This is a genomic window from Weizmannia sp. WK01 (genome assembly GCF_025905465.1).
Lineage (GTDB): Bacteria > Bacillota > Bacilli > Bacillales > Bacillaceae_C > Weizmannia > Weizmannia faecalis.
Map to the genome: position 1 here is coordinate 1787132 of NZ_CP109616.1, position 57671 is coordinate 1844802.

Annotated in this window: 58 protein-coding genes and 1 pseudogene (2 of these 59 running past the window's edge); 24 read left to right on the forward strand and 35 right to left on the reverse strand. The window is 46.6% G+C overall.

What is annotated here, in order from left to right; translation table 11 throughout:
• Positions 1–934: the 3' portion of a group II intron reverse transcriptase/maturase gene (gene ltrA, locus OF158_RS08285; protein WP_043052469.1), read on the forward strand. Its footprint begins 476 nt before the window's first position; only the last 934 of its 1410 coding nucleotides appear in the window; the start codon falls outside the window, past its left edge; the stop codon is at positions 932–934.
• Positions 935–1196: 262 nt separating this feature from the next.
• Here the strand turns inward: ltrA (OF158_RS08285) and OF158_RS08290 are convergent, their stop codons facing one another.
• A complete protein-coding gene (locus OF158_RS08290) occupies positions 1197–2450 on the reverse strand; it encodes a pyridoxal-phosphate-dependent aminotransferase family protein (protein WP_225620889.1) in 1254 nt (417 codons plus the stop codon).
• A gap of 27 nt (positions 2451–2477) precedes the next feature.
• A complete protein-coding gene (gene allC / locus OF158_RS08295; RefSeq protein WP_035184841.1) occupies positions 2478–3716 on the reverse strand; it encodes an allantoate deiminase in 1239 nt (412 codons plus the stop codon).
• A 185-nt stretch (positions 3717–3901) separates the two neighbouring features.
• Here allC and OF158_RS08300 point away from each other — a divergent pair, with 185 nt between their 5' ends.
• The 5 genes from OF158_RS08300 to uraH all read left to right on the forward strand — a co-directional run bounded on the left by OF158_RS08300 (position 3902) and on the right by uraH (position 9350).
• Positions 3902–5491 (forward strand): PucR family transcriptional regulator, encoded by a 1590-nt coding sequence (locus OF158_RS08300; RefSeq protein ID WP_035184839.1) that lies wholly within the window; start codon positions 3902–3904, stop codon positions 5489–5491.
• A 192-nt stretch (positions 5492–5683) separates the two neighbouring features.
• Positions 5684–7018 (forward strand): nucleobase:cation symporter-2 family protein, encoded by a 1335-nt coding sequence (locus OF158_RS08305; protein ID WP_035184837.1) that lies wholly within the window; start codon positions 5684–5686, stop codon positions 7016–7018.
• A gap of 2 nt (positions 7019–7020) precedes the next feature.
• Positions 7021–7563, forward strand: a complete 543-nt coding sequence (gene uraD, locus OF158_RS08310; protein WP_052042176.1) for a 2-oxo-4-hydroxy-4-carboxy-5-ureidoimidazoline decarboxylase — start codon at positions 7021–7023, stop codon at positions 7561–7563.
• Positions 7541–8974 (forward strand): NAD(P)-binding domain-containing protein, encoded by a 1434-nt coding sequence (locus tag OF158_RS08315; protein WP_035184833.1) that lies wholly within the window; start codon positions 7541–7543, stop codon positions 8972–8974. The genes uraD and OF158_RS08315 overlap by 23 nt, the downstream gene beginning before the upstream one ends.
• Before the next feature lie 16 nt (positions 8975–8990).
• Entirely contained in the window at positions 8991–9350 is a 360-nt protein-coding gene (uraH, locus tag OF158_RS08320) for a hydroxyisourate hydrolase (protein ID WP_035184831.1), read from the forward strand.
• Between the two features lie 52 nt (positions 9351–9402).
• Here the strand turns inward: uraH and OF158_RS08325 are convergent, their stop codons facing one another.
• Positions 9403–10197, reverse strand: coding sequence for a Cof-type HAD-IIB family hydrolase (locus OF158_RS08325; RefSeq protein ID WP_014098289.1), 795 nt, complete (start codon positions 10195–10197; stop codon positions 9403–9405).
• A 152-nt stretch (positions 10198–10349) separates the two neighbouring features.
• Here OF158_RS08325 and OF158_RS08330 point away from each other — a divergent pair, with 152 nt between their 5' ends.
• The 6 genes from OF158_RS08330 (at position 10350) to OF158_RS08355 (ending at position 15952) form a co-directional block, all read left to right on the forward strand.
• Positions 10350–10910 (forward strand): DUF420 domain-containing protein, encoded by a 561-nt coding sequence (locus tag OF158_RS08330; protein ID WP_014098288.1) that lies wholly within the window; start codon positions 10350–10352, stop codon positions 10908–10910.
• A 147-nt stretch (positions 10911–11057) separates the two neighbouring features.
• Positions 11058–11441 (forward strand): hypothetical protein, encoded by a 384-nt coding sequence (locus OF158_RS08335; RefSeq protein WP_014098287.1) that lies wholly within the window; start codon positions 11058–11060, stop codon positions 11439–11441.
• Positions 11434–11901, forward strand: a complete 468-nt coding sequence (locus OF158_RS08340; protein ID WP_026683417.1) for an aminodeoxychorismate lyase — start codon at positions 11434–11436, stop codon at positions 11899–11901. The genes OF158_RS08335 and OF158_RS08340 overlap by 8 nt, the downstream gene beginning before the upstream one ends.
• A 133-nt stretch (positions 11902–12034) precedes the next feature.
• Positions 12035–13018 (forward strand): L-lactate dehydrogenase, encoded by a 984-nt coding sequence (locus OF158_RS08345; RefSeq protein ID WP_014098285.1) that lies wholly within the window; start codon positions 12035–12037, stop codon positions 13016–13018.
• 694 nt (positions 13019–13712) lie between these two features.
• Complete coding sequence (locus OF158_RS08350) at positions 13713–14459, forward strand: SDR family NAD(P)-dependent oxidoreductase (RefSeq protein WP_014098284.1); 747 nt, start codon at positions 13713–13715, stop codon at positions 14457–14459.
• A 302-nt stretch (positions 14460–14761) separates the two neighbouring features.
• Positions 14762–15952 carry an MFS transporter gene (locus OF158_RS08355; RefSeq protein WP_014098283.1) on the forward strand — a complete coding sequence of 397 codons (1191 nt, stop codon included), beginning with the start codon at positions 14762–14764 and terminating at the stop codon, positions 15950–15952.
• Here OF158_RS08355 and OF158_RS08360 read toward each other — a convergent pair.
• The 8 genes from OF158_RS08360 to OF158_RS08395 all read right to left on the reverse strand — a co-directional run bounded on the left by OF158_RS08360 (position 15949) and on the right by OF158_RS08395 (position 25564).
• Entirely contained in the window at positions 15949–16377 is a 429-nt protein-coding gene (locus OF158_RS08360) for a cell wall hydrolase (RefSeq protein WP_014098282.1), read from the reverse strand. The genes OF158_RS08355 and OF158_RS08360 overlap by 4 nt on opposite strands.
• Before the next feature lie 214 nt (positions 16378–16591).
• A complete protein-coding gene (locus OF158_RS08365) occupies positions 16592–17347 on the reverse strand; it encodes an exodeoxyribonuclease III (protein WP_014098281.1) in 756 nt (251 codons plus the stop codon).
• Between the two features lie 23 nt (positions 17348–17370).
• Positions 17371–18240 carry an NAD(P)-dependent oxidoreductase gene (locus tag OF158_RS08370; RefSeq protein WP_014098280.1) on the reverse strand — a complete coding sequence of 290 codons (870 nt, stop codon included), beginning with the start codon at positions 18238–18240 and terminating at the stop codon, positions 17371–17373.
• A gap of 362 nt (positions 18241–18602) precedes the next feature.
• A complete protein-coding gene (gene glgA / locus OF158_RS08375; RefSeq protein ID WP_017550405.1) occupies positions 18603–20030 on the reverse strand; it encodes a glycogen synthase GlgA in 1428 nt (475 codons plus the stop codon).
• 13 nt (positions 20031–20043) lie between these two features.
• Positions 20044–21153: a glucose-1-phosphate adenylyltransferase subunit GlgD gene (gene glgD / locus OF158_RS08380; RefSeq protein ID WP_035184828.1), complete on the reverse strand. Its 1110-nt coding sequence runs from the start codon at positions 21151–21153 to the stop codon at positions 20044–20046.
• Positions 21154–21170: 17 nt separating this feature from the next.
• Positions 21171–22328: a glucose-1-phosphate adenylyltransferase gene (locus OF158_RS08385; RefSeq protein ID WP_014098277.1), complete on the reverse strand. Its 1158-nt coding sequence runs from the start codon at positions 22326–22328 to the stop codon at positions 21171–21173.
• Positions 22328–24268, reverse strand: a complete 1941-nt coding sequence (gene glgB / locus OF158_RS08390) for a 1,4-alpha-glucan branching protein GlgB (RefSeq protein WP_035184826.1) — start codon at positions 24266–24268, stop codon at positions 22328–22330. Before glgB ends, OF158_RS08385 begins: the two co-directional genes overlap by 1 nt.
• A 300-nt stretch (positions 24269–24568) precedes the next feature.
• Positions 24569–25564, reverse strand: coding sequence for a glycoside hydrolase family 15 protein (locus OF158_RS08395; RefSeq protein WP_035184824.1), 996 nt, complete (start codon positions 25562–25564; stop codon positions 24569–24571).
• 673 nt (positions 25565–26237) lie between these two features.
• On the opposite strand from OF158_RS08395, the gene OF158_RS08400 reads away from it, so the two are divergent.
• Positions 26238–26390 carry a YpzG family protein gene (locus OF158_RS08400; protein ID WP_014098273.1) on the forward strand — a complete coding sequence of 51 codons (153 nt, stop codon included), beginning with the start codon at positions 26238–26240 and terminating at the stop codon, positions 26388–26390.
• Positions 26391–26622: 232 nt separating this feature from the next.
• Here OF158_RS08400 and OF158_RS08405 read toward each other — a convergent pair whose 3' ends face one another.
• The 3 genes from OF158_RS08405 to OF158_RS08415 form a co-directional block, all read right to left on the reverse strand.
• A complete protein-coding gene (locus tag OF158_RS08405) occupies positions 26623–27129 on the reverse strand; it encodes a DsbA family oxidoreductase (RefSeq protein WP_014098272.1) in 507 nt (168 codons plus the stop codon).
• A gap of 23 nt (positions 27130–27152) precedes the next feature.
• The gene (locus tag OF158_RS08410; protein ID WP_014098271.1) at positions 27153–27662 is read right to left on the reverse strand and encodes a GNAT family N-acetyltransferase; all 510 of its coding nucleotides are present in this window, start codon (positions 27660–27662) and stop codon (positions 27153–27155) included.
• Positions 27663–27880: 218 nt separating this feature from the next.
• Positions 27881–28507, reverse strand: coding sequence for an NUDIX hydrolase (locus OF158_RS08415; protein WP_014098269.1), 627 nt, complete (start codon positions 28505–28507; stop codon positions 27881–27883).
• Positions 28508–28815: 308 nt separating this feature from the next.
• Here OF158_RS08415 and OF158_RS08420 point away from each other — a divergent pair, with 308 nt between their 5' ends.
• Complete coding sequence (locus tag OF158_RS08420; protein ID WP_014098268.1) at positions 28816–30108, forward strand: Nramp family divalent metal transporter; 1293 nt, start codon at positions 28816–28818, stop codon at positions 30106–30108.
• Between the two features lie 85 nt (positions 30109–30193).
• On the opposite strand, the gene OF158_RS08425 is transcribed toward OF158_RS08420, so the two are convergent.
• The 4 genes from OF158_RS08425 to OF158_RS08440 form a co-directional block, all read right to left on the reverse strand.
• Positions 30194–30643, reverse strand: coding sequence for a Dps family protein (locus OF158_RS08425; protein ID WP_014098267.1), 450 nt, complete (start codon positions 30641–30643; stop codon positions 30194–30196).
• Between the two features lie 80 nt (positions 30644–30723).
• Positions 30724–31188 (reverse strand): VanZ family protein, encoded by a 465-nt coding sequence (locus OF158_RS08430; protein WP_014098266.1) that lies wholly within the window; start codon positions 31186–31188, stop codon positions 30724–30726.
• Between the two features lie 182 nt (positions 31189–31370).
• The gene (locus OF158_RS08435; protein WP_014098265.1) at positions 31371–32318 is read right to left on the reverse strand and encodes an ABC transporter permease; all 948 of its coding nucleotides are present in this window, start codon (positions 32316–32318) and stop codon (positions 31371–31373) included.
• Complete coding sequence (locus OF158_RS08440) at positions 32315–33253, reverse strand: ABC transporter ATP-binding protein (protein WP_014098264.1); 939 nt, start codon at positions 33251–33253, stop codon at positions 32315–32317. Before OF158_RS08440 ends, OF158_RS08435 begins: the two co-directional genes overlap by 4 nt.
• A 161-nt stretch (positions 33254–33414) precedes the next feature.
• On the opposite strand from OF158_RS08440, the gene OF158_RS08445 reads away from it, so the two are divergent.
• The gene (locus OF158_RS08445) at positions 33415–33759 is read left to right on the forward strand and encodes a hypothetical protein (RefSeq protein ID WP_225620890.1); all 345 of its coding nucleotides are present in this window, start codon (positions 33415–33417) and stop codon (positions 33757–33759) included.
• 47 nt (positions 33760–33806) lie between these two features.
• Here the strand turns inward: OF158_RS08445 and murB are convergent, their stop codons facing one another.
• The 3 genes from murB to OF158_RS08460 all read right to left on the reverse strand — a co-directional run bounded on the left by murB (position 33807) and on the right by OF158_RS08460 (position 35537).
• A complete protein-coding gene (murB, locus tag OF158_RS08450) occupies positions 33807–34718 on the reverse strand; it encodes a UDP-N-acetylmuramate dehydrogenase (protein ID WP_035184818.1) in 912 nt (303 codons plus the stop codon).
• Entirely contained in the window at positions 34711–35220 is a 510-nt protein-coding gene (locus OF158_RS08455) for a DUF1189 family protein (RefSeq protein ID WP_017550421.1), read from the reverse strand. The genes murB and OF158_RS08455 overlap by 8 nt, the downstream gene beginning before the upstream one ends.
• 71 nt (positions 35221–35291) lie before the next feature.
• On the reverse strand, positions 35292–35537 hold the full coding sequence (locus OF158_RS08460; RefSeq protein WP_014098260.1) for a YuzB family protein: 246 nt from the start codon (positions 35535–35537) through the stop codon (positions 35292–35294).
• Positions 35538–35825: 288 nt separating this feature from the next.
• Between OF158_RS08460 and gndA the strand changes: the two genes are divergently transcribed.
• Positions 35826–37238 (forward strand): NADP-dependent phosphogluconate dehydrogenase, encoded by a 1413-nt coding sequence (gene gndA / locus OF158_RS08465; RefSeq protein WP_035184816.1) that lies wholly within the window; start codon positions 35826–35828, stop codon positions 37236–37238.
• 35 nt (positions 37239–37273) lie between these two features.
• Here the strand turns inward: gndA and OF158_RS08470 are convergent, their stop codons facing one another.
• Genes OF158_RS08470 through OF158_RS08480 form a run of 3 tightly spaced genes read right to left on the reverse strand, consistent with a single transcriptional unit; the run spans position 37274 to position 39000 of the window.
• A complete protein-coding gene (locus OF158_RS08470; RefSeq protein ID WP_017550423.1) occupies positions 37274–37678 on the reverse strand; it encodes a MaoC/PaaZ C-terminal domain-containing protein in 405 nt (134 codons plus the stop codon).
• The gene (locus OF158_RS08475) at positions 37675–38124 is read right to left on the reverse strand and encodes a MaoC family dehydratase N-terminal domain-containing protein (protein WP_017550424.1); all 450 of its coding nucleotides are present in this window, start codon (positions 38122–38124) and stop codon (positions 37675–37677) included. The genes OF158_RS08470 and OF158_RS08475 overlap by 4 nt, the downstream gene beginning before the upstream one ends.
• A 15-nt stretch (positions 38125–38139) precedes the next feature.
• Positions 38140–39000: a beta-ketoacyl-ACP reductase gene (locus OF158_RS08480; protein WP_017550425.1), complete on the reverse strand. Its 861-nt coding sequence runs from the start codon at positions 38998–39000 to the stop codon at positions 38140–38142.
• 92 nt (positions 39001–39092) lie between these two features.
• On the opposite strand from OF158_RS08480, the pseudogene OF158_RS08485 reads away from it, so the two are divergent.
• Both OF158_RS08485 and OF158_RS08490 read left to right on the forward strand, forming a co-directional pair.
• A pseudogene (locus tag OF158_RS08485) lies at positions 39093–40471 on the forward strand (FAD-binding oxidoreductase).
• 102 nt (positions 40472–40573) lie between these two features.
• A complete protein-coding gene (locus OF158_RS08490) occupies positions 40574–40987 on the forward strand; it encodes a hypothetical protein (protein WP_035184813.1) in 414 nt (137 codons plus the stop codon).
• 84 nt (positions 40988–41071) lie between these two features.
• On the opposite strand, the gene mnmH is transcribed toward OF158_RS08490, so the two are convergent.
• Together mnmH and selD are read right to left on the reverse strand one after the other, a co-directional pair.
• Complete coding sequence (gene mnmH, locus OF158_RS08495; RefSeq protein ID WP_014098253.1) at positions 41072–42118, reverse strand: tRNA 2-selenouridine(34) synthase MnmH; 1047 nt, start codon at positions 42116–42118, stop codon at positions 41072–41074.
• Between the two features lie 33 nt (positions 42119–42151).
• On the reverse strand, positions 42152–43201 hold the full coding sequence (gene selD / locus OF158_RS08500) for a selenide, water dikinase SelD (RefSeq protein WP_014098252.1): 1050 nt from the start codon (positions 43199–43201) through the stop codon (positions 42152–42154).
• Between the two features lie 202 nt (positions 43202–43403).
• On the opposite strand from selD, the gene OF158_RS08505 reads away from it, so the two are divergent.
• The 3 genes from OF158_RS08505 to OF158_RS08515 are packed head-to-tail and all read left to right on the forward strand — an operon-like array spanning position 43404 to position 45392.
• The gene (locus OF158_RS08505; RefSeq protein ID WP_013859407.1) at positions 43404–44123 is read left to right on the forward strand and encodes a metallophosphoesterase family protein; all 720 of its coding nucleotides are present in this window, start codon (positions 43404–43406) and stop codon (positions 44121–44123) included.
• Positions 44116–44340, forward strand: a complete 225-nt coding sequence (locus tag OF158_RS08510; RefSeq protein ID WP_035184811.1) for a hypothetical protein — start codon at positions 44116–44118, stop codon at positions 44338–44340. The genes OF158_RS08505 and OF158_RS08510 overlap by 8 nt, the downstream gene beginning before the upstream one ends.
• On the forward strand, positions 44328–45392 hold the full coding sequence (locus OF158_RS08515) for a permease (protein WP_013859408.1): 1065 nt from the start codon (positions 44328–44330) through the stop codon (positions 45390–45392). The genes OF158_RS08510 and OF158_RS08515 overlap by 13 nt, the downstream gene beginning before the upstream one ends.
• A gap of 106 nt (positions 45393–45498) precedes the next feature.
• Here the strand turns inward: OF158_RS08515 and ltrA (OF158_RS08520) are convergent, their stop codons facing one another.
• The 3 genes from ltrA (OF158_RS08520) to proB all read right to left on the reverse strand — a co-directional run bounded on the left by ltrA (OF158_RS08520) (position 45499) and on the right by proB (position 49695).
• Positions 45499–46908 carry a group II intron reverse transcriptase/maturase gene (ltrA, locus tag OF158_RS08520; RefSeq protein ID WP_048339776.1) on the reverse strand — a complete coding sequence of 470 codons (1410 nt, stop codon included), beginning with the start codon at positions 46906–46908 and terminating at the stop codon, positions 45499–45501.
• 444 nt (positions 46909–47352) lie between these two features.
• Entirely contained in the window at positions 47353–48600 is a 1248-nt protein-coding gene (locus OF158_RS08525; protein WP_035184808.1) for a glutamate-5-semialdehyde dehydrogenase, read from the reverse strand.
• Complete coding sequence (gene proB, locus OF158_RS08530; protein ID WP_035184806.1) at positions 48601–49695, reverse strand: glutamate 5-kinase; 1095 nt, start codon at positions 49693–49695, stop codon at positions 48601–48603.
• Between the two features lie 576 nt (positions 49696–50271).
• Here proB and OF158_RS08535 point away from each other — a divergent pair.
• A complete protein-coding gene (locus OF158_RS08535; RefSeq protein WP_035184804.1) occupies positions 50272–50721 on the forward strand; it encodes a helical membrane plugin domain-containing protein in 450 nt (149 codons plus the stop codon).
• A 34-nt stretch (positions 50722–50755) separates the two neighbouring features.
• The gene (locus tag OF158_RS08540; protein WP_035184802.1) at positions 50756–51937 is read left to right on the forward strand and encodes an NAD(P)/FAD-dependent oxidoreductase; all 1182 of its coding nucleotides are present in this window, start codon (positions 50756–50758) and stop codon (positions 51935–51937) included.
• A gap of 151 nt (positions 51938–52088) precedes the next feature.
• Here the strand turns inward: OF158_RS08540 and OF158_RS08545 are convergent, their stop codons facing one another.
• The 3 genes from OF158_RS08545 to OF158_RS08555 all read right to left on the reverse strand — a co-directional run bounded on the left by OF158_RS08545 (position 52089) and on the right by OF158_RS08555 (position 54972).
• Positions 52089–53276, reverse strand: coding sequence for a DHH family phosphoesterase (locus OF158_RS08545; RefSeq protein WP_014098247.1), 1188 nt, complete (start codon positions 53274–53276; stop codon positions 52089–52091).
• 52 nt (positions 53277–53328) lie between these two features.
• The gene (rpiA, locus tag OF158_RS08550) at positions 53329–54015 is read right to left on the reverse strand and encodes a ribose-5-phosphate isomerase RpiA (protein WP_014098246.1); all 687 of its coding nucleotides are present in this window, start codon (positions 54013–54015) and stop codon (positions 53329–53331) included.
• 261 nt (positions 54016–54276) lie between these two features.
• Positions 54277–54972, reverse strand: a complete 696-nt coding sequence (locus tag OF158_RS08555) for a C39 family peptidase (RefSeq protein WP_014098245.1) — start codon at positions 54970–54972, stop codon at positions 54277–54279.
• 365 nt (positions 54973–55337) lie between these two features.
• On the opposite strand from OF158_RS08555, the gene OF158_RS08560 reads away from it, so the two are divergent.
• Positions 55338–55658 (forward strand): MerR family transcriptional regulator, encoded by a 321-nt coding sequence (locus OF158_RS08560; RefSeq protein ID WP_014098244.1) that lies wholly within the window; start codon positions 55338–55340, stop codon positions 55656–55658.
• A 44-nt stretch (positions 55659–55702) separates the two neighbouring features.
• Here OF158_RS08560 and def read toward each other — a convergent pair whose 3' ends face one another.
• From def to feoB, 3 genes are all read right to left on the reverse strand, one after another.
• Entirely contained in the window at positions 55703–56284 is a 582-nt protein-coding gene (gene def, locus OF158_RS08565) for a peptide deformylase (RefSeq protein WP_014098243.1), read from the reverse strand.
• Positions 56285–56501: 217 nt separating this feature from the next.
• Complete coding sequence (locus OF158_RS08570) at positions 56502–56681, reverse strand: FeoB-associated Cys-rich membrane protein (protein ID WP_014098242.1); 180 nt, start codon at positions 56679–56681, stop codon at positions 56502–56504.
• Positions 56682–56698: 17 nt separating this feature from the next.
• On the reverse strand, positions 56699–57671 hold the final stretch of the coding sequence (feoB, locus tag OF158_RS08575; protein ID WP_014098241.1) for a ferrous iron transport protein B. 1022 nt of this gene lie beyond the right edge of the window; only the last 973 of its 1995 coding nucleotides appear in the window; its start codon lies beyond the right edge, outside the window; the stop codon is at positions 56699–56701.

Genomic DNA, 57671 nt, shown 5'->3' on the forward strand with positions numbered 1-57671 from the left:
CCGACCACATAGAAGTACACATCAGGCACTTCTCAAGTGCCAAAAGAATGTAAATGAAGGATACCAGTATGTAGTAGACCTGGACTTAGAACAGTACTTTGACACGGTAAACCATAGTAAGCTTATCCAGATATTGAGTGAAACAATTCACGACGGACGTGTAATCTCCTTAATCCATAAATTCCTAAATGCAGGTGTTATGATCAAAGGAATAAGGACAACAAATGATTTCGGTGTTCCACAAGGAGGACCACTAAGTCCGCTTCTTGCCAATGTAATGTTAAACGAATTGGATAAAGAAATGGAAGCAAGAAATCACCGATTTGTCCGTTACGCTGATGATGTGATCATATTCTGTAAAAGCCGAAGAAGCTGCGAAAGAACATACCATAACATTCTCCCATTCATTGAGAAGAAATTGCGACTCAAAGTGAACCGAGAGAAGACGATGATCACACATATTAGAAACATCAAGTTCCTGAGTTATGGATTTTACCTTTATGAAGGAAAATGCAAATTCCGGGTACACCCGAAGGGTGTTCAAAAATTAAAGGAGAAAATTCGCAGAATCACAGGAAGAAGCAACGGATTAAGCGTAGAGGAAAGAAAGAAAAGGCTAAACGACACTGTCCGAGGATGGGTAAATTACTACAAGCTAGCGGATATGAAAAGTCTGGTAACCAGACTGGACCAATGGACACGAAGAAGAATGCGAATGGTAACTTGGAAAAGATGGAAGAGAGTACGCACAAGATTTTATTGGCTCAAGAAATTAGGGATCAATAAAAGAAAGGCGTGGGAATGGGCTAACACAAGAAAAGGCTACTGGAGAATCTCCGGCAGCCATATCTTAGCTAGAACCCTTACAAACGAACTCTTCCGAAGAGCAAGGTATATAAGTTTTCTGGATTACTATCTGTCTGTACGGTCGTAAACTTTAGAACCGCCGTGTACGGAACCGTACGCACGGTGGTGTGAGAGGTCGGCTAATCAAATAATGATTAGCCTCCTACTCGATTTTTTCGTAAGAAGCGGCCCTTTTGGCTGCGAGTATGTGCTTATCCCGCGTATAGGTTTACCCGTCCTGTTTCAAAAAGGGGGATAAAAGAAATATTTTTCCGCACAATGGTCAATCCCCGTTCGGCTCAAGCAAGTATTTTAACATTCGCTGTCCATGCCGAAAAACAGCAGAACGTTCACTTTAAAACAATCGATTTCGTTTTTTCTGATTGATATACATCCAATGCGGCCTGCAATCCTTCTCCACGGTTCACTTTTACGCCATGCCTAATCAGAACGGCTTCAAGGCCGCCTAATAATGCGAGCACATTATCTTTTCGACAGCCGTAGCCCATCGTGCCAATCCTCCAGATTTTTCCGTGCAGTGGGCCAAAAGAAGAAGCGATTTCAATGCCGAATTCCTCAAGAAGCATGTGGCGGACAGATTCGCCGTCGGTTCCGTCCGGTATGTTGACGCAAGTGACGCAGGGGAGTTTGTGCACAGGGTCGCCGAATAAAGACAGTCCCATTGCCAGAAGCCCTTCGATAAGCGCTTTTTCATGCAGTTTATGGCGTGAAAAACGTGCTCCCAGTCCTTCATCCAACACAAGCCGTAATCCTTCTCGTAGCGCGTAGATCATGGACGTTGCCTCTGTGTGGTGGTTCAACCGGCGCGGGCTCCAGTAATCCTGGAGCATGCCCAGATCAAAGTAATTGCTTGTGATCGGGCGCATGCTCCTTGGATAAGCACGGTCCTCATCAGTTGCAATGCCGCGTTCCACTTTTTTGCGTGCCAGCACGATTTTTTCTATACGACTGTTGTACGTAATCGGCGCCATGCCGGCAGGGACTGACAGACATTTTTGCGTTCCGGCAACAAGGGCATCGATATACCATTCATCTGTCCTGACATCTGCTCCTCCGATGGATGCGACTGCATCTACAACAAACAAAACGTCCTGTTCGCGGCATGCCCTTCCGATTTCTGCAAGGGGCTGCATTCTGCCGGTGGAAGTTTCACCGTGCACCATTGCCAGCACTTTCGGCTTTATTTTCTTCATCTCCGCAATGACATGGCCCGGTTCGAATACTTCTCCCCACGGACATTCAATGGTGTGGACTTCAGCACCGTACCGTTCGCAAATTTCTGCAAATAAATGGCCGAATCTGCCATAAATGGGCACCATGACACGGTCTCCGGGTTCAAGAATGCTGCAAAGCACAGCTTCTAATCCGGAGCGGGAAGTTCCGTCAACCGGGTAAGCCCAATGGTTTTTTGTCTGAAATACTTGGCGGAGCATATCCATTACTTCATTCATAATGGCTGTAAATGCCGGATCGAATTGACCGAGGATCGGTGTGCCCATTGCCCGCAACACACGCGGGTCGACCTCAACCGGGCCGGGTGTCAGGATGATTCGTTTCGGTGCCGTTAATTCTGCATATGCCAATTTCATCTTCTCCTTATTGTGCATCATTTAAGTGTAAGCCAGCTTGTATAATACGCTTTCCAATAAATCAATGCCGGTTTCAAGATCGCGAATAGCGCTATATTCTCTCGGCGAATGACTGATACCGTTCCTGCTCGGTACAAATAGCAGCAAAGTCGGGCAAAATGAGCCGAAAATCTGGGCGTCATGCCCGGCGCCGCTCACAATATCTTGAAAAGCAATCTGCCGGGATTTAGCAATGGATCGCGCTATTTCGGCCAATGCCGGATCCAGCGCGACCGGTGCTGTATCGAGCCATTGTGTAATCGAAATATGGATTCCCTTCTTTTTGGCGTTGCGCTTAAATGTTGAAAAAACATCGTTGCAATAGTGTTCCATGACTTCCTGCCTGTGATGGCGAATATCCAGGCTGAATGCCACTTCACCAGCAATCACATTGGCTACATTCGGTTTCACGTCAATCTGGCCAACGGTTGCCACTAAACCGGGATCGGTTTCTTTTGCCTTTCTTGTTAAGTATGAGATGAACTGGGCAGCAGCAGTAACTGCGTCTTTTCTCAGGGCCATCGGTGTCGTGCCGGCATGGTTGCTTTCTCCTTTTAGCCGAATCGTATAGCGGCGCTGCCCAACAATATGCGTGGCCACTCCGATAGTCTTATTGTTTTGTTCCAGCACCATTCCTTGCTCGATATGGAGTTCCAAAAATGCCCGGATATCCGTGCGGGCAGGGGAGATGTATTTTCCTGGTCCAAAACCCGCCCGCTTCATCGCATCGGACAGTAAAATTCCATTTTCATCCTGTATGCCATCCGCATCATGAAAATGATACAGGCCGCAAATATTTTTCGATCCCCAGAAAGTGATGGGGAACCTGCTGCCTTCTTCCTCGCACAATGACGCCGTTTCAATTGTTTTTTTGGGCGGCCCGTATTTCCGGAGGAGCCTTGACACAGCGATAAAACCGGCTATCACACCGTATGCGCCATCATATTTTCCGCCTTCTGTGACAGTATCAATGTGCGACCCGGTTAAAATTGCCCCGCTTTTTTCCGTACCTTGGACTCTGCCATATAAGTTCCCAACACTATCAAAATACGTTTCAAGCCCTGTTTCCTTCATTTTTGCTTTCAGGGCGTGCTGTGCCGCTTGCCATTCCGGTGTATACAATCGCCTTGTGACACCGCCCGTTTTTGTTTTTCCAAAGGAGGCGAGCCATTCGATCATCTCGCTTACTTGGTTTGTCTCAGATAATTGGTTTACGGACATTGGAATCGTCAACTCCTTTTCCATAAAATGGACGATTTTCTAACATGGCCTATCTATAGTGTAAAGGGTGTTTTTCGAAACTTCATTATGTATTTCATACAAATTTTCCGACCATTTTGTTTATAATCAACAATTTATGATACAATAATACTTAATTTGAATATTTAGGAAACGGGGGAAAGCAAATGAATGTGCAGGATCTGCTCGAAGTCCCGGAACTTGCCGGCATATCCATTGTTGCGGGGAAATCCGGGCAAAACCATGAAATCCGGACGGTGAATATGATGGACGCGCCCGATATTGTCCATTATTTAAAACCCAATGTCATGCTGATTACAACTGCGTACCATTTTAAAGACGACCCGAAAAAGCTGGCGGAACTGATTCAAGCCATGTCTGACAAAGGTTGTGCCGCACTTGGGATTAAGACAAAACGATTTTTGGGGAAGATACCGGATACCGTCTTAGAACTTGCTGAACGCTTGTCTTTTCCGGTCATTGAGTTGCCGCTTTCCCTCACGCTTGGAGAAGTGGTAGATCTGACATTGCGGGCAATTGTAGACAAGCATGCACGTGAGTTAACGATGGCACTTGAAGCCTATAAGCGGTTTGCTGATGTGGCGATGCGCGGGGACGGCATTCGCCCGATCCTTCATGAACTGTCGAAAATGATCCATTGCCCATGTGAATGCCTTGACCAGCACTTCGATGTGGTTGCTCGTTGTCCGGGTGCAGGAGCTGCTTTCGCTTCGCTTGAGGCAAGCCTGCCCGGCCATTTTCCGGCAAAATCCCCGGCATTCTCCTTAACATTTTCTGTTATACGGGATCAAAAGACATACACGCTGTTTCCTATCCATATAAAAGAAAAAAAGACGGGCTTTTTAGCCATTACGGGGGAGTTAGACCAGGCGGACCACTTGCGCGCGCTGCTGATTGAACAGGCTGTGAATGTCATTTCGTTTGCCCTTATGAAGGAGCAGGCTGTTAAGCAGCACGCCCGCAGCATCCGGAATGATTTTTTTCTTCATTTTCTTGAAGGGGCGTTCTCTTCGCAGGCGGAAATGATAAATCGGGCTGCTGAGTTTGCTTTGCGCAATGATCAGGCATATGTTTGCGTTGCCGGAAAAATAGACGGCGGTTTATTGGATGGTCAGGATGAAATTTATGAATTTATAGAAGACGACGTGGCACATTCGCCAGGGGATGCTCATTTTTTTACGAAGGGGGAGCTCTGTATTCTGCTCTATGAGGTGCAGACATATGACAGCAGCTGGATAGAAGCGCAGCTGCATAAAATCCAGGAAAAAGTACAGGCTTATTTCGGACGAACGATGTCATTTGGAATCAGCAATTTGAGCCATAGCTTTTTAGAAGTCCGGAGTGCTTATAAAGAAGCCATAGACGCGTTAAAATCCGGTGAATTGTCGAGAAAGTCCGCATATATCCAAACGTATTTAACGAAAGATATCGTGTCATTGCTGCGCCTCATCCCGCGTGAAGATCTGGAAAACTTTTACCGGCATGCGTTTAAAGGCTTTCGCCGCATAAAAAAAGAGGAACGGGAATCGCTGCTTCAGACTTTATCTGTATTCTTGGAAACAAACTGCCAGATATCTGAAACGTCCAAACGGCTTTATGTCCATCGCAATACTGTTGTTTACAGGATTGAAAAATGCAGGGAGCTGCTTGGAAAAAATTTAAAAGATCCGGATACCAATCTGCAGCTGCGATTGGCGCTTCGGATCCACAATCTGCTTGAGCCAATCGGCAGTTAGAGCCATGCTGACGTGTGGCTCTTTTTTTATTTGTGAGAAAACCTCACATACATCTTTGCTTTTTATTTAAATTGACCAGTAAAAATGCAAGTTTTTAGTGAATTTATCCATTGATCATCAAAAGCAAAGGGACTATCATGTTAAATAATATAACTCCAATATGTTATTAAATTATCCATGAATAAAGGAGGAATGGAATTGAATCAGAAAACAGGGATTTCAAAAATTTTTTCACTAGGCCTTCAGCATGTGCTTGCCATGTATGCCGGTGCCATTTTGGTTCCAATCATCGTTGGCAACGCGTTAAAGTTTTCCCCCGAGCAGCAGGCATTTCTAATCTCGGTAGATTTGCTGACATGCGGGCTCGCGACCCTTCTTCAATCATGGGCATCAAAATGGTTCGGAATCGGCCTCCCGGTTGTCATGGGTACTTCCTTTGTTGCTGTGTCCCCGATGATTACGATCGGCACCGGATACGGCATTCATGCCATTTATGGCGCCATTATTGCTGCAGGTTTGTTCATTATTTTGTTTTCCAAAGTATACGGGAAATTGTTAAAACTATTTCCGCCTGTCGTAACGGGGACGGTGGTGATGATCATCGGATTATCCCTGATCCCGACCGGTATAAACAATATGGGCGGCGGACAGGGGAGTAAAGATTTCGGATCTCCCGAAAATTTGCTGCTTTCCTTCGGTGTGCTGGCGCTGATCCTCATTATGAACCGCTTTTTTAAAGGTTTTTTGCGCGCCATTTCTGTGTTGCTCGGGATCATTGCCGGCACAATTGCTGCAACCGTTATGGGGAAGGTTGATTTCACAGTCGTTGCGGAAGCTTCCTGGTTCCGTGTTCCGGCCCCTTTTTATTTCGGCATGCCGGCATTCCATATTGTCCCTGTCATCACGATGATCATCGTCGGAACGGTCATTCTGGTGGAGTCCACTGGTGCTTTTCTGGCACTCGGGGAAATGACGGACAGGAAATTAACCGGTAAAGACATTACAAACGGTTACCGGGCAGAAGGAATTTCTTTTATCCTCGGGGGGATTTTTAACGCCTTTCCTTACAGTACTTTTTCCCAAAATGTCGGCCTTGTCCAGCTTGCCGGCATCAAAACGAAAAAAATCACGATTGCTGCCGGCATCATCCTGATCTGTCTCGGAGTGCTGCCGAAAATTGCCGCATTGGCGACGATCATTCCAACTGCTGTATTTGGCGGCGCAACGGTTGTCATGTTCGGAATGGTTGTGTCTTCAGGGATCCGGATGCTGCGGAATGTTGATTTCTCGGAAAACAGCAATTTGCTGATCATTGCCTGCTCCGTTTCGCTTGGGCTCGGTGCGACGGTTGTCCCGGATTTATTTCATGTTTTGCCGCCCATGCTCAGAATCCTGGTGAATGACGGCATCATCTGCGGCAGCCTGTGCGCCATTATTTTAAACTTGCTCTTGCCGAAAAAAGACCGCGTGCGTGCGCCTTCTGACATTCCCGTACGTGTCGTGGATCCGGCTTTGAAAGAAGGATGAAGATGGCGACGATCCATGAATTCAATCAAATCACGAAGGATGCATTTATAGAGCAGCTTGAAGGGATATTTGAACATGCCCGGTGGCTTGCCGAACAAGCAGCAGCTGGCAGGCCTTACCATTCGCCGGATGAATTATTCCGGAAGATGGTAAAAATGGTGGAAGACTCAGGGGAAGACCGGAAACGGGAGTTGATCCGGGCACATCCGGATTTAGGCGGCAGGATGAGGATGAGCGCGCATTCGGCGTCAGAACAAAGGGAATCCGGGCTGCAGAACCTGACAAAGGAAGAATATACAAAGTTTCAAAGAGCCAATGAAAAATATAAGAAAAAATTTGGCTTTCCTTTTATATTGGCCGTTCGCGGAAAAAACAAGGAAGAGATTTACGCGGCAATGCGCGAGCGGCTTTGCCACAGCAGCGAACAAGAATTTCAAACCGCACTGGAGCAGATTTATCAAATTGCTTATTTCAGGTTTACTGCGCTCTTTAACCAATCGAACGAAAATGGAGGAAATAGTGATGAGTTTGGAAGCACTGAATAAACGGGTACAAAAAGATCTATCTTGCCTAGCGTTTGGCGGGGCAGACTGGGTTCGGCCGGTTGTTCATCAGGAAGGCCATGTATATGATGCGATTATAATTGGCGGCGGACAGTGCGGCGTTGGCGTGGCATTTGGTTTGTTAAAAGAGCGGATCTCCAATATTCTTGTAATTGATGAAAATCCCAATGGTTATGAAGGACCGTGGGATACGTATGCACGGATGCTGACGTTAAGAACGCCAAAACACCTGACCTCCATTGATCTCGGGATTCCCTCACTTACTTTCAGGGCCTTTTGGGAAGCGCAATACGGAGAAAAAGCATGGGACGAGCTGGACAAAATCCCACGCCGAGAATGGATGAATTATTTACGCTGGTACAGGAAAGTGCTTCGCCTCCCAGTTCTGAACGAAGTTACTTTAACCTGTATAGCGCCTGAAGGAGGGGTGCACAGGCTGCAGATTGAAGGGAAAGGGGCACCTTCTTCATTTTTACTTGCGCGGAAAATCATCCTTGCCACCGGAATTCAGGGCGGCGGGGAATGGTATGTGCCGGACTTTATAAAGGAAAAACTTCCGTCCTATTTGTATGCCCACACATCGCAAAGGATAGAAATGGAAAAGCTGAGAGGAAAGAAGATCGGCATTTTGGGCGGCGGTGCATCTGCTTTTGACAATGCGAACCATGTGCTTGCAGAAGGGGCGGCAGAGGCCCATGTATTTATCAGGGGAAACGATTTAAAGCGGATTAACCCGATTCGCCAGATGGAACTTTCCGGAATGATTGAACGGTACCATACTTTGTCTGATAAAGATAAATACGCAGCGATGGCCCATTTTTTCAAGTATAGCCAGCCGCCGACAAATGATATTTTTAACCGTGCCAGCGCCTGGCCGGGCTTTCGGCTCCATACCGGGTCACCGTGGCTGGATGTAAGGGAAGAGAGAACACAGGCAGTTGTCACCACCCCGCATGGAGCGTTTGCTTTTGATTTTTTAATCATTGCCACCGGTCTTGTTTCCAATCCATCATTGCGGCCGGAATTGCGGCTGGTTGAGCCGTATATTGCCCGCTGGCAGGATCGGTTCAGTGCGCCGGAAAAAATAAAAAATCCTTTGATTGATGCGCATCCATACCTTAGTCCGGATTTTTCTTTCCTTAGCCGCAATGAAAAGGGGAGGCGGATACTCTATGGTTTGTTTGCTTTTAATTATTCGGCCCTCATTAGCTGTGGGTTGTCTGCTTCCGCTTTATCAGGCTTAAGATTTGCAATCCCGAAAGTTGTCCAAGGCGTTGCAGATCAACTGTTCCTTGATGACCGGGAACAAATATTAAAAGACTATTTTTCCTACCGTGAAATAGAATTTACCGGCAATTGGACAGAAAAAGCGATTGCCTCCGCTGAGTTGTAAAGAAAGGATGGCGCATATGCCCGGTTTAACAACACATATTTTGGATTTAACACATGGCAAACCTGCTGAACATGTAAAAGTACAGTTATTTAAATTTGATCCGGCAACATCAAGGTGGCGGTGTCTTGCCAAAACGGTAACAAATAAAGACGGCCGGACGGATGCCCCACTGTTATCTGCTGAGAAAATAGATTCCGGCTTGTATCAGCTTGTTTTTTCTATCGGTGATTATTTCTGCAGCCAGGGAGCAAATCTTCCGGACCCGCCTTTTTGGGGTGAAGTGCCTGTCCGGTTCAACATTTCTGATCCGGCTGCCGGTTACCATATTCCGCTATTGATTTCTCCCTGGGGGTATCAGACCTATCGCGGAAGTTAAAAAGGGAAGAGGCAGTTTGAACGGCCTTCACCGTTTAAACGGACGCTCCCCCTTATGCTTGATCGATCACCCCGAGCATTTCCAAACCATGGTAAATACCGGATTCGGTAACGCTTGTCGTCCGGTGTTTTGCATAAGCAAACAGTCCGGGGTTGCTGTTTGCCATCGCAAAACTTTCGCCGACTGCCTCCAGCATTTCTTTATCGTTCATGCCGTCCCCAAACGCAACGGCTTTTTCTTTTGGAATGCCGAGGATATCCAGGGTTTTGGCTACAGCCATGCCTTTATTCACTTTATCAAGAATAACGTCGTAACAATGCCTGAATCCATCAATGTTGACCTGGGATAAATGCAGGCCGGGCAAATCTGCATACAATGCGGCGCCGTTTCCCCGGACATTCACAAGCGTAATGCCCAATACTTGATCAAGTACTGCCGGTGTAAAAGGGGCGTTTTGGCGAAGGTGGATTTTTTTTATAAAACTTTTCACTTCAGGCACATCAAAAGAAGTGATAAAGTTTTGCCGGTCCGTATACAAAACGACTTCATGTCCGTGCTTTTCGGCAATGCCAATAAATTTATCGACAATTTTAGGGTCCATTACCGTTTTAAAAAGGTTTTTTCCTCTATAGACAGCAAGTGTGCCGTTATAGCCGATCGCGGATTCGATTTCCAGTTCGTCCATCAGCCACGAAATTTCATGAAGCGGCCTCCCGGTTGCCAGGAAGACTTCCATGCCGTGCTTTTTTGCTTTGACCACGGCCTTTTTTGTTGAAGGCTGGATCGTATCTTCCGGTGTCAAAATCGTTCCGTCTACATCTAAAAAAAGTGCTTCATAGTGTCCCATCATTTCGCTCCAGTATGTATAATTTTTCACTTTTACTTTACCACAAATAAAAATGAATGTGAAAAACTTCGCTATTGTTGTTTGTCTACCAATCTTCATGCTATCATGAAAGCATATGATTACAGAATATAAAATGCGGGGTGCATGAAAACATGAATAAAGGGAACAGTCCTTCTTACCAACCGAAAAGTGATAAAAATTTTACGGCGCTGATTATCACCGTTTCCCTTATCGCAAATATTATCATTTTGCTGCTCTTTTTTACGAACATCGGTTACAAGGGTAAAGTAGGATTTGATATTTATATTTTGCCGAGGATGAACGCCGTTTTTAACAGCTTTACGTTTATTTTTCTCGTCTGCGCGCTCATCGCCATTAAACGGAAAAATATCAATGTGCATAGAGGATTTGTACTGGCCGCTTTTGCGTCAACGTTTTTGTTTTTGCTTTCTTATTTGACATTCCATTATCTTTCGCCTGAAACGGCAAGATATGGCGGGGAAGGGGCAATCCGGTTCATCTATTTCTTTATCTTGATTACCCACAGTTTTCTCGCGGCCATTATTGTTCCGCTTGCTTTGTTCGCACTTGTGTGGGGATGGACAATGCAGGTGAAAAAGCACAAAAAAATTGTCCGTTGGGCGATGCCAATCTGGCTTTATGTCAGCATCACCGGCGTGATCGTTTACTTGATGATGGCACCGTATTATTAAAGAACAGTACACCAGCCGCTGGTCCGGCTGGTGTTTTTTTTGTGCAACTTTTGTCATAAATTCTTGTTTTTTATCGAAAATAAAAGGCTGGACATGTATAATAATAGGGTACAGGAAGAAGATTTTTGAAGGAGGGGTACATATTTGATGGTCTGGACATTGGTAATTTTATTTGCGGTATCCGTTGTGTTGCTGATCATGTCCATCTTTAAAACGCGGAACCGTGCGAAAGAGGAACAGCAGGAATTGGAAACGGTGCATTTGGCACTCATGGATGAAATCAATCATCTGAAAGACGGCATCCGGACGCTTGAACTGGAAATGGACATTCTTGAAAAAGAAGCCGGCATCCAGCTTTCTGCCTTTGATAAACAGTTCAGGCTTGAAGTGCTGGATTTATATAAACGCAACTACTCTATTGAAAGCATTGCAGAAAAAAAACAAGTGACAAAAGCGGAAATTGAGGAAATTCTGGCCCCGTTTATGGCGGCGAAAAACGAAAGGAGCAAGGTTGCCGGTGGGAATGAATAAATTGAGCAGCTTTGCCGCAGGGATTTTGCTCGCCACGGCTGTAACAGGCGCCGTTTATTTTTCCGAAACAGGCAAAGCAGCGGACAATACGGTGAAAAAAACAAATACGGCTGAAACTGCAAAACTCTCCAACAGCCAGATGAAAGACAAACTAGAGCATGCAGGATATGTCGTTCAAACCAAGGCTGCATATGACAAAGATCTGGCTGATGCGAAGTCATCCGCTGAAAAATCCGCGAAAACCAAAACCGTCAACCGGGTTGTGTTCCAGGTGACGGATGGGATGACGAGCATTGATGTCGGCAAATTGCTTGAGAAAGCTAATATCGTGGATGATGCATTTCAATTCAGTAAAGATGTCGAAAAGAAGGGTGTTGAGAATCATCTTCGCCCTGGTACTTATGTCGTGGACAGCACGATGAGTTACGATAAAGTGATTTCAACCATTTTTAAAAAATAATCATGAAGCTAGCTGCCTGCCGTACTGCGGACCGGGCAGCTTTTTTTGCGCCGTTTTTCCGGTTTACGAAATTTTCACTGCAATAGTATGATTTTAAATGTTAAAATAAAGAAAACAAGGAGGGAAGACAACTGTGAAAAAGACAAAATTAGTAGTTGCAGGCGTTGGGCATGTCGGTTCGTATGTGCTTGCAAATGCGATGAAACTGGGCCTTTTTTCGGAAATTGCTGTATTGGATAAAAAGAAAGGGGTCGCATTTGGGGAAGCGCTCGATTGGAGACATGCCACGGCACTTACATATATGCCAAACACAAGCGTGAAAGCAGGGGATTACTCGGAATGCGCCGATGCGGACGTCATTATTTGTGCAGCAGGGCCAAGCGTGCTTCCGTCGGAAAAAGACGAAATGCCGGACCGGGCAGGGCTTGCCAGGACGAATGCCGCCGTGGTGCGGGAAGTCATGGCAGGGATTACGAAATATACAAAAGAAGCTGTCATCATTTTCATTACAAATCCGCTTGATACGATTGTCTATATTGCTGAAAATGAATTTGGCTATTCGAAAGGGCGGATATTCGGAACAGGCACCATGCTTGACTCGGCCCGCCTCCGCCAGCTTGTTGCCGAAAATTACAGCATTGATCCGAAAAGTGTAACGGGTTATATGATGGGCGAACACGGGTTTACCGCATTTCCGGTTTTCAGTCGTTTAAATGTACAGGGATTCCGTGAAAAAGAACTGGACAGCGTGTTTAAAGGAAAAGAACCGTTGGACAGGGAAGCTTTCAGACAAAAGGTGGTGAAAACTGCTTTTGATGTCCTGAATGGGAAAGGGTGGACCAATGCCGGTGTTGCTGAAGCTGCAGTGACATTGGCAAAAGCCGTGATGCTGGATGAAAAAAGCATTTATCCGGTTTCAGCCACTTTGCATGGTCAGTACGGATATAACGGTGATGTCGCTTTAAGCATACCAAGTGTCATCGGCCGTAACGGGATCGAACAACAGCTTGAAATTGAACTCGATGAACAGGAAACATCCTGGCTGCACGAATCGGCAAAATCGATCCAAAATACAATGGCATCGGTAAAAACCGGAAAATCGTATATTCAGGCTTGATCTAAAAAATCCGCTGCATTATACAGCGGATTTTTTAGGTGAAAACGATTCTGGCCAAAGATAATCTCTGGGTACAAGGGAAAAGGAGTGGCCGGGCAACTCCGCAATGTGATGATTTTTATCTAGTTAACATAATATATATTATAGCTAGTTGAGGAGTAAAACGAAATTTTGTCTCAAAAAAGAAGATTACTTTAAACATTGAGACAGAAACAATTTTTCCGTGAAACACAATCTTTATTGCATCTTTTCATCTCATCAGGATTTCGGTTTGTCCGGTATGCGTTTCATTGATCGTTCCAGGTTTATTCCATCACTCAGGGTTGTTGCGTTTTCATCTCCAGTTACATTTTCGCACATGCTTTCATTGAATCATCTAATCTTGGTTTGTTCTTTTATTTGCAATCCCTGCACATTCTTTTGCCTTAAAATTCTTCTTCTGGCTGATTTTCCTATATTTGTGCATGAATGAGCATTCCTCATCGGTTTCATTTTTCGCCTGCCTTTTCTTTAAAATAACTGCAAGTGTTTATCCTTTTTTGATGGTTTTAAACCTGTCTATTGATATAAGTCGATTTTTCGAACTGTTCTTTCCTTTTATTGTAAACCTTTTCTTGCGGTGATACACTAAAAATTGTAAAGAAAAGTAAACGCATACTTTTTCTAAGAATATATCCATCAGGAGGCATGCATCATGTCAGGCAGAGTTGCAGTGATTACAGGCGCCGGCAGCGGGATTGGCCGGGAAACCAGTTTAACTTTTGCACGTAAAGGCGATTCCGTTGTGGTTACCGATATTGATGAAGAAAAAGGGCTTGAAACGGTGGAATTGATCAAACAAGAAGGCGGAGATGCTGTTTTTGCCAAGACGGATGTTTCCAAATTCGAAGAGGTTGAATCACTTGTCAATCAGGCGGTTGAAATATACGGGACGATTGACGTGATGTTCAACAACGCTGGAATCGGCACGCTCGGGCATATCCTGAGCCTGAAAATAGAAGATTACTTGCGTGTCATTGATGTCAATCAGCACGGCGTTGCATACGGAGTCATTGCTGCCGGCAGAAAAATGCGCGAGCTGGATATCAAGGGCGTTATTATCAACACAGCTTCCGTATTCGGATATTTGGCCAGCTTCGGTACTTTCCCATATCAGGCTGCAAAAGGCGCAGTCCGGATGATGACCCAAAATGCTGCGCTTGAACTAGCACAATACGGTATTCGCGTCGTCGGCATTGCACCGGGCAGTGTGGATACGCCGATTATACAGGCATATAAAGATGCCGGAATGACACAAAAAATGACAGAACAGCAAATGCGCAAAAAACTGATCCGTCCTGAAGCCATTGCAAATGCGGTTTATCTATTAACGCTTGAAGAAGCAGATGTCATTAACGGAAGTGTTGTCATGCTTGATGACGGCTATGCTTCTTTCAAATAACTTTCTTCATTTGTTTTTTTCACACGTCCCCTATTCCTCCCCGTTCCGTTCAAAAGGGCCTCCTCCCTTTTGAACCGGATGTGGATATCCCCCTCTCTATTTCTTTAATCTTATGGCCACCTGCACGAAAAAGTGAAAATCCAAACGCTATACGATAGCAAATGAACCTTAGCGCAGCGGTTCTTTTTGTCATTTTAGTGGCAAATTATGTTACAATATTCATACAGCTCTCGTTGTGGGTCTGGCTGTCTTCGTCCACTCCTGGGCGATTTGAAAGAAATTACGAGAAAGTGGGAGTATGTATGGGAAGTCAATCATTTACATCAGCGCCGTTAGAGGCAGAAAATCCTTTTTTTCGCCGTGCGCTGTTTACGTTCAGCGGTGCGCATTTTTTAAATGACCTGGTGACAACCGGCATGGTCCCTGCCCTTGTTGTCATGTACAAGCATGCGCTCCATTTGAATTATACGCAATCCACTTTAATTGTGCTGGTTTCTTATTTTACTTCATCGGTCACACAGCCGGTTTTTGGCATACTGACGGACCGGAAACCACGGGTCTGGCTTTTTTCGTTTGGTGTCTTTTTATCGATTGCCGGCCTGAGCCTAACCGCAATTGCGCCATCACTCACATGGCTTTTGCTTTTTATTGCGCTTTCCGGATTCGGGTCAGGCGTCTTTCATCCGGAAGCATCACGCGGCACCCATTTTGCGTCCGGGTATAAAAAAGGATTGGCACAGGCAATATTCCAGGTTGGTGGAAATGCCGGACAGGCTTTCGGGCCGCTTATGATTCCGCTCTTTTTGGTACATACCGGCATACACGGCCTGATCTGGTTGCTTCCGGTTGCTCTTTTATCCCTTATTTTAACCGCCCCTTTACTTGGCTGGATGAACAGCAAAGTGCAAAATATCCAGCGCCGGAGAAAAGAAATCGCCGGAAAAAACCATATTCCCGGCGTCATCCTGCTTGTTCTGGTCATTATTTTGCGTTCCTGGTGCCAGGTCGGGGTTGTCATTTTTCTTCCGTTTTACATGAAACATGCAAGCTTGGAAATGAGCGAACTATTGAACTTTGTCTTTGTCGGGGCCGGGGCACTGGGCACACTTTTTGGCGGCATGATTTCGGACCGGGCCGGCATGAAACGGCTGCTTGTCGTGTCCATGTTCCTTGCCACGCCTTTTGCACTGCTGCTTCCGCATTTAAGCGGCTGGCTGGCTGTACTCGATTTGCTCTGTTTCGGTTTCAGCGTCCTTTCAAGCTTTTCTGTCGGCGTGATCTATATGCAAAAGCTGTTGCCTAAAAATATCGCGCTTGCATCCGGCCTGTCAATTGGTTTCGGGGTCGGCGCCGGCGGGATCGGTTCAGTTTTCATGGGCGGCGTTTCCGATATGTTCGGGGTTGCCAGTGTATTTACCATTTTATCTTTCTTGCCCATGATCGGTGCTGTTATATCCTGCTTCTTGCCAAACGAAAAAAGGCTCGCAAATTAAAAAGTGGTATACACATTTTCGCATGTTTCAGCTGTCGGTTCGTAAAAACAATGCAATTTATACCGGGCAACGAACGGCTGGTCGTACCATGTGGGCGGGCAGTCCCCCTGCGGCCTGAAATACCATAAACTGTATTTGGCGGGCCAATGCCTTTCGCCGTTAATCGCACGTCTGGCCAACCGCCGTTCGCTTTCCCGTGCCCGCTGGTAAAAATATCCGTGAATCACTGCTTCAAAAGCATGCGGCTGATAAACCATTTGCGGAATGGTCCGGAGTCCGATAAAATCCGAACAATTCGCCCTGATCCGGTTTACGCCGACATTGCCGACAAGCAGCATGCCAAGCTGCCCCTCTCCTTCTGCTTCCGCCCTTAAAAGCCGTGCCAGTAAATCGATGTCTGCACTTGATGCCTTTACGACTGCCATTTTAAGCCTCCCTGAATTTGCAAATTGCGCACAAGTTTCGCTTTTTATCTTATGCCGCAAAACACAAAAAGAGAACCCCGCCTGTGTCCGGAATAAATCAAGCACCCGGGCGGAAAACACCGGATGCTTGATGTTTGTTAAATCGGAAGAGTACCGGGCTTTAAGTTTGGGCGCACGGCACAAAAGGGCAATCGGCAGAAACGGATCCTGCAAATTAAAAATTGGTTTCTAAAAATACCGGACAGTGGTCACTGCCCATGATCTCCGGATACATGCCGGCATCTTTTAAACGGCCGGCCAGTCTTTTGGATACGAGAAAATAGTCAATCCGCCAGCCGATATTCCTTTCCCTCACTTTGTTCATATAAGACCACCATGTATAAGCGCCTTCCCGCTCAGGATAAAAATACCGGAACGAATCAATAAATCCGCTGTTCAGCAGCCCGGTCATTTTACCGCGTTCTTCCGCTGTAAACCCAGAATTGCCAACGTTATTTTTTGCATTTTTTAAATCTATTTCCTGATGGGCAACGTTCATATCGCCGCATACAATGACTGGCTTCTTTTTGTCAAGCTCCGTTAAATAGGCCCGCATCCGGTCTTCCCATTCGAGGCGGTAACCGAGGCGGGCTAGATCGCGCTGGGAATTCGGCGTATAAACATTAACCAAATAAAAATCTTCATATTCGAGTGTCAAAATCCGGCCTTCCGGTTCTGTCCGATCTTCGCCGACGCCGTAGCGCACGGAAAGCGGCTCTTTTTTTGTAAAAACGGCCGTGCCTGAATACCCTTTCCGCTCGGCATAATTCCAATATTGATAATAGCCGTCCAAATCAAGGGCGATCTGCCCTGCCTGCAGTTTCGTTTCCTGCACGCAAAAAATGTCGGCGTCCGTTTCTGCAAAAAATGCAAGAAACCCTTTTTTTACACAGGCGCGGAGCCCGTTCACATTCCAAGAAACAAATTTCATCCCCGGTTTCTCCTCCATTGCATTTAAAAGTTCAGCTGTTTTAATGCTTGATAAACCGCAGCGACGTCCGCTTTTCCGGTTCCGTCTGCTTTCGCCCGGCTGTATGTTTTTTCGGCTGCATCCGCCAGTGGCAGCGACATACCGGCTTTTTTGATTTCCTCTTTTGCAAGGCCAAGATCCTTTGCCATTAATTCGAGCATAAATGCAGCCGGAAAATCTTCTTGTAAAAATGCCTTCTTTTTCATTTGGAAAATAGGTGTATTGCATGCAGAAGCCGAAATCATTTCAATCAGATCCTTCTTTTCAAGCCCTAGTTTTTCCCCGAAGAGAATGGCTTCGGACGCTCCCTCGATCGTCAGGCCGAGCAGCAAATTAATCGATAATTTCGCGGCACTGCCTTTTCCGTTTTCGCCAAAATGAATGATGGTTTTTCCTAATACTTCAAACATGGGGCGCACAGCATCAATCTCTTCTTTCCGGCCGCCGGCAAGAATGACGAGATTCCCTTCTTTTGCAGGCTGTACTGAACCCGATACCGGTGCATCAATAAAATGCCCGCGCTTTTCTTCCACCCATTTGGCAAAACGGATGGAATCGGAAGGGCTGACGGTACTCATATCCACGACTGTTTTCCCTTTCGTAAGGCCGGCAAGCACCCCGTCCTCTCCTTGTAAAACGTTTTCTACTGCCGCGGCATTGGTCAGCATCGTGACAATGACGTCTGCATTTTCGGCGATGTCTTTCGGCGTTTTGCAAACGGCTGCGCCGGCTTCAGCTAGTTTTTCCGTTTTCTTAATTGTGCGATTATACACAAACAAATCGAAATGCGCATCTAAAAGGCGGCGGGCCATCGGAGATCCCATATGCCCTAGACCGATCCAACCTATCTTCATGACAAAAGCCTCCATATTTAGACAAATTCACCTGAAAAGCCATAAGCTTTAAAGGGATATTCTGTTCTTATTCTAATGTTAAAGAAAAAATGCGGCAAGAAATACGCAATTTTTGTAGAAATATTTGGTGTTTGTATTGAAGAAAAAAGCGGTATTATACAAGTACAATCGATGTTCGCCAATCCTTGTGTGGGGGGGTGGGAAAAGTGAAAATCAAAGTCGGAAGCTGGAATATGTTAACGCTTCAAGATAAGTTATCGATTTTAAAGGCCATCAGCCGGAGAAACAAACATGGGCATCAGTAAAAGGCGCCAGTACGAAGCAGGCGCCTTTTTCCATTTTGTTTAAGAGCTCCCCGTTCTTTACGGGCATAACTCTTCATACAGCCGGATATATGCATTTGCAGAATGTACCCAGCTGAAATCAAGCCCCATCACCCGTTCAGATAACGACTGCCATGTTTTCGGCTGGTAGCGGAAAAACCAAACGGCCCTTTCAATCGTGTACAGCATATCGTGCGCGTTATAGTTTGTGAACGAAAACCCGTTGCCTTCGCCCGTGAATTCATTGTACGGCTTTACGGTATCTTTCAGCCCGCCGGTTTCACGCACAAGCGGCAATGTGCCGTACCGCATGGCGATCAGTTGCCCGATGCCGCACGGTTCAAATTTGGATGGCATTAAAAACAAGTCACTGCCCGCATAAATTTTATGGGAAAGGGCTTCATCAAAATAAATATGTACGGATACCTGACCTGGATACTGGCTTTCAAGATGCCGGAATGCTTCCTCGTACTGATGCTCGCCTGTGCCAAGAAGTACAAACTGGACATTTAAACTTAACATCTCATGGATCACATGCAGCACCAGATCGATGCCTTTTTGTTCTACCAGCCTTGTCACCATTGATATAACGGGAATGCCGGAATCCACTTGCAAATGGAAGGCTTCCTGCAAGGCTTTTTTATTCTTTAATTTTCCCGGGTAGTCCTCATATGTAAAGAACAGTGCATCGTCTGTTTTGGGATTGTAAGCATCCGTATCAATCCCGTTGATAATGCCTTCCAAGCGGTTGCTTTTCATCCGCAAAAAGCCGTCAAGATTTTCCCCGTAATACGGCGTCTGGATTTCCCGGGCGTATGTCGGGCTGACGGTTGTAATGGCGTCTGCATAAGCAATCCCTGCCTTTAAGTAGCTGACATTCCCGTAAAATTCAAGACCATCCACATGGAAATATAATTCGCTTAAATCGAGCAGATCTGACAGGACACTTTTTGGAAATACCCCCTGGTAGCGCAAATTATGAATCGTAAACATCGTTTTGATGCCCTGGTAGAAAGGATGGCTGGAAAAATGCGCTTTTAACAGTACGGGAATCGGCCCGGTTTGCCAGTCATGGCAATGAATGACATCCGGTTTTTCATTCAAATAAGGAAGGGCTTCAAGCACTGCACGCGAAAAAAAGGCGAACCGTTCGCCATCATCGAAATAGCCGTAACTCCCATGCCGTTTAAAATAATACTCGTTGTCCAAAAAATAATAACGGATCCCCCCTTCTTCCAATGTTTCAATCCCGCAATACTGCTTCCGCCATCCAACCGGCACGGTCAGGCTGGTCATAAAGGAGAGGCGCGCTTTCACTTCAGGCTGTAAATCTTCATATTTCGGCAGGATGACTACCGGATGGATCCCCGCTTTTTTCAAAGCTTTGGGCAATGCCTGGATCACATCGCCCAACCCCCCTGTTTTAATAAATGGTGCGCATTCTGAAGCAGCAAATAATACGTTCATCTTGTCTCCTCCATCAAATGATCTCTTTTTTGGATAATACTGTCGGATGCGACGGGGTCCCGACAACCACCTTATGCTGGGTAACGGCTACCTGCTTGTCTGCGATGACATTTTCCAATACCGCATCTTCTTCCACTTCTGATTTTTGCATGATGATACTGTTTTTCACGACTGTTCCTTTTTTGATTTTTACGCCGCGGAAAATAATACTGTTTTCCACCGTCCCTTCAATTAAACAGCCGTTCGCAATAAATGAATTTTTTACGTCCGCTGTTTGTCCGTATTTTGTCGGCGGCTCATGTTTGATCTTGGTCAGAATTTCCCAGTCGCTGTAAAAGAAAGCGCGGATCGTATCCGGGTCGAGCATGGCCATGTTTGCCGCGTGGTAACTGTCCATGGAGTGGATAAAGATCATATTGCCGCGGTGGTGATACCCCTTAATTTTAAATTTATGGACATTCGCTTTGATCGCATCCCGCAAAAAGTCATATTCTCCGTTTTCATAACAGGTTTGGATGAGATCCATCAGCAACGGTTTTGACAGCACATAGGTTTCCAGGCAGACAAGATCACCCTTTTGCGGAGCGGTAAACAGTTCGATGTCCCGTACGTTGTCCTCTTTATCTACCACTACTTGATGATAGTTCGGTTTTTGGATCGGCTCCCCGTCATATTTTCTGTATACAACGGTGATATCCGCCTGGCTTTTCTCATGGGATGCGACCAGCTCACAAATATCGAGTTTGCTGACGTTGCTTCCCGGCGAGATGATGACAAGGTCTGCCGAGGCCCGTTCAAAGAATTCGCGATGATCATAAAAGCCCTGGATATCCCCCTTCAATTTTGCATCATCGGCAACCGGCGGCAGGATAAACAGCCCGCCGTCGTACCGGTCCAAATCCCATTCCTTTCCGGAACCAATATGGTCTATGATCGATCTGCCGTTGTCTTTCGTAAAAACGGCAACCTGGGTAATTTCAGCATGAATGAGATTGGAAAGTGCAAAATCAATGAAGCGGTATCTGGCGCCGAACGGAACGGAAGCAAGGCAGCGGTGTTTTGTCAGCTCCTTTAAAATCGGCTTTTCATTGATCAAATTGATAACTCCTAGTACGTTCGTCATGTTTCACCCGTCCCTCTTTATAAAACTTCTTTTATTTCCGCTTCTTCGCCGTTTTGCGGACAGCTGTACAACTGAATATCATTTGGTTTTGAAGGCGTGATTTTTTTGCCGTTTTCAATGACGGTGCCGCTTGCAATAATGGCGCGTTCGATGGTCACATTGCTGCCGATCGTGACATTCGGCATGATGACGGAATCCTGGATTGTACTGTTTTTGCCAATATAAACATGATCCGAGATGACAGAATGGAAAACATTCCCGTAAATCCAGCTGCCTTCGTTGATGAGTGCGTTTTTAATATTGGATTGGGGCGCAATATATTGCGGAGGATGGTTCGCATCTCCGGTGAAAATGCGCCAGTCCGGATCATCCAGATCAAATGCCGGTTTTTCTTCCAGCAAGTCCATATGTGCTTCCCAGAAGCTTTGAACCGTGCCGACATCTTTCCAGTAACCTTCAAATTTATAAGCATACATTTTCTTTTTATCTTTCAGCATTTTCGGAATAATATCTTTCCCGAAGTCGTGCGAGGAAGCGCTGTTTTTCTCGTCCTGTATTAAATATTCGCGCAAAAGCTTCCAATTAAATAAATACACGCCCATAGACGCGAGATTACTCTTTGGGAATTTCGGTTTTTCTTCAAATTCAACAATTCTTCCTTCTGCGTTTGTTACCATAATGCCGAAGCGCCCTGATTCCTGCCACGGGACTTCAATTACGGCAATACTCGCCTGCGCCCCTGCTTCCATATGCGATTTTAACAGTTTCCGATAATCCATTTTATAAATATGATCGCCTGAAAGAATGACAACATATTCCGGGTTGTAGTGGTCAATATACTGGATATTTTGGTAAACCGCATTGGCTGTCCCCTTATACCATTCGCCGCCGTCTTTCCCTACATACGGCGGCAGCACGGCTGTTCCGCCGAAATTTTTGTCAAGGTCCCATGCTTTCCCGTTTCCGACATACGAGTTTAAAAGATGGGGTTCATATTGCGTCAGCACACCGACCGTATCAATGCCCGAGTGCATGCAGTTGCTTAGTGAAAAATCAATAATTCTGTACTTGCCGCCAAAAGGCACTGCCGGTTTTGCCAGCTGGGACGTCAAATCCCCGAGCCTTGTTCCCTGTCCGCCTGCTAAGAGCATTGCCATCCATTTCTTTTCTGCCATTATTTTTTGCCACCCCTTTGCCGTTTTTTTGATTGCTTTTTAAAGATCAATGCACTGAGTGGGGGAATGCTGATTTCCATACTGTATGGCTGGTTATGAAAAGGCTCCTTATCCACTTGGATTGCTTCTTTGTTCAACAAACCACTGCCGCCGAACCGTTCATCATCCGTATTGAAAATTTCGATATATTTCCCAAATGAAGGCACGCCGATTCGGAATTTGTCATATTTGATTTTTGAAAAATTACAGAGGACGATGCAATAATCCCCTTTCCGCTTCCCTCTTCTCATAAAAATTATGATGCTCTGCCTGCGATTATTCGGATCAATCCATTCAAAACCTTCAGGGTCATGGTCCAAGCGCCACAAGCTTCTTGTGTTTTGATAAAATGCGTTCAAGGCTTTTGTAAACTGAAAGAAGGTACGGTGCGTTTCAAAATCCAGCAGCATCCAATCCAGCTGCGTCAGGTCTTTCCATTCGTCAAACTGTCCGAATTCGCTTCCCATGAATAATAATTTTTTACCCGGATGTGTCATAAAATAAGCATAAAGAAGGCGTAAATTTGCAAATTTTTGCGGGAAATCCCCGGGCATTTTATTGAGCAGCGATTTCTTCCCGTAAACCAGTTCATCATGCGAAAAAGGCAGTACATAGTTTTCCGAAAAAGCATAGTACATGGAAAAGGTGAGGAGATCATGGGCATCAGGCCTTTTTTCCTCCGGTGTCTGCATATAGGTGAGCACATCATGCACCCAGCCCATATTCCATTTATAATTAAAACCGAGCCCGCCCGCGTAAACCGGCGCTGTTACGAGCGGCCACGATGTTGCTTCTTCTGCAATCATTAAGGCATGCGGAAACATTTTAAAAACGGCTTCATTTAATTTTTTGATAAACTCGACAGCTTCCAAATTGACATCACCGCCATATTGGTTTGTCAATTTCTTTTCGTCTCCCCTGTCATGGTTTAAATAAATAAGAGAAGAAACTGCATCCACCCGGAAGCCATCAATATGATAAACGTCTATCCAAAAAATGGCGTTGGAAATAAGAAAACTGAAAATTTCAGGTTTCTGAAAGTCAAAATTGTATGTACCCCAAATCGGCCGTTCTGCCATGTCAGGGTCTGCAGGCTCGAACAGCGGTGTTCCGTCAAAGCGCCCGAGTCCGTGGGCGTCTTTGCAGAAATGGACGGGAACCCAGTCTAAAATCACCCCGAGGCCGTTCTGATGGCATTTGTCGATAAAATACATGAAATCTTCCGGCTTCCCGTACCGGCTTGTCGGTGCATAGAAACCGGTAATCTGATAGCCCCATGACCGGTCAAACGGATGCTCCATCATCGGCATGAGCTCGATATGCGTATAGCCATGCCCGGCAATGTATGGGACCAGTTCGTCTGCCATTTCACGGTAGGTGTAAAAATCGCCATTGGCTTTTTTCTTCCATGAACCGAAATGCATTTCATAAATCAGCATCGGCTCGTGGTACGGATCGGATTTTGCTTTGTGGCTCATCCATTTTCTATCCTGCCACTGATATGTGCCGGGATCATAAATGACAGATGCCGTTTTCGGACGCACTTCCGAATAGAACGCATATGGATCCGCTTTAAAAAAAGTGTTGCTGGAAGGCCCTGTAATTTCATATTTATACAGCTCACCCGGCGCGAGATCCGGAATAAACAACACCCAGATGCTCGAATCTTTTAGTCGTTTCATTTGGTGTTTGCTGCCGTCCCAGCCGTTAAAATCGCCGGCTACGGCAACGGCTTGCGCATTCGGCGCCCAAACTGCAAACCGCACGCCCTTTTTTCCTTCATACTCCATGACATGTGCCCCGAACAAAGTATAGCTTTCGTAAAGGGTGCCTTCGTGGAATAAATAAAGCTCGAAATCAGTGGGCAGGACTTGTTGCGAATACTTAACTGAGTTTTCCAATGTCACACCTCCGCTATTTCAGCATACTTTTACTATTCGTTATGAATTTTACGAATCCTGCAAAAAAAGCCGTCTAATTTTGTCGAAATGGAAACAATATGATTTTATTTGCAAATTCGTCATTCCGTTTTTCAATAGACGCCCATGCTGCAGTGAACGCTGCATCAGTGGAAAAAGAAAATCAGCCGGCGTATATTTTCAGAATAGAAAAAAGCTGTTTTAAATGCGCCGCATTGGTTTGACATGCAATGAATATGCGGGTCGCGACTTAAAACAGCTTAAAATCGGCTGTTCAATTGTTTAACGGACGTCCATTGTTTTGAAGAACTGGTACGCCAAAGAAACAGACCAGGCAAGCGGTTTATTTCCATTCGGCACGTACTTGCCGCCGATATAAAGTTCCGGGATTTCCCAATTTTCCGTAATGATGCTTTTGGTTTTTTCCACATATTCATTTGCCTTATCATACATACCCAGTTCATAGAAACATAAACCAAGCCATGGAAAACCAAAGCACCATTCGGCTTCGGCGCCTTCATTATAGTATTGGTCGTTGACATAGCGGATCACGCCGTATTTCCGTTCAAGCGTTGTGGTGACATCTTCCAGTATTTGAAGCGCCATATCTCGGCTGACAATCCGGTAAGGGTAAATGAGAGACAGTAAAGCAAGGTCGGTCGGTTTGCCTGCGCTCTCCCGCGGCAGCAGTTTATAAAGTGTTTCTTCCCCTTTTTCAATCAGCCCATCCTCCACATGCACGAGCATCCTGACTGCTTTTAAGCCGGCAACGCATGCCCCGACACTTGAAGCATGCACTTCCATATTCTCTTCCCACATCCCGTTATCTTCGGCCTGCCAATATTCCAGACACTCGAGATAGTCAACCAGTTTTTGGATAATCTCCAAATCTTTCTGGCTGCGGATGATTTTTTGGCCGTGGTGGACGCCTTCCCCTACGCCCCAAAGGAAAGCACCGATAGCATCGTTTTGGGCATGGCCCCATTCTTGCGGGAGTTCCTCGAGGTCAGTGGAATAGCGGGCGTGGATATATTCGTATAAATACCGTGGCCTTTTCTTTGTATGAATGTCAATTTTCCACTCATAGCGGATAAACAGATCAAGCAATGCCTGGTATGCTTTTTCATAATACGGGGACGGCGTGGCTAAAAAAGGCAGAACGGTATATACGACATCTCTGATCCAAACATAATGGTAGTCGGAAGACAAACTGGCGGTATAGGCACCGTTTGGCAGGCGCATCCGGTCAATGACCTCAACAGCTTTTTCGATGTTCATCAATCTTCACCTCCAAAAAGTTGATCCATACCATTAGTGTTGGCAAGAGGCTGATCCTTTTATAACCATTCCAACATAACTCCCCTGTTTTAAAGCGCTTTCAAGAAGATCTTTGCTTTTTGCAGATGCATTCAAGCCGGGAAAAGCCGTGATTTGACAAACGGCGTTGCTGCCATTGCCAGCCATTTCTTTTCCTGGACGGTTGTTTTTTATATATTATGTCTGCATTTGTTGGATGATTATATAGAAAGCCTAATCAAGCCCGATTTTTTTGCCCGTTTCTGCCCGCTTGAATTCCGGCATCCCGGAGTTTTTTCCGTTCCTTTCCCTTAAATGCTTGTTTTGGTTTTTGTTTTTATTGTGTTATCAGCACACAGTGTAATTTGATTATTTAGGCGCGGCATGGTTTCCAATTTGGCATAATTGCGGCTTTGATCATTTTCTGTTATTAGTACAATGTGCCATACGTACATCTTAACCTTGATATGGATGGGGAAAATGTGACAATGTATGAGTTTTTAGCACATTGTGTCTTTTGATTTTTTTGCTCTGCCTTTCAGCCGGATTTTGCCCAAAACACACAGGATGTGTAATTTTGCCCTTTCTGCACAAGCTAGAATTGATATTCGGTATGAATATCAGCGGTATCCAAATCCTTCCAAGAGGTGATCGTATGAGCTACAAAGACCAGTTGGATCCGCATTCCGAGTTGTTCCATTACAACTGGACGCGGCGGAAACATACAAATTCCCAGGTCAATGGCGAGACGGAAGTTACACAAAACACCATCATCTTGAGGAGCAATGCAAAAGCGCATCGCTGGTGAGGATACTAAAAAGGCCGGGATGATTCCCGGCCTTTTTTGGTTGTGGTAATAAACGGAAATCCGCCAAAACGCTTGTTTTTCGTTTAAAATCATGCTATATTGGTATAGCGATGAGCTGAATTGCATAAGCCGGCAAGGCAACCTTTTTGGAATGCACAATGTGGAGTGCAAGCCTTAGCCGCCGCAAGAAAGATTGGAAAAAAGCGCCCCGGACCGGGCGCTTTTTTCATGTTTATATGGCCGCCACATAGGTTTCTTCTCGCCATGCTTCATGCATGGACTGAACAATAAAATCAACCGGGCGGGCTCCCGAAATCGCATATTTCCGGTTGATGACCATAAAGGGGGCAAAATCCGCGCTCAATAGATCTGCTTCTGCCTGGTCTTTTTTGATATGCTCCAAGTAAACATCCGTTACAATGGCTTTTTCAGCCGCTCTTTTATTCAGTCCGGCCATTTGGGCAGCATGTAATAAATCTCCTGTACCTGGTGAAGGCTGCCGGGCATACGTTTCAAACAGTGCCTTCGCAATGAACGTCTGTTTCCCGTGTTGTTTTGCAAAGTGCAGCAATTTATGGCTCTCTTCAATATGTACTTCTTTTTCGGGGTTTTTCACGAAACTGCGAAATTCCAGTTGAATGCTTTCCCTGTGGCCAAATTGTTCCAGTGCCTCGCCAAGTCTTACAAAGGCAAGATAAGAATCTGCCGATGAAAAATCCGACCATAATTCTATTTTCATAACTTTATAGCTCCTTAAGCCTTTCAAAATCCTTGAATTTTTTTACCAGTGATGATTAAATCGTGCATGCGTCCGTCAAGCACAGCCACTTCTTTCAAATGCCCCCAAGTTTCAAACCCGAAGGATGCAAACAACTTTAAACTGGCCTTGTTTTCGCTGAAAATAAAGCCGAGCAGTGTTTCCACCCCTAGCTTCGGGCAGGCTTCCAACATTTTCCCGAGCAGGTGCTTCCCGGCTCCTTTTCCTCTCCATTTTTCGCTGACATAAATACTGACCTCAGCAGTAGGCTGGTAAGCGGGCCTTCCGTAAAAATCGCTTAAACTGATCCAGGCAGCAATCTCCCCGTCTGCTTCCAACACCCAAAGCGGCCGGCTGTCCGGGTGATGGGCTTTAAACCATGGCAACTTTTCTTCTACGGTGACCGGGACTGTGTCAGCCGTTATAATCCCGTTTCCGATGCAGGCATTATAAATGTCCAGAATCTCCTGCAGATCTTCTTCTGTGGCATTTCTGATTAGGCCATGCTGTATCATCGCTCATTTTCCCTCAATTGTAAAAGTCCCCTCCGTTTCCGGAACGGAAGCTTTGTATTATAAACAACATTTTATAATAATTTCACGTAATTGAACAGTTTTTTTATGTCCTGCACACCAGACCATGCTGAAAACACCCGGTATGAAGGCACCCGGCTGCCGGATTCCGGCGGCATTTCCGGTTTCCGAAAGGGCAGGACAGCCGCCACGGGCATCATTCAAGCTTTGTCCGCACCCAAAATATCCATAAAGTTTTTCAAAATGCCGGCGGTTAATCCCCAAATAACATAATCCCCGTAGTAATAAAAATACTCGTCCATTTGCTGGCTGTTCCATTTATATGATTTACCACCCTGAATTAAATGGAAAGGAAAATCCTGGTCAGGCTCTACCTTAAATTCAATCCGGTAACATTCCGGCGCTGTTTTGGCAAAATGCGAAAGCGGGACTGTAAAGACTTCTTCCACCTCGCCCGGATTCGGATGAAAAGGCATATCCGGCAAAAAACCCGCAAACGGAAAGATCGCGCGCCTTCCATATGATGAAACGACATAGTCAAGCGGGAATACGTTGCGGATGACAGACGCATCCATGCACAGTTCCTCGGTTGTTTCCCGAATCGCGGCTTCCATTGGGTTTTTGTCCGTCGTTTCAATTCTGCCGCCCGGAAAACAAATTTCCCCCGGCTGTTTTCTTAACTGCCGGGACCGGACTTCAAATAAAACATGAAGGCCATCGCCTTTTTGAACGAGCGGCAACAGGACCGCAAACTGGGACAAACGGTCCATCCCAAAAACGGACGGTTCCCGCCTTTTTAATTTTTCGATAATGAATGCCTCGTTCAATCGATTCCCCCCTTTTAAACCTCGTTTCCATGTTGTGAAAACAGTTTTCCCTATACCTAATATATACCACAGTTTTCAAGAAAAGGATGCATTTTTCTCCCCTCCTTTTTTCTCCCGGAGCAGAAGCCATAACAGCACAGGAATCGGGCATAATGAACAAAAAGCATGTTTTCCATAAAAAATACAGGGGAAAATGCATGCAAAAGGTTTACTTTTTCGCAAACATTGAATACAATAGTACTAGATAAAGTTTTCCCTAAGGAAACTTTTTTGTTTCAGGGTTAAAATTAAAGAAAGGGGAAACATCTATGAGTGAAAAAACGATGAGCCAAAAAATGCCAGGCCGCACGTCCCATAATACAACGAGCGCACAAGCTGTACTACGGGGGGATGTGAAAGGGTTAAAACGGATTTTGCCTTTCCTAGGCCCGGCCTTCATTGCAGGCGTTGCTTATATCGATCCCGGTAATTTTGCCACCAATATTACGGCAGGATCGAAATACGGCTATATGCTGCTTTGGGTCATTGCCTTTTCAAACTTAATGGCCGTTTTAATCCAGTCCCTTTCCGCAAAGCTCGGCATTGCAACCGGGAAAAATTTGCCGGAAGTGGCACATGACCATTTTCCAAAACCGGTGTCGATCTTTTTATGGATTCAAAGTGAGTTAGTCATTATTGCAACAGATTTGGCAGAATTTATCGGCGCAGCTTTAGGCCTGTATTTAATTTTCGGCCTTCCGCTTTTGCCGGCCGCATTGATTACAGCAGTCGGATCGTTTGCTATCCTCGAATTGCAGCGCCGCGGCTACCGATCGTTTGAGGCAGTGATTGCCGCCCTTGTGATGATTGTCGTGCTCGCTTTTGCTTTGCAAACATTTCTGGCAAAACCGGAATGGGTAAAAGTATTCGGTGGGATTGTCACGCCAAAATTCGATGGCATCCAAAGCATTGTCCTGGCTGCCGGCATTCTCGGCGCCACCGTCATGCCCCATGCCATCTATTTGCACTCTTCATTGACGCAAAACAGAATCGTCGGAAAAAACGAGCTGGAAAAAAGAAAAATTTTCAAATTTGAATTGATCGACATCATCATCGCAATGGTGATCGCCGGGGCCATCAATATGAGCATGCTTGTGATTGCGTCCAGTGTATTTTATAAAAACGGCCTTGTCGTGGAAGATCTGGATGTCGCGTTTCGTGAGTTCTACACCCATATCGGACCGGCAGCGGCGATCTCTTTCGGCCTTGGCCTTTTGATTGCAGGGCTTTCCAGCTCCTCTGTCGGCACATTATCCGGTGATGTCGTCATGCAAGGGTTTATCAACAAACGGATCAATCTTTATTTGCGCCGTGCGATCACAATGATCCCGCCGCTTCTCATTATCATGATGGGCACCAACCCGACAAGCGCGCTTGTAATAAGCCAGGTCATTCTCTCATTCGGGATCATCTTTGCCCTTGTCCCGCTGATTCTGTTCACGAGCAACAGACAGATCATGGGTGAACTGGTGAACCACCGGATAACGAGCATCATCTCGTGGATCGTGGCAGGATTCGTCGTATGCCTGAATCTGTTCCTTTTGATTGATACATTTATATAAAGTGAAACAGCCCTTCCATCAAATGGAAAGGCTGTTTTTTTATTTGCCGCTGCTTTTTCACGGCTTAGGAAAAAAGCAGCGGCATTTACCGTTTGTCCGCCATCGCATCCAGCATCCAAATATCTTTGTCAAACCGGGTCAGAAAACGGGTGAGCAGATTGACGGTGGCATTGTCCTTGTTTTCTTCCGCCAGCGGAATCCCCGTTTCCCGGATTTCCTTTGCCAACTGCGCCAAATCCTCCCTTAATTGCTGCAGCAGTTCGCCCTCTTCATTATCCGCGCTCGCTTCAACAAGCGTCTTCTGGTCAAGGAATTTCGACATGGTCGCAAGCGGCCGTCCCCCGATTGCCAAAATTCTTTCGGCAAGCACATCCATTTGTTTTGAAAATGACCGGTACAAATCTTCAAAATAAGCATGGAGCGTGAAAAAGTTTTTTCCCTGAATATACCAGTGGTAACGGTGCAGTTTGATATAAAGCACTGTAAAATTTGAAAGTTCCTGGTTTAAAAATCGGACCAGTTTTTCTTCATCCAATGCATACTTCCCCCCTTTTACAGGCCGGCCATTGATTGGTCCTCGTTAGATTTTCACCGCAGGGCTTTTCTTATGCATATTTAACGCCAAATCTCAATTTTGATTTTTTTCACAAGCTTGCGGACCAGTAAAAAGATACCGTAACCGCACAATCCACCCGTTGTATTCAGCAAAATATCATCCACATCAAAACCTCCGACATGGAAATATCCTTGAATGGTTTCCACCAAAGCCGATGCCAAAAACGACAGCAATCCCATTATCCAGACCTTTCTCAGCCGCCTGAAAAGAAAGGGCAGGAAAAACCCGAACGGCATAAACATGAAAATATTCCCAAACAGATTGGAAAACCAGACTTCAAATTGAAAGTAACGGTAATAAAGGATATACATTCGGATCGTTTTAAACGGAATGATATTTTGGCTGGCAGAATTGGGCGCATGGCGGTACGGGATAAAGAACAAAAGTTCCGCTAAATAAGCAGCATACACAATGAAAATGAACAAAACGGCCGCATTGATTTTTTTCCGGTTATTTTTTCCCATATCATCCTCCAGCGGTCCGGGCAAGCCCCCATTATCATCCTATTCGGCGGGTGCACACGCTATGCGCCGCCCGTACAGCCTGATGCGTCCGCCGCTTTAAAAAAGCAAAGAGAGACCTGCTCTGGCAGATCCCTCCTTCACCCGGCCTTTTACAGCCATTGTACCTGAATTTACCCGTTGTATCAAAACGCAATGTCGCGTTTTTGAAAATACCAAAAGGTCAAGGTCATAAAAACGACATAATAAACAGCAAGCGTGATTAATGAAAACGGCAAGGTGACACCGTCTGTAAGTTTATCCTGGTACGCATAAACAGACAAGTCCAAATGCGGGAAAATCAGGAATTTCAGCCAATGGTACCGGTTCATCAGAAATAGAATAATCCCACCCAGTGTGTTTGTGATAAACAGGGCAAAAATGCCGATTCCAACAGCCAGAGCCTGACTCTTGAACAAGGTCGAAAGCATGAACGCAATCGCGCTTACCATGACAAGGCTCGGCAAATAAAGGGCAAATTTCAGGAAAAATTGCGGTCCGATTTCTTTAATTTTATATTGGCTGTCACCCACAGTATTTTCTATCATTTTCATATGGAAACTGCCGGATCCCTGAAAAAGAAGGCCAATCAAATAGCCGGCTATAAGCAGAACGGCAAGCAGCAATACCGCATAGGCTGTGACAGCAATGTATTTGGACAGCAAAATTTTCCATCTCGCATGCGGGCGGATCATCAGTTGCTTAATCGTCCCGGATGCAAATTCCGATGAAACGTTGGCGCTCCCAACGATCACACTGAACAAGGTGACAAATGAACCGAGCGGAATGACCACATTGTTCATGAAATGCCAGTTTGAATGGGCATCCGGATTGATATTGTATTTCAAATAATCTTGGTTTTTTTGGATGGTTGGCGCAAGGTCCGCGTATTGTTCAGGATCCTTTTTCATTAGCGCCTCATCCGCTTTGATTTCTTTCTCGATTTTCGTACGCCAGTTTGGATCGTCTTTGCCGTACACCTTATTGTAAAACAGTGCAGCAATTAGCACGAACGCGACAATCAGGAGCATATAGACCCATGCGCTTTTCCGGGCAAATATTTTCATCCATTCATTTCGGATTAAAGCGATCATTGATTTTCCTCCCCTGTTGTATGATTCGTGAGTTCAAGGAAACGGTCTTCCAGCGTTTTCTTTTCAAAATGAATTTCATAGACGTTGCAGCCGCTTCCTACCAATGTTGCGTTGATAACGGCTGCGTCTTTGTAAGCTGCCGAAACCAAAATACGCGTATCATCGACAATGGAAACCGGAAAATGGAGCTGTTTCTCCACCGTCTGCTTCGCGCTTTCGCTGTCATCCGTTGCAAACAAGATATCGCGGCGGTCATCCTGTTTTACCGTTGTCGTTTCTGCCATCGTTTCAATATGGATCAGTTTTCCTTTTTCAATAATGGCATAACGGTCGCACATCAGTTCCATTTCTGAAAGCAGGTGCGAGGAAACGAGGACAGATACCCCGCTTCCTGCCAGCTCCCGCAAATAGCCCCTGAATTCGCGGATGCCTTGCGGGTCAAGGCCGTTTGTCGGCTCATCAAGGATCAATAACGAAGGCTGGTGCAAAATCGCCTGGGCAACCCCGAGCCGCTGCCGCATTCCCAACGAATACGTTTTGACTTTTTGTTTAAGGGCATCTTCCAGTTTGACAAGCTTTGCGACTTCCCATAATCTCTCTTCGGAAACGGGTTTCCTTGACATTCTCTTATAGTGGACGAGATTTTGATAGCCGGTCATGTACGGATAAAATTCCGGATTTTCAACGATCGCGCCGATTTCATTCAAAGCCCCTTTGAAATCTTTATCAAGGCTTTTGCCGTTAATAAAGATTTCCCCGCTTGTGCGTTTCATCAATGAAACAATCATCCGGATAATCGTTGTTTTACCGGCGCCGTTTGGACCGAGAAGGCCGAAAACCTCACCTTTTTTCACTTCAAAACTGACCTGGTCCACAATTTTGCGCGAGCGGATTTGTTTTGTAATCCCTTTGACCGAGAGCGCCATTTCACTCATAACATCCCTACTTTCTGCTAAACGAGTCTAATCCATATACGAAACTGGCCTTAAAAAGTTTCAAAAAAGATTCGGTTAAAAAAGCATTTGATTGTGGTATATACATATTTTAATGAAGAGCCCCATAAAGATATTCATAGAGACGTTCTGGGAGTAGAGGGATGACAATGGAAAAACTGAAATGGAAACTGGCTTTATTCATCATCTGTCTGGCCGTGCTTGCAGGATTGATCTTTTTTCAGCGCCCGGTAAGCTATCAGCGCGTAAAGATTATCGATAAATTTTACACGCCCAACCGGAAAGAAATGCCGGTTGCAACCGGTGTGAAAACAAAGCGAAAAATAAAAGTGGCACCAACAACGACAAAACCGTATTGCGCGATCGCATTCAATAACGGCAAAACGCTTGCGATCGACTGCGATACGTATTTAAATTTTAATATTGGCGACCAAGTGTACATCAAATACCGTGGAAACCGGTTAACCGATATCCGCCGGAAAGGATGAAAAACATCCCGATTCCTTTGCTACATGCAAAAGAACCGGGATATTTTTTAATCTTCCCCGATAATTTTTACTTCTGTCTCAAGATCTACCCCAAATTTTTCTTTTACCGTTTTTTGGACAAATTTGATCAAATTCATATAATCCGTTGCCGTTCCGCCGCCGACATTCACCATAAACCCGGCATGCTTTGTCGAAACCTCGACGCCCCCGATGCGTTTCCCCTGGAGCCCGCTGTCCTGGATCAGTTTCCCTGCAAAATAGCCGGGCGGCCTTTTAAACACGCTGCCGCACGATGGATATTCAAGTGGCTGTTTCGATTCCCTGAGATCAGTCAATTCATCCATTTTGGCTTTGATCTCCTGTGCGTCGCCCGGCTCCAGGCTGAACGTCCCTTCAAGCGCAATCTCCCCATTTTCCGCAATGGAACTTTTCCTGTACTGGAAGGACAAATCGCTTTTTTCAAGCCTTTTCATCTCGCCTGTTTTGGTCAGGACAAGCGCGCTTTTCAGAACATCTTTGACTTCCCCGCCATACGCCCCCGCATTCATATACAGCGCACCGCCGACAGATCCCGGTATCCCGCAGGCGAACTCAAGCCCTGTCAGCTTTTGCTTTAAAGCATAGCGCGAAACATCGATAATGGCTGCACCACACTGGGCTGTAATGTCATTGCCTGTATGCGATATTTTCGCTAATCTAGTCAGAATCAGCACAATTCCCCTGATGCCGCCGTCTTTGATGATCAGATTGGAGCCGTTGCCGAGGATCGTGTACGGCACGCCGTTCAGAGAGGCAAAACGGACCGTCTTCTGCACTTCTTCATATGTCTCGGGGAAAATCAAAATATCCGCTTTTCCCCCTGTTTTTGTAAATGTATATTTGCTTAACGGTTCATCTTCCAGAATTTGACGCGGATAAATGAGCGAACGCAAGTCTTGTAAAATTGTCTTTTCAGCCATGTTCTTCTCCTTCTTTGCTTTGATGCCTCTTTATTTCCGGATAGTGGAGGATCATCGCCGCCAAACAAAAAAGCGGATACCCGATCAGCACCACACCCGAAACAAAACCGTTTTTCGTAAACCATTCATGAATGATTGTATGTAAAATGAACGGGACCGTTATGACAAAGCATGACATTTTCCATAAATGCTGGTAGGCCAGTTTTCTCTTCCACAGCTTCCTGAGCCCGTATCCGGCAAAAGCGAGCAAAGAAATGCCCGCCAATACGCCGCACAGGACAACGAGCACATAAGCGAACAGAAAGTAAAAAACAAATTGGATGGCATTCAGGGCATCAAGGGATCCGCCGGTTAAAATCGCAGGGATATGCAGACAGGAAACCATAAGAACAAGCAGAACCACATACAAAACCGTCCTGTCCATCGGAAGCCTGTTCAAACGAAAAGCAGCTCTTTTTCCCGGCAATAAACAGCTGTATTTGAACGCAGTCCAAATATCCATCCTGCTATCCCCCTATCCCGAATGCTCCACTCCACATTATAATATAAAAAACAATTTGAAACGAGAACCATTTACGACAGATTCTTTAATTCCGTTTCAATTGCTGCTTTAATTTTTTCAAGGCAAGCCTCAGGCGTTTTGGCAAAAATCCTTTTTCCGTTCACCATCGCAAATGGGCTGTAGGTGCATAAGCCGCACGCCATTAAGCATTCATTTGAAATCACCGCAACTTCAGGATACCGGGATTCAAGTTCTGCTTCCACATCAATTGTGTTGATCAGGCTGCCTTCACATATTTCGACTAAAATAATGCCCAATCCCGTTTCCTCCTTTTGCTTAAAAGCCGTAAAACGGCATCTTTATCCATTATACTGTAAGCTTTAAAAAAATCCCAACAGGCGCGCTTTCCCGAGGTCCCGGTTCATCGGAAATCGTATACACGGACACTTCTTTCCCGGAAAATATAAATATTTTCCGGCTGGGCTGTCTTTTTCTTTATAATAACAGGGGATATTTGGTACAATAATGTAAGACTTCCATTTTGCTTGCAGCCACCTGCGCGCAAAGGAAAGACTTTACAATCTAATCATGTTGAGGTGTCTACATTGGAAAAACAGCAAATCGGCGTCATCGGTTTGGCCGTCATGGGGAAAAACCTTGCGTGGAATATCGAAAGCAAAGGTTACACCGTTGCGGTCTTCAACCGTTCCCGTTCAAAAACCGAGCAAATATTAAAAGAATCGGAAGGAAAAAATATTTTCGGTTATTTTACAATGGAAGAATTCGTCCATTCGCTTGAAAAACCACGAAAAATCCTGCTGATGGTCAAAGCGGGCGAAGCAACAGACGCCACGATCGAGCAGTTAAAACCGTTTCTCGACAAAGGCGATATCTTGATTGACGGCGGCAACACATTCTTTAAAGATACACAGCGCCGCAACAAGGAATTAAGTGCACTCGGCATCCATTTTATCGGCACCGGTGTCTCAGGCGGCGAAGAAGGCGCGCTGAAAGGCCCTTCGATCATGCCTGGCGGGCAAAAAGAAGCATACGACCTTGTTGCACCGATTTTAAAAGACATTGCTGCTAAAGTAAATGGTGAACCGTGCACAACCTATATCGGTCCGGATGGTGCCGGCCATTATGTGAAAATGGTTCATAACGGCATCGAATACGGCGATATGGAGCTCATCTCAGAGTCCTACAATCTGCTCAAAAATATCCTCGGCCTCACTGCGGACGAGCTGCACGAAGTGTTTGCCGACTGGAACAAAGGCGAGCTCGACAGTTATTTAATCGAAATTACCGCTGATATTTTTACAAAAAAAGACCCAGAAACCGGCAAACCACTTGTCGATGTCATTTTAGACACGGCCGGCCAAAAAGGGACAGGCAAATGGACAAGCCAGAGTGCGCTTGATCTAGGGGTTCCGCTGCCATTGATTACGGAGTCCGTATTCGCCCGCTTTATCTCGGCCATGAAAGAAGAACGGAAAGCGGCAAGCAAATTGCTAAAAGGGCCTGAAAAACCCGCTTTTTCAGGAGACAAAAAAGCGTTCATTGAAGCGGTCAGAAAAGCATTGTACATGAGCAAGATTTGTTCTTACGCCCAGGGCTTTGCGCAAATGCGGGCCGCTTCGGAAGAATATAACTGGGATTTGAATTACGGTGAAATTGCGATGATTTTCCGCGGGGGCTGCATCATCCGCGCGCAATTTTTGCAAAAAATCAAAGATGCGTACGACCGCGATCGCAATCTTAAAAACCTGCTCCTTGACCCGTATTTCAAGGAAATCGTGGAAAGCTACCAGGATGCGTTGCGCGAAGTCATCGCGACAGCTGTCCGCTTCGGCGTACCTGTGCCGGCTTTGTCCGCAGCGCTTGCCTATTACGATTCGTACCGTTCGGAAGTGCTGCCTGCCAATCTCTTACAGGCCCAGCGTGACTATTTCGGTGCCCATACGTACCAGCGCGTTGACAAAGAAGGCATCTTCCATACGGAATGGCTTGAGTTATAATTCAGAAAAATCCCGCCGCACCTGGCGGGATTTTTTTACTCTCCGTACATTTTGAACACGATTTCGCCTTTGATCACTTTTCCCCCGTCTTGATTGGCCACCACTGCTTCATACGTTTGCCGGGCGCCTTGCGCTTCTTTCAGCGTTGCCGACAGTGTCAAGCGATCGTCTAGAAAAACCATGCCCGCAAAGCGCACGCTAAATTTTTCGATGAATCCTTCGCCAACATACGGTGTAAACAGCTTTCCGAGATTTCCCATTGTCCACATCCCGTGGGCAATAATGCCGGGTAGCCCGGCTTTTTCTGCTGCTTCATCGATCGTATGAATCGGATTAAAGTCGCCGGAAGCACCAGCGTACTTGATTAAGTCCAACCTTGAAACCGGCGGGAGTTCCATGCTTTCCAGGCTGTCCCCGGGTTTTTTCGCGCGAAGGTTCATCCTTTCATCCCCTTCCGGACCGTTTCAGAAAGAATAATCGTTTGGGTTGCGGTCATGACGATTTCACCATTCTTATCTTCCGCCGTGCTTTTTATAAACAAGAAACCCATCTGTCCGAGCTTTCCTTTTCTTTCCTGGTATTTTTCAATTTCCCTATAGCAGTGCAATGCTTCTCCGACATAGAGCGGCCGTTGATATTCGAAATTTTGTTCCCCGTGTATGAGCCCAGCTTTCGGAAGGTCCAGGCCTTCTATTATCCCGTAGTCAAACGTGACCGGGAATGTCGGCGGTGCGATGTTGGCTTTAAACCCTTTTTCAGCCGCAAAGGCAGGATCTGTAAAAACAGGGTGCGGGTCACCGATGGCTTCGGCGAACTTTCTGACAGCGCCCCTTTCGATCGTATTTTGGACCGGATTTGACCGTTTTCCAATCAGTTCTTCAAACATCCGCCCGCCCCCTTATTATGCTTTCGGCCCGCCGGCAACATAGAGCACCTGGCCGTTTACGAACGACGATTCTTCCATCGCAAAGAAAAGGACCGCGTTTGCAATATCTTCCGGCTTTCCTGTCCGACCGACAGGAATCATCGATTGATTAAATGCGATAAAGTCGTCGAATTTAACGCCGAGCCGCTCAGCCGTCGCTTTTGTCATGTCGGTTTCAATAAAGCCGGGCGCAACCGCATTGGCGGTAATGCCAAACTTTCCGAGTTCAAAGGCCAGCGTTTTTGTAAAGCCCTGAATGCCCGCTTTTGCCGCCGCGTAGTTTGCCTGGCCGCGGTTGCCGAGCGCGGAAGTGGAAGAGGTATTGATGATTCTTCCGTATTTATTTTCAACCATGTTTTGCTGGACAGCCCTTGAAAAGAGGAACGCCCCTTTCAAATGGACATTCATGACGGTATCCCAGTCTTCATCCGTCATTTTAAACAGCAGATTATCGCGGATCACGCCTGCATTGTTGACAAGAATATCAATCTTTCCATACCGGGTGCACACAGCTGAAACCACCGCTTCCACCTGCGTGCGGTTTGCCACATCCGCCAGCTGCCCGAATACATCGTAACCGCTTTCTTTGAAAGCCTTTACAGTTTCTTCCAAAGCCTTTTCATTGATATCGACGAGACAGACTTTTGCCCCTTCTTTGGCAAAGGCGGCTGCAATGGCTTTGCCGATCCCTCTGCTTGCACCCGTTACAATCGCAACCCTGTTTTCAAACCTTTTCAAAACCGCTCCCCCCTCGCATGTTCGAATTTTTCTGTTTGTTTTAAATATATACAGTAAACAGTTTAAATTAAACGCTTCCTTTTGTAAATATTTGTGCATCCCTTTCAAGCACTCCACTGCCAAAAATTTTGTCAGCGCTTTATTTTTCGTATATTATAAAAAGTAGAAATATACATAAAGAGGTGGCAAGCTTGGAAAATTTTATTTTAAAACTGAAAGAATTGATCGGCCCGGATTTGGTCAGCGGAAATGAAACGGTTCTTGAGCAGCACAGCAGGGACGAATCCTATCATACACCCCATTTGCCGCAGGCTGTTGTATTTCCCGAGTCGGTGGAGCAAGTAAGGAAAGTGGTTGCTTTTGCCAATGAAAACCGCATAATGAAAACCGCATTCCGGTGATTCCTTTTGGCCTCGGTTCCAGTCTCGAAGGCCATGTCATTCCTTATCAGGGCGGGATTACGCTTGATATGATGCGGATGAACAAAGTGGTAGAAGTACTTGACCGTGACTTTATTGTCCGGGTGCAGCCGGGTGTGACGCGCACGCAGTTAAACCGGGAGCTGAAAAAGTATGGTTTGTTTTTCCCGGTCGACCCGGGGGCGGATGCAACATTGGGAGGGATGGCCGCGACCAACGCCAGTGGCACCACTTCTGTTAAATACGGGGTCATGCGCGACCAGGTGTATGATTTAGAAGTGGTACTGGCGGACGGAACGGTCATTCATACCGGAAGCCTTGCCGCAAAATCATCGTCGGGCTACCATTTAAACGGGCTCATGGTCGGGTCTGAAGGGACACTGGGCGTCATTACCGAACTGGCTTTAAAAGTATACGGCATTCCGGAAGCAATGGTTGCGGCAAGGGCCGTTTTCGAAACGGTCAGGCAGGCGGTTGATGCTGTTGTCGCGATCCGCCAAGCCGGGATCCCGATGGAAAGGATGGAACTGGTTGACAAACGGTCGCTTCAGCAGGCAAACCGGTTTATGGGGACATCGTATCCGGAATGGCCCACTTTATTTTTGGAATTTACAGGGAACGAATCCGGGTTAAAACAAGATGTCAACTTTGCGAAAGACATCCTTGCCGAATTCCAATGCAAAAATGTTATGTTTGAAAAAGATGAAAAAGCGCGCCATAAGCTCTGGGATGCGCGGCATAAACTTGCCTACGCTTTTGTCCGCGGCACGCCGGGAAAGAAAATGATGGTAACCGATGCCTGTGTCCCCCTTCATTTCCTTCCCGAAGCCATTGAAGATACGCGCAAAACGCTTGACAGAATGGGCATGGACGGGGCCATTGTCGGCCATGTTGGCGACGGCAACTATCATGTCATTTTAATGATCGATATGGGAAACGAAAATGAAATTCGGCAGGCACAGGCGTTAAATGAACATATTGTGTCATTTGCGCTATCAAAGGGTGGTACCTGCACAGGTGAACACGGCGTTGGGATTGGAAAGGCAAAATATCAGCGTGAAGAACACGGGCCCGCTTATGGGATGATGAAGAAAATCAAGGATCTGTTTGACCCGAACCATATTTTAAACCCCGGTAAAATCTTTATTTGAGGCTTTTGCCCGCATTTTTTTCACTTTTTGGGGCAAATGTCTATAACCATGCGCCCTGATCCACATACTCTAATGTTGAACACCGAAAAGGAGTGGGTTGAGATGGAACAAACATATGGAAATTATCCGCAATCTCAGGGGTTAGGGCATTTCGGCAGCTATGCCGGGGGAAGCCAGCCTTATTATGATGATGATATGGATATGATGCAGCATTACGGTCCGATGGGGCAAATGGGCCAGATGGGAGCATCAGACGGTTTGGCAGGGCAATATCCGATGGCAGGGCAAATGTACCCGGGACAGCATCCCGCAACTTCGATGTATCCGGGCATGTACGGCATGCCGGGGTACGGTCAGCATATGGGATTGCCGATGGGCCCGGGGTACACAGGCGCCGGTTACGGCCATGGACAAATGCCGGGTTATCCAGGATATGCGGGCGCTGGGATGGGCATGGCCCCGGGAATGATGCACGGTTATTACCCGGGCATGACAGGCAGGGATTGTCATTGCTGACCGGGGCATACCCGCGAGCCAAATCCATAAGGCGTACCAAATAAATCCGCAGTGATACATGTAAACAGCCGGCCTGCCATTGCTTTAGTGCAACGGAAGGCCGGCTGTTTTTAACATTTCTTTTAATTGGCCGAGCGCTTCGTCGGTATGTCCGGCCCGGATCGTTTTCACCCTTTCTGTCTCCTCTATTCCGAGCGAATGGTCATATCTTGGATCATAATAATATTCGAGCAGCCATTTTACGGCCTCATGATATCGTTCAGTCTGTAAATCTTTCTCGATTTCTTTTGCAACCGGCGTGTGAATCCGTTCTTTGATGCTTTGAAAGGCACGGATGCACGCTTCTTTGTTCTCCCACGGCCGGTAATCATCCAAAATATTGCGGACCCGTTCCTCCACCGGCAATTCAATCATAATTTTCGTGCCGCGCGCTTTGTTTTCCATCAAAAATTCCGGCACCACTACTTTTCCGATTCTTTTGCTTTCCGCTTCCATCAGAATATACGGCGCATTTTTCAATTGTAAAATGCGCTCTGCCAACAAAGCATCGAACGTTTTCTGGTTATGGGAGCTTAGGCCGATATCCCCGAAAATGCTGCCGCGATGATTGGCCATGCCTTCCAGGTCAAGGACCGGATAGCCTTCCGAAGCAAGCGCCCGGAGCATATACGTTTTACCGGTGCCTGTATAGCCGCCCAGCACATACGTAACCGGATGAAAGTCCATATTTTCAAGCAGACCTGTCACCCATTTCCGGTAGGCGCGGTAGCCTCCCTGGAGCCGGTAGGCATGGATGTCCATCAGATCCAAAACGGTTGCCGCCGTTTTGCTCCGCATACCGCCGCGCCAGCAAAATACCGCTTTTTCCCCTTCTATTTCACGGAAAGCCTCGATAAAACCGGGCAACTTTTTCGAAAAAATTTCAAGTCCGCGTTCTTTCGCAGCGCGGTTGCCGGATTGGGCATAAATCGTCCCCACTTCCGCCCGTTCTTCATCATTAAATAAAGGGATATTCACGCTCCCCGGAATCGTTGCGTTCCGGTATTCGGAAGGGGAACGGACATCCACCCATGTGAGCTGCTTTTTCTCCATCCGTTTTCTTGCTTCTTCAATGGTAATGTCTTGAAACAAATATTTCCCGCCTTTCTATGGTTCCTGATGGGACTATTGCACTTTGATACGGCCGGGATGACTCGCGACGACTTCACCGATCAGGCTGGCTTCCACCCCTGATTTTACAAGTTCTTCGAGCAGCTGTTCCGCTTCATCGCCGGCAACGGACAGCAATAGGCCGCCTGATGTGACCGCATCACTTAAAATCCATTTATCTATTTGGTCCATGCCTTCTGGGAAGTCGACGACATTTTCAATATGGGCAAAATTATTCTTTGTGCCGCCCGGAACAGCACCTGCTTCCGCCAGTTCACGCACGCGCGGCAGCACCGGCACTTTGTCTTGGTAAATACGGAGCCCATTTTTGCTCCCCTGCGCCATTTCGGATGCATGGCCCAAAAGCCCGAACCCGGTCACATCGGTCGAAGCATGGATGGTGTAATCCCGGGAAATTTCAGCTGCTTTTTTATTTAAGGTGGCCATGACATTGGTCACGCGTGTGATCTCTTCTTCCGTTAATAAATCCCGTTTAATGGAAGTGGTCAAAATCCCGACCCCGATCGGTTTCGTCAATATCAGCTTGTCCCCCGGTTTGGCCCCTGCATTCGTGCGGATATTTGCCGGGTGGATCGTGCCAGTCACCGCCATCCCGAATTTAGGTTCCTGGTCATCAATCGAATGCCCACCGGCTAAAGTGACCCCGGCTTCTTTGCACTTATCACCGGCGCCTTTTAAAATATCGGCAAGAATGGCTTTGTCGAGGGTATGGATCGGAAAAGCAACAATATTCAGCGCAGTTAGCGGCGTACCGCCCATGGCATAAATATCACTAATTGCGTTTGCCGCCGCCACCTGGCCGAATGCATAAGGGTCATTGACAATCGGTGTAAAAAAGTCGACTGTCTGCACGATTGCCAAATCATCCGTCAGCTTGTAAACGCCGGCATCATCGTTCGTATCGAGCCCGACAAGCAAATTCGGATCCGCTGCCTTCGGTGGCAGCGTCCGCATCACCTGCTGCAAATCCGCCGGACCGATTTTGCATCCGCATCCGCCTTTTGTTGTCAGTGAAGTCAATTTTATTTTTTCTGATTGTGCCATATTGCATCAACCTGACCTTTCTTAAAGCATGTCTGATCCTTGTACCATTATAGACCACTTCGCAGCAAAATGCATTTTCTTCCGCTCCGTCCGCCTAATGAGGACGCTGAAAACGGATCCCAGTGGTGAAACCAGGCAGGTCGGGATAAACCCGCAACCCATTATGGTATAATAAAGGAAACAAATTTTTGAGGTGATCGCGTTGAAACTGGCATTTATATCCGATATTCACGGCAATGCGCATGCGCTCGAAGCCGTGCTGGAAGATATTGAACAAAAGCGGGCCGATAAAATTTTTGTCCTCGGCGATCTTTGCTTTCGCGGCCCGGAACCGCAACGGGCATATGAGATGGTGATGGCTTTAAATACGGAAGTGATTAAAGGGAATGCCGATGAATGGGTGTACAGGGGCGTCGGCATGAATGAAGTGCCGGAAAAGGCTTATGAAATGATGAACCGGGAGCGGGACTGGACGGTTTCCCGGATGGAACAAAATGCAGTGGAGTCGCTGCACCAGCTTCCCGAAGAGGTAAAATACGAATACGGTGGCATTAAAATTCACGGATTTCACGCCACCCCGTACAGTTTGTTTGAAAATGTGCCGCCGGATAGTGAAAACAGCAAGTTGAAAGAGAAGTTAATGCAGGAAGACGCGGATATTTATTTATATGCGCACATCCACCTGCCGTTTATCCGCACGTTTGATGGCAAAACGTTTGTCAATCTCGGCAGTGTCGGTCTGCCGTTTGACGGGATCGCCAAAGCCTCTTATGCGATGGTGGAAATTGGCGATCACGATTACCAGGTTTCCAATGTCCGTGTTTCCTACGATGTGCAAAAGACGATCGGGTTATTTGAAGCTTCCGATTATCCGAATAAAGACAAGCTGATCGACATTTTAACCCGGGCAAAAAATGATTGAACCCACCCCCGGTTTTAACCGGGGGTTTTTTTCGGCAGAAGTTTTTGTGAAATTTTTCACGAAAGAGCATAAAAAAGCGCAGCAGCCCCATGCCAAAAAAGAGACAGCCATTGGCATCACCCGCCATTTATTTTTTCACCTTATTATGTTATCATTAACAATTGGTATAAATTTTACTGTCATAGAAATGGAGATGTTGTTGCTTTGGCTGTTGTGAATCATACGGCAAAACCTGAACAGCAATCCGAGAAAAAGGCGGCATGGCTTGCCGTTTTGTTTCTCGTCATTGCCGCGTTCGGCCTTTTTTATGTAAAATGGTGGCCGTACTATGAGAAGTCTTTGCTTGCCGCCCATACGCATTCCATCGGGACATCGATTCTCGGGGATCCGGGCAAATCGGCATCATTTTCATGGGATGGCACCTTCCAATATGTGATCGCGTATTTTCAGGCTGTTTGGAAAGCGGCCGTGCTCGGCATTTTGCTCGGTTCGCTCGTGCAAGTGCTCCTGCCTTCTGCATGGCTGCTTAAAGTGCTCGGCAAAACGTCATTTGGAAGTACGGTCATTGCCGGAGCGAGCGCCATTCCCGGCATGATGTGCACATGCTGCGCAGCACCGATTGCAGTCGGGCTGCGCAAAAAACAAGTGTCCACACCTGCGGCACTCGCCTTTTGGATTGGTAACCCGATGCTGAATCCGGCAACGCTGATTTTCATGGCTTTTGTATTATCATGGAAATTTACCCTTCTCCGCATCGTCGCAGGGCTTATCATGACGTTCGGGGTCAGCTGGCTGGCGGGCCGTCTTGTGAAAAACGAACAACCGGTGAACATCCGCCAGTTCGAGCCAGATGCCGGAGAAAACAACGGGTCCTTTTTCTTAAGATGGGGAAAGGCCGCCGGAAATATGATCCTGTATCTTGTTCCGGCTTATTTGCTTTCGGTTGTTGTGTTAAGTGCGGCCCGTTTCTGGTTGTTTCCGGCATTCGGCCAGCATGCCGGAAACAGCATTACGGCGGTGATCCTGCTTGCTCTTGCCGGCATGCTGTTTGTCATTCCGACAGCGGCTGAAATTCCGATTGTCCAGACGATGATGGCTTTCGGGCTCGGGACAGGCCCGGCCAGCGCACTGCTTGTGACGCTTCCGGCCATCAGCCTTCCTTCCTTGATCATGGTTGGCCGGTCGTTTTCAAAACAAACCCTTCTGTTTGTTGCAGCCTCCTGTGTTGTGGTCGGGATTGTGGCAGGATTATGTGGAATGTTTTTTTAACCAAACGATTGCCCGGAGCATAATCGAGTAGGAGGCTAATCATTATTTGATTAGCCGACCTCTCACACCACCGTGCGTACGGTTCCGTACACGGCGGTTCTAAAGTTTACGACCGTACAGACAGATAGTAATCCAGAAAACTTATATACCTTGCTCTTCGGAAGAGTTCGTTTGTAAGGGTTCTAGCTAAGATATGGCTGCCGGAGATTCTCCAGTAGCCTTTTCTTGTGTTAGCCCATTCCCACGCCTTTCTTTTATTGATCCCTAATTTCTTGAGCCAATAAAATCTTGTGCGTACTCTCTTCCATCTTTTCCAAGTTACCATTCGCATTCTTCTTCGTGTCCATTGGTCCAGTCTGGTTACCAGACTTTTCATATCCGCTAGCTTGTAGTAATTTACCCATCCTCGGACAGTGTCGTTTAGCCTTTTCTTTCTTTCCTCTACGCTTAATCCGTTGCTTCTTCCTGTGATTCTGCGAATTTTCTCCTTTAATTTTTGAACACCCTTCGGGTGTACCCGGAATTTGCATTTTCCTTCATAAAGGTAGAATCCATAACTCAGGAACTTGATGTTTCTAATATGTGTGATCATCGTCTTCTCTCGGTTCACTTTGAGTCGCAATTTCCTCTCAATGAATGGGAGAATGTTATGGTATGTTCTTTCGCAGCTTCTTCGGCTTTTACAGAATATGATCACATCATCAGCGTAACGGACAAATCGGTGATTTCTTGCTTCCATTTCTTTATCCAATTCGTTTAACATTACATTGGCAAGAAGCGGACTTAGTGGTCCTCCTTGTGGAACACCGAAATCATTTGTTGTCCTTATTCCTTTGATCATAACACCTGCATTTAGGAATTTATGGATTAAGGAGATTACACGTCCGTCGTGAATTGTTTCACTCAATATCTGGATAAGCTTACTATGGTTTACCGTGTCAAAGTACTGTTCTAAGTCCAGGTCTACTACATACTGGTATCCTTCATTTACATTCTTTTGGCACTTGAGAAGTGCCTGATTTGTACTTCTATGTGGTCGGAAACCATAGCTATTGTCTGAGAACTTTCTTTCATATATAGGGACTAGGACCTGCGAAATGGCTTGTTGGATGACTCGGTCTACTACCGTTGGTATTCCAAGTTTCCTTGTTTTCCCGTTGTCTTTTGGTATTTCTACCCTTCTAACGGGTTGGGGCTTGTATGTCCCATTTCGAATGGAGAGGACGAGCTCCCTCTGATGTTCAGTTAGGTATGCCAAAAGTTCACCTGTTTTCATTCCATCGACACCGCCCGCACCTTTGTTTTTCTTTACCTTTTTATAGGCACGGTGCAGGTTATTACTTGAAAGGATTCGTTCGAGCATCCATTCGTTCTGTCTGTTGGTGTTAGTGGTGTTGTTTTCAGTTATCCTCTTGAAACTATGCCCTCTGTCATATCCTTCCTGTTCCGCAGTATCTTTTTGACAGCAGGTTTCTTCCTGTTTTCTGCATTTGTTCGTTTCTTCGGTAACTTTCATTGACTTCCACTTCCTTTAGTTCAGCCCTTCCTTCGATGCTCCAGGCATCTCCGTACTATGGCCTCTGCTGACTTCTCACGGCAAATCTTGTTTCAACCAGGTTTCATACTCTGTTTCCACCTGTCCGTGAGACCTCCCGTGGTAAGGTGATTCACTTTCATTCCATGTACCCGCACCATTTACGTTTCCACATCCGGATAGCTTTTGGGCTTTGACTTGTTCAGCAGCCTTACCCTGTGAGAGTACGCCTAATGATGTTCGTGTTCCTCGGGTCAGAATTTTGCCTCCAGCTTCCTTCAGATTCCATCTCACGATGGACACCCTTGCTCTTGGCTAATGGTTGGTCGCTACCTACCCCCATAGCGGACTTACACCGCCTAGCGAATCGCCATGCACGGCGCACTGAATAAAACGGCGCGGCTATCTGGCCGCGCCGTTTTGCATTCATTCTCTGACTTGGCCGCTCCCGTAAATCCAATATTTTGTGGACGTTAAGGCATCCAGCCCCATCGGACCGCGGGCATGCAGTTTCTGGGTGCTGATGCCGATTTCCGCCCCGTATCCGAACTCAAAACCGTCTGTAAAGCGGGTGGACGCATTATGGTAAACACAGGCGGCATCCACCATGAACATGAAATGTTCCGCTCGGGCCCCGTCTTCTGTTACAATCGCCTCTGAATGTTTTGTGCCGTAACGGTTGATGTGCCGGATCGCTTCATCTGTATCTTCCACCGTTTTGACGCTGATTTTAAGCGCGAGATATTCGCAATACCAGTCCTCTTCCGCCGCCTCTTTTGCAGCCGGAAAAATTTTTCGCACCGGCTCGTCTCCGTAAATCTCCACCCCTTTTTCCGCCAGTGCGCTAAGCAGCTTTTCACCGTGCTGGGCGAGCCAATGCGCATGGATTAAAAGCGTTTCGATAGCATTGCAGACGGATGGGCGCTGTGTTTTTGCATTGACTGCGATCCGGACGGCCATTTCCGGCTGTGCTGTTTCGTCAATATATAAATGGCAATTGCCCGCCCCGGTTTCAATCACCGGTACAGAAGCTTCGCGGACAACAGTATCAATCAGCTTTTTCCCGCCTCTCGGGATCAAGACATCAAGATAATCACGAAGGTGGAACATTTCTGTTGCCGCCTCCCTGCCTGTATCTTCGATGAGCTGGACGGCATCTTCAGGAAAGCCTGTCTCCGCCAATGCGCGGTGAATGGAAGAGACGAGCGCCTGATTTGAGCAGATGGAAGACGAGCTTCCCCTTAAAATGACCGCATTGCCCGTTTTGATCGCAAGCGTGGCAGCATCGACCGTAACATTCGGGCGCGCTTCGTAAATCATGCCGATGACACCGACCGGCACTTTCTTTTTGAGGATGAGCAATCCGTTTTCTTTCTTGATTTCCTCGACCGTTTCCCCGACCGGATCTCTTAATTTCACAAGCAGCCGGACCGCTTCTGACATATCATGGATCCGCTTCTCGTTCAGCATCATCCTGTCGAGTATATTTTCCGGAAGGCCCGCCCGGCTCCCCCGCCTGAGGTCTTTTTTGTTTTCGAAAATGATCGTTTCCCGGTCCTCAAGCAAAACACGGGCAATCGCCAAAAGCGCTTTGTTTTTTTCTTCCGTTGTTTTTTTGGCGAGTACCATGCTGATATTCTTCGCTTTTTTTCCTTTTTCTGCGGCTTCAGACATTTAACCCAGCCCCTTTCTGTTTAAAGGCACCCAATGATCGCGGTGAATGACTTCTTCTGCTGCCCGCCCGCTAGGCCTCATAAGCACGCGCAACAGCTCTTCTGCACCGTAAAGCACTTCCCCTTTTCCAAGCAGCCCTTTTGCGCCGTAGACGTCCACGACATCGCCTTTTTGGAATGTGCCGGAAATTTTTTTAATGCCTGCCGGAAGCAGGCTACTCCCTTTTTGCAGCAAAGCCTGTTCCGCGCCGCGGTCAATGTATATTTTTCCGGCACTTTCCGAAAACAGCGCGATCCATTGTTTCCGGCTCTTTACAGCCGGGCGGGCGGCTCCGATATACGTGCCGTCCCCTTTTCCTTCGAGTATCCTGACGAGTTTATCGCACCCTTTTCCTTTTCCAATAAACACCCGGACGCCGAGGGAGACCGCTGTATTTGCGGCTTTTAACTTTGACAACATGCCGCCTGTTCCTGCTTTCGACCCGGCGCCTCCAGCCATTTTCATCATCTCGGGCGTAATATGATCGATAAAATCAATGCGCTGCGCACAACGGTCGTATTTTGGATTCGTGCTGTACAGCCCATTTACATCCGTTAAAATGATGAGACATCCGGCGTGGACAAGCCCGCTGACAAGCGCTGACAGCATATCATTATCGCCGAAAGTCAGTTCTGAGACCGACACGGAATCATTCTCATTGATAACCGGGATGACGCCGCGGCGCAAAAGCTCTGTTATCGTTGAATAAGCGTTATGGTACCGGTCTTTTGTGGAAAAATCTTTCCGGGTCAACAAAATTTGCGCCGGTATTAAGCCGTAAGCACCGAGCGCTTCCCTGTAACGCTGGATGAGCACACTCTGGCCGATAGCAGCAGCAGCCTGCTTCCCTTTTAACGTGACGGGCCGCGCCGGGTAACCGAGCAGCCGGAACCCGCACGCGACGGCGCCGGATGAAACGACGACCACCTCATGCCCGGCTTTGTGCAATGCGACAAGGGCGCCGATATGATCGGCAAACTTCTGTTCATCGATTTCACCGGCGTCATTTGTTAAAGAACTGCTTCCGATTTTTACGACGACTCTGTTTTTCTCCATGGCTTTTCTCTCCTTCTAAAAAAGGTGAAACAAAAAGGCCTTTCCGTCCCTGTAAAAAGGACGAAAAGGCCTTGCTTTTCGCGGTACCACCTTTTTTGGGCGACATTTGCGCCCCGCTCTTTTTTGATAACGCAAAACTTTGCGCCCGGTTTTCCGGGACTCGGAAGGCAGGTTCGGCAGGCCGCCTGCTGCTGCACCTTTCAGCCTGTGGGTGCCGCTCTCTTATGCAAGGGTGATCCGCCTACTATTCCTTCGTTCACGTTCAGTATTTTTAATTATCTTACAACAGCAGTCGCAGAAATGCAAGCAAAATATTTTGCTATGCATAACCCAGGCAGCCGGGACAGAAAATAAGCTTACATGCGGATTTCCCCCGAAAATGGAAAGCAAATTACTTTCTATACGGTGAAAATTTGATATACTAGTCATGTATGAGGTTTCATCACCTTTCTTTGTGAATCTTGGTACGTAATTATGGGAGGAAATTCACAATTAGGAGGGGGGAATCAGGGAACCCGTATATTTTTTTGCATCTACATATGTGTGGGAATTCCATCAGAAAAGGAGAAATAGAAGATGGCAGAAACTTCAGCTCAAAAAGGCAATCCTGAAGAAAAACCGGAAGTAACCCCGGAAACGGCAGTCGTACAGAAAGATTTGCTGGATCAATTATTGGATCCGGAAATCCAGCAATCTTTGACGGTGTTGGTTGAAAGCCTGCCGAAAATGGCCGAACTGGTCACCATGTTAAACAAAGCCTATGATTTTGCGCAATCCATTATGACAGATAAAGTGCTGGTCAATGATTTTAAAGGCGGATTTCTAGGCTTTCTGGATCCCGTTGCCGAAAAAGCAAAGGGGCTTGCCCAAACTGCGATTGAAGCAAAAGACCGTGCCGAGACGTCCACAGACACAATCGGATTGTTCGGCCTGTTGAGGTTGCTGAAAGATCCGCAAGCCCAGAAGCTGTTCCGTTTCCTGCAGTCTTATCTTGCAGTCGCGGAAGAACGCAGCAAACAGCAGTAAGGTGAATGAGAACTAATGAAAACGGGGGATCCATATGAGTAAAAAAATTGTCATTTTAGGGGCCGGTTATGGCGGCCTGTTATCTGCGTTATCAGCGCGTGAATATTTGTCAAAAGACGATGCAGCGATCACGGTCGTAAACCGTGTGCCGGACCATCAAATTATTACGGAATTGCACCGTCTGGCGGCGGGCGGCGTTTCTGAAAAACGGGTGTCGCTTCCGCTCAGAAAACTGTTTAAAGGTAAAGATGTCGACGTTCAGGTGGATGAAGTCACAAAAATCTCGCCTGATTCGAAAGAAGTATCGCTCGGAAGCGGCTTTAAGCTGAATTACGATGTGCTCGTTGTCGCACTCGGCAGCGAAACAGCTTTCTTCGGCATTCCGGGCCTTGAAGAAAACAGCTTTCTGTTAAAATCAGTGGACGATGCGAAACGCATTCATGCCCATATCGAGTCCTGCCTTGCGCAGTATGTCAAAACGAAAAACAAAGCGGATGCCACATTTGTTGTCGGCGGTGGCGGCCTGACCGGGATTGAACTGGTTGGCGAGCTGGCGGACAAGGTGCCGGCATGGTCGAAAAAATTTGCGATCGACCCTTCTGAAATCTCGCTTATTTGTGTCGAAGCGGCGCCTTCCATTTTGCCGAACTTCGCGCCAAATCTAATTGAGCGGGCAACGAAGAGCCTGGAAGCGCGTGGTGTGCAATTTTTGACAGGCATCCCTGTTACGAAATTCCAGGATAATGTCGTGGAATTAAAAGACGGCCAGAAAATCGAAACAAAAACGCTTGTCTGGACGGGCGGCGTGCAAGGAAACCGTGTCGTTGCAAATTCCGGGATTGAAGTAAACCGCGGGCGTGCAACCGTAAACGCCTATTTGCAATCCACTTCCCATCCGGATGTGTTTGTTGCAGGCGACAGCGCGGTTGTCTTCCCGTCAGAAGGCGCACGCCCTTATCCGCCAACAGCACAAATGTCGTGGCAAATGGGAGAATTGATTGGCTATAATCTTTCTGCTTATTTAAAAGGCGGGAAAATGCAGACGTTCCACCCGATCAATTCCGGTACGCTTGCAAGCCTCGGCAGAAAAGATGCCATTGCATTTATCGGGGAAAACCAAACGCAATTAAAAGGCTTCCCTGCTTCCGCTATGAAAGAAGCAAGCAATATTCGTTACCTGGCCCATATTAACGGGTTATTCTCACTTGTATATTAAGGAAAAAGGCGCATCCAAACGCGGATGCGCCTTTTTTAAGCCTCTTTTTCCCCGGCAAACCTAAGTTGCAGGCCGCGCTTTTTTTTCGTGCAAATTGGCCGCAACCGGCTCTATACCTGCACGAAAAAAAGCCCGGCATCACCGGGCAGCTTTACAAACCACTTTCGCTTCTTTTTTTCTTTTTGTCCATATATTCCAAATACGCCTCATCGTGGGTAAGCCATGCTTGGAACTGGCGCTTTACAAATTTTTCCGCTTCTTCAAAGGCAGAAAAAGAAGGAGACTGCTTTAAGCCTCTTGCTTCGATCGCCCAGCCTTTTTGAGGGTCTTTATAAATAAAGATTGGTTCCCCGCTGCGGTTTTGGTATAAACATCCCGCTTCCTGCCCTTTGATATTGGACTGGTTATGGGCAAAATCGCGTTTCAGCGGTTCTGTTTTAAACGTTTCGACGACAAACTGCCGGAACGCCTCTTCCGTCAGCACGGCCCCCGATGCTTTTTTGTGCCCGCCCCCGTCGTATTTTTTGGCAATTTCCGATACGTCAATATGGTCATGAATCGTCCTGAAACTGATCCGTTTCTTTCCGACCATGCAAATGGCGATATAATCGAGATGCGGGTATTCTTTTGCAACGGCATTCCCCAATTCGGAATGATGCGACTCGGCATGAATAACGCCTGCATAATAACCGTCAATCACAGCCTGGTAGACTTCCCGCTTTTTTCCATTTATATATCTTTCGATTTTTTTCTCTTCCAGATCAAGTATTTTTTCTTCCAAATCATCAAATGAAAACGTTTCACTGCCGCTAAGTTTATGTAGCAAAATCTCTTCAAACTCTTCGATCGGATACAGATAGAAAAGATCATTTAATTTTTTGGCCTGCATATTCCCGTTGCGTTCCCATTCCCATGTATCCATTTGCCGGACAAGTTCGACAAACGCGTCAACAGCACCTGTCGGGTTGATTTTTCCTTCCGCTTGCAGATACCGATAAAACAAAGAAGTGGCGCTTGCCTGTTTGCCGTCTTCCTCCACCTGGACAGAAGCCCATTCATGCTCATTTAAGTGAAGCGCGCTTTTATGGTGGTCAATCAGTTTCACTTTTCCGCCCTGTGCGGCATAGGCATCAAGGAGCTCCGCATTTTTTTCGTTGACCGATAAATCGGTAATCCACAGTATGTCTTCTTTATGTTCCTTTTTCAAAAAAGCTTCAACCTGGGGATTTAAACCGGACACAGAATTATACTGGATTTCAATGTCTTTTCCGAATGCAAGCCTGGCAAGAATCCCACAGCCAAGCCCGTCCAGGTCATTATGGGTTAATAAACGATACATCAATCTTCCTCCGAAATTAAAATTTCTGTATGGTCTCCCATACGGATGTTTTTCACAAAATAATATTCTTTGCCTCCGCCCGGTTCTTGGTATATACCTTGCTGCCGTCCCCGATGACAACAAGATCGCAAATGCCGAGAAAAAGCCCGTGTTCAACAACACCTGTGTAACCATCAAGCCAGGCTCCAAACGCGCCGATATCAGGCGATTTGAGCTTTATATCCACGATATAGTGGCCGCCGTCTGTTACATACGGCCGGCCTTCTTTCATCCGGAGGACAGGGTTTAATCCTTCCCGCTCAAACGTTTTCATCAAATGCTTGTATCCGAACGGGACCACTTCCACCGGCAGCGGAAAAGCGCCAAGTTGTTGAACCATTTTCCGGGAATCCACCACCCAGATATTTCTTTTTGATGCCTTTGCCACCAGCTTTTCAAACAACAACGCCCCGCCGCCGCCTTTAATGCCATTTAAGGAAGGGTCCACTTCATCGGCCCCGTCAATGGTCACATCCATTTGTGCCGTGTCGTTCAAGTCTGCTATCGGAATGCCGCATTCGCGCGCAAGTTTTTCTGTCGCACGCGAGGTGGGCACACCGGTGATGTGCAGGCCGCTTTGCACCCGTTCCCCTAATTTTTTTATCGTGTAATAAACAGTTGAGCCGGTCCCAAGCCCGACAATCATTCCATCTTCTACGAGTTCCGCTGCTTTCTCCCCGGCCATCTTTTTCCCGTCCATACCTCTGCACCTGCCTTTACTTTGATTTTATAACAGTCTTAAAGAATTATAAAGGAAAGCGCAAACAGCCATGAAATGAAAATAAAAAAATCGCTCTGCCTTTCAAGGTTTAAACGCAACACGCACACACACGGGCCATTTTTGGATAATATAACCGGACATGCCGGGCCTTATACAAGCATACATTCACGGGCGGCCGCTTTTTGCGCTTTTTCGGGCAATCCAACAACTTTGAAGCTCGTTTTCCGTCAGGCTTTTTGTTCACCGGATCACAATGGCCTGGCTGCCCATCTGCTTCCACGCTTTCTCAAATGCTTCACGGCCAAGCTGCTTATTTTTTGTTCCATACGGGTCATTCACATAAATATGGCCTGGATCGTACCCTGTAATGACAACACTGTGTTCGCTGTATGTGATGTTAATACTTCCCTGGGGCGTGTCCCATGTTTTGAAATCAGAAACCGGCTGAAACCGGGCTGTCGTAATCACCCAGACAGCATGCCCTTCCTCAACATTTTCCAGGATTTTTGAAAAAGGCTGTCCCGTTAAATCCGCCGCTCTTTTGCCGGCATATTTTTTGGCCAGTTCAAAAACAGGGCCGTGGTACACGCCATACCCGGGACCATCCTCCATGTTCCCGACAAAACCTGCGTTCGGATTGCCGTGCTGCCCGTTTTTATAGGTAAACGGCACATACTTGATTTCTTCCGCCAATTGATTCTTGGTCACATGAAAACCGTTATCGACAAGCAGCATCGCGAGGCTTGTCACTTCACAGCCGTTATAAAGGCGGGGCGCATCCATTTGCCTGATAATCGGCACATCGAGCAGTTTTTTGGCAGCAGCGTTATTTTGCGCGGATTTTTGGGCCGATTCTTTATGGGTCAGATACTCATTTAAGGCGAGCAACATGACGATCAATACGATTGCTGCAAAAATGAGCCTGGATGATTTCATCTGTGCTACTCCCCTTTCGGTTATGGCGAAAGCATTCACCGTCTTTCCGTTCTTTCCTGTATGCACTTTAACCCCTGCCGGCCGGGGAAGCGCACGGGAAACTGTCTGTCCCGCTTTTAAGCCGGCCACGGGAAGCCGCCATTCCTGCAGAGAAACCAGTCTTGAATTATTATATGGATAAATTGGAAAGAACTCAACTCCGCGTAAGAGCAATCCAAAATGAACATCAAAGGACTGCTGTTATGTAATCTCACGTGCCGATGAAAAATACGTATATTTTTGTCAGGTTTTCTTACACAAAGATGGTCTAAACGGCTTTTTTGGTATATATTAATAAAAACACCTTACAAAGGGAGGATGCACCGGTGGCAACGAATGAATCATACTTGGAAAAGAAAGTCATCTCGATCGGAACGGTATGTGAATTAACCGGCTTAAGTGAAAGAAGAATCCGCTACTATGAAGAAAGGAAATTGATTTTCCCGGAACGGACAAACAGAGGGATCCGGAAATATTCATTTACCGATGTTGAACGCCTGATGGACATCGCCAATAAACGTGAAGAAGGCATCCAGACTGCGGAAATCCGCAAAGAATATATGAAAGAGAAAAAATACAATGAACGCACGATGCGCGAACAAGTCATCCGCGGCCAGCTGAATGCTTATTTCCGCACAAGAGAATAATGCATCAAACGGCAGCCGGGCAGGCTGCCGTTTGCGCAAGCTGTTTATTCATACACGCTCCGGATATCCGTGTTTGCAGGAAGGGCGAACGGATTGTCCTTGTTAATATGGTCATAGAACATAATCCCGTTCAAGTGGTCCATCTCATGCTGAAAAACAATCGCGGGATAGCCCTTTAATTTAATGAGCACTTCATTCCCGTCCAAATCGTATGCCTTTACTTTAATCCGTTCATAACGCGGCACAAAACCATCCACTTTCCGGTCAACCGACAGGCAGCCTTCCCCTTGCGGAAGGTAGATCATCGATATCGAATGGCTGACCAGTTTTGGATTAAAAACCGTGTACGCCTTTTCACCGTCTTCATCCGCAATATAAACGGCAAACATCCTTTTATTAAGGCCGATCTGATTTGCGGACAATCCAACGCCTGCACGCAAATTGCATTTGCCGGCAATCTCCGGATCCTGGCTGTTTTTTAAAAACTGGAGCATGCAGCGCAGTTCCGCTTTGTCTTCTTCAGTTGGCGGCATGTTCACTTCATCCAGCACTTTTCTTAAAATCGGATCGCCTTCCCTGACGATATCATCCATTGTAATCATATAATCATCATTATATTTGCTCATAGATTGAACCCTCATCTGCCTTTTTCCTGAAATTCTATTTACCCGGCACGGGACGGCCCCGGAACCGGCTGCCATTATACCTGTTTGGACATTGTTAATCTTACCATACCGCAGCAAAAAAATCTAAACAGACGGAACGCCGGACACGGTTTCCGCCAATGCGAACCCCCTGCCTATCATAAACCGGGCACACCTTTTAAAGGGCGGCCCGGTATTTTCAGCTTTTTGCCGTTTTGGCCCGAGATGGAGCGTCCGGCGCACAACAGCTTGCTGTATTGCAGTGGTTTTTCAATGCACAGGAAGCGCACTGCCCTTCCCTGCTTTTTTTGATAAAACGGATCAGCGTAAATGCCGCATAAGCAAAAATCACAACACCGAGCAAAATACTAAATAACATCGGAACATTCCCCCGTTTTAAAAAGCGATGAACCGCCCAATATTGTAAATCAGAAAAGCGATCAAGTAAGCAATCACAAGTGCATAAGCGATCGAAAAAAGCGTCACTTTCCCCGAACCGGTTTCTTTATGGATAATGGCCACGGTCGAAAGGCATGGAATGTATAAAAGAATGAATACCATGAAACTATAGGCCGAAAGCGGTGTAAAAGCATGGGAAATCACACCTGCCAGAGATGCGCCGTCTGGAACAAAATAGAGGACGTTCATCGTCGAAACGACCACTTCTTTTGCCATAAAACCGGTCAGAAGGGCAGCCGCGGCCTGCCATGTTCCAAAACCGAGCGGCTTGAAGACAGGCGCAATCCATCCGCATAGGATCGCCATAAAACTTTTATCGACAGGCACATTGAATCCGCCCGGCCCCGCATTCGAAATGAGCCAAATGGCTACCGTGCCACCGAAAATCAAAGTCCCTGCTTTCCGGACGAAACCTTTCCCTTTATCCCATGTGCTTCTGTACAAACTCCGCGCATTCGGCACGCGGTACGGCGGCAGTTCAATGACAAAAACAGAACCTTCCGTTTTTACCACCATTGAAAATACTTTGGCAAGCAAAAGCGCAACGACAATGCCGAGCACATACAGCGACAGGACAATGAGTGCCTGATGGTGGCGGAAAAAAGCCGCGACAAACAAACTGTAGACCGAAAGCCGCGCAGAACAGGACATCAATGGGGTCAAAAGCGTCGTTAACAGCCGCTCTTTCGGCTGTTCAATCGTCCTTGCTGCCATGACGCCGGGCACATTGCAGCCGAAGCCGATAATAAGCGGAATAAACGCTTTTCCGTTCAAGCCGACTGATTCCATCACCCTGTCCATGACCATCGCTACCCGTGCCATATATCCGGAATCTTCAATCACCGAGATAAAGAAAAACAAAACAAAAATTTGCGGCACAAAAACGAGAACGCCGCCAACTCCGGCCACA

What these genes read in the sequence shown, in the direction of transcription:
- murB (WP_035184818.1), bottom strand. Translation starts at nt 34,718, where the DNA reads ATGGCTGAAAAGACAATTTTACAAGACTTGCGTTCGCTCATTTATCCG.
- OF158_RS08355 (WP_014098283.1), top strand. Translation starts at nt 14,762, where the DNA reads ATGGGAAGTCAATCATTTACATCAGCGCCGTTAGAGGCAGAAAATCCT.
- OF158_RS08395 (WP_035184824.1), bottom strand. Translation starts at nt 25,564, where the DNA reads ATGAACATCGAAAAAGCTGTTGAGGTCATTGACCGGATGCGCCTGCCA.
- proB (WP_035184806.1), bottom strand. Translation starts at nt 49,695, where the DNA reads ATGGAGAAAAACAGAGTCGTCGTAAAAATCGGAAGCAGTTCTTTAACA.
- OF158_RS08540 (WP_035184802.1), top strand. Translation starts at nt 50,756, where the DNA reads ATGAGTAAAAAAATTGTCATTTTAGGGGCCGGTTATGGCGGCCTGTTA.
- OF158_RS08405 (WP_014098272.1), bottom strand. Translation starts at nt 27,129, where the DNA reads ATGAAAATAGAATTATGGTCGGATTTTTCATCGGCAGATTCTTATCTT.
- OF158_RS08510 (WP_035184811.1), top strand. Translation starts at nt 44,116, where the DNA reads ATGATTGAACCCACCCCCGGTTTTAACCGGGGGTTTTTTTCGGCAGAA.
- allC (WP_035184841.1), bottom strand. Translation starts at nt 3,716, where the DNA reads ATGTCCGTAAACCAATTATCTGAGACAAACCAAGTAAGCGAGATGATC.
- glgD (WP_035184828.1), bottom strand. Translation starts at nt 21,153, where the DNA reads ATGACGAACGTACTAGGAGTTATCAATTTGATCAATGAAAAGCCGATT.
- OF158_RS08325 (WP_014098289.1), bottom strand. Translation starts at nt 10,197, where the DNA reads ATGGGACACTATGAAGCACTTTTTTTAGATGTAGACGGAACGATTTTG.
- OF158_RS08455 (WP_017550421.1), bottom strand. Translation starts at nt 35,220, where the DNA reads ATGGATATTTGGACTGCGTTCAAATACAGCTGTTTATTGCCGGGAAAA.
- OF158_RS08570 (WP_014098242.1), bottom strand. Translation starts at nt 56,681, where the DNA reads ATGTTATTTAGTATTTTGCTCGGTGTTGTGATTTTTGCTTATGCGGCA.
- OF158_RS08525 (WP_035184808.1), bottom strand. Translation starts at nt 48,600, where the DNA reads ATGTCTGAAGCCGCAGAAAAAGGAAAAAAAGCGAAGAATATCAGCATG.
- OF158_RS08350 (WP_014098284.1), top strand. Translation starts at nt 13,713, where the DNA reads ATGTCAGGCAGAGTTGCAGTGATTACAGGCGCCGGCAGCGGGATTGGC.
- OF158_RS08545 (WP_014098247.1), bottom strand. Translation starts at nt 53,276, where the DNA reads ATGTATCGTTTATTAACCCATAATGACCTGGACGGGCTTGGCTGTGGG.
- OF158_RS08435 (WP_014098265.1), bottom strand. Translation starts at nt 32,318, where the DNA reads ATGATCGCTTTAATCCGAAATGAATGGATGAAAATATTTGCCCGGAAA.
- def (WP_014098243.1), bottom strand. Translation starts at nt 56,284, where the DNA reads ATGAGCAAATATAATGATGATTATATGATTACAATGGATGATATCGTC.
- OF158_RS08360 (WP_014098282.1), bottom strand. Translation starts at nt 16,377, where the DNA reads ATGGCAGTCGTAAAGGCATCAAGTGCAGACATCGATTTACTGGCACGG.
- OF158_RS08305 (WP_035184837.1), top strand. Translation starts at nt 5,684, where the DNA reads ATGGAATTGAATCAGAAAACAGGGATTTCAAAAATTTTTTCACTAGGC.
- OF158_RS08400 (WP_014098273.1), top strand. Translation starts at nt 26,238, where the DNA reads ATGAGCTACAAAGACCAGTTGGATCCGCATTCCGAGTTGTTCCATTAC.
- OF158_RS08420 (WP_014098268.1), top strand. Translation starts at nt 28,816, where the DNA reads ATGAGTGAAAAAACGATGAGCCAAAAAATGCCAGGCCGCACGTCCCAT.
- rpiA (WP_014098246.1), bottom strand. Translation starts at nt 54,015, where the DNA reads ATGGACGGGAAAAAGATGGCCGGGGAGAAAGCAGCGGAACTCGTAGAA.
- ltrA (WP_048339776.1), bottom strand. Translation starts at nt 46,908, where the DNA reads ATGAAAGTTACCGAAGAAACGAACAAATGCAGAAAACAGGAAGAAACC.
- OF158_RS08470 (WP_017550423.1), bottom strand. Translation starts at nt 37,678, where the DNA reads ATGAACCTTCGCGCGAAAAAACCCGGGGACAGCCTGGAAAGCATGGAA.
- OF158_RS08490 (WP_035184813.1), top strand. Translation starts at nt 40,574, where the DNA reads ATGGAACAAACATATGGAAATTATCCGCAATCTCAGGGGTTAGGGCAT.
- OF158_RS08385 (WP_014098277.1), bottom strand. Translation starts at nt 22,328, where the DNA reads ATGGCAGAAAAGAAATGGATGGCAATGCTCTTAGCAGGCGGACAGGGA.
- uraD (WP_052042176.1), top strand. Translation starts at nt 7,021, where the DNA reads ATGGCGACGATCCATGAATTCAATCAAATCACGAAGGATGCATTTATA.
- selD (WP_014098252.1), bottom strand. Translation starts at nt 43,201, where the DNA reads ATGGCACAATCAGAAAAAATAAAATTGACTTCACTGACAACAAAAGGC.
- OF158_RS08535 (WP_035184804.1), top strand. Translation starts at nt 50,272, where the DNA reads ATGGCAGAAACTTCAGCTCAAAAAGGCAATCCTGAAGAAAAACCGGAA.
- OF158_RS08340 (WP_026683417.1), top strand. Translation starts at nt 11,434, where the DNA reads ATGAATAAATTGAGCAGCTTTGCCGCAGGGATTTTGCTCGCCACGGCT.
- OF158_RS08330 (WP_014098288.1), top strand. Translation starts at nt 10,350, where the DNA reads ATGAATAAAGGGAACAGTCCTTCTTACCAACCGAAAAGTGATAAAAAT.
- OF158_RS08480 (WP_017550425.1), bottom strand. Translation starts at nt 39,000, where the DNA reads ATGCACAAATATTTACAAAAGGAAGCGTTTAATTTAAACTGTTTACTG.
- OF158_RS08475 (WP_017550424.1), bottom strand. Translation starts at nt 38,124, where the DNA reads ATGTTTGAAGAACTGATTGGAAAACGGTCAAATCCGGTCCAAAATACG.
- OF158_RS08315 (WP_035184833.1), top strand. Translation starts at nt 7,541, where the DNA reads ATGAGTTTGGAAGCACTGAATAAACGGGTACAAAAAGATCTATCTTGC.
- OF158_RS08410 (WP_014098271.1), bottom strand. Translation starts at nt 27,662, where the DNA reads ATGATACAGCATGGCCTAATCAGAAATGCCACAGAAGAAGATCTGCAG.
- OF158_RS08430 (WP_014098266.1), bottom strand. Translation starts at nt 31,188, where the DNA reads ATGGGAAAAAATAACCGGAAAAAAATCAATGCGGCCGTTTTGTTCATT.
- OF158_RS08365 (WP_014098281.1), bottom strand. Translation starts at nt 17,347, where the DNA reads ATGAAATTTGTTTCTTGGAATGTGAACGGGCTCCGCGCCTGTGTAAAA.
- glgA (WP_017550405.1), bottom strand. Translation starts at nt 20,030, where the DNA reads ATGAACGTATTATTTGCTGCTTCAGAATGCGCACCATTTATTAAAACA.
- uraH (WP_035184831.1), top strand. Translation starts at nt 8,991, where the DNA reads ATGCCCGGTTTAACAACACATATTTTGGATTTAACACATGGCAAACCT.
- OF158_RS08440 (WP_014098264.1), bottom strand. Translation starts at nt 33,253, where the DNA reads ATGAGTGAAATGGCGCTCTCGGTCAAAGGGATTACAAAACAAATCCGC.
- OF158_RS08300 (WP_035184839.1), top strand. Translation starts at nt 3,902, where the DNA reads ATGAATGTGCAGGATCTGCTCGAAGTCCCGGAACTTGCCGGCATATCC.
- OF158_RS08445 (WP_225620890.1), top strand. Translation starts at nt 33,415, where the DNA reads ATGACAATGGAAAAACTGAAATGGAAACTGGCTTTATTCATCATCTGT.
- OF158_RS08335 (WP_014098287.1), top strand. Translation starts at nt 11,058, where the DNA reads ATGGTCTGGACATTGGTAATTTTATTTGCGGTATCCGTTGTGTTGCTG.
- OF158_RS08370 (WP_014098280.1), bottom strand. Translation starts at nt 18,240, where the DNA reads ATGAAGATAGGTTGGATCGGTCTAGGGCATATGGGATCTCCGATGGCC.
- OF158_RS08555 (WP_014098245.1), bottom strand. Translation starts at nt 54,972, where the DNA reads ATGAAATCATCCAGGCTCATTTTTGCAGCAATCGTATTGATCGTCATG.